We start from the raw sequence: 50,562 nt of genomic DNA, 5'->3' as shown, positions 1-50,562 counted from the left end.
GGCGGGCAGCAGACGTGCGATGCCGGCGGCTGCCTCGTCGACCAGGACGCTTCCGCGGCCGCGGTCGGACAGGTAGCGCGCCGCGGCGCGGGGGCCGCGGGTGGCCAGCAACTCGATCGAGGCGAAGCGTGGGACTTCGAGGACCTCGTCTGCTCCATCCCCTGACAACAGGACCTCACAGCCGAGCCCGGCCGCGCGCGCGGCAACTGTGGCGTTGAGCTGCGGGAGAGCGTCGAGGCGGGGCCCGCTGGAGACCATGCGGGCTCGGTGCGGGCCGAGGTCTCGATGATCTGGAGCTCACATCCCAGCTGGAGGCGAGCGATGAGCGCAGCAGCGACGGCGGCGGCTGAAGCGGCCCTGGTCGTCGGTGAGGTCGATGGTGAACGCCACGACCCCGACGCCCCTGTGCTTGGCGGCAGGCCTCGGTGAGGACGGCCAGGCTGTCGATGCCACCCGAGAAACTCACTCCGATCACCGCGGCGTCGTCGCAGGCTCGGGCGACGGCACGGCCGAAGGCCGGGGCCAGGGCCGGCCCCCGGCCGGCAGTGCCGGCCGGGGGCGCAGCCAACGAGGCGCCCTCCCACGGATAGAACTCGCCGTAGAGCACCGGCGGCGCAAACAGCAGGGCCACCGCGTCGAGGTCGACCGTGGGCTGGGCGCATCCGCGTAGCCAGGGGCCGACCTCGGTGGAGAACGCCTCGCTCATCGTTACCGCGCCCCGAACAGCAGAGCGCGAACCAGCGTGTAGACCCGCGACGGGGTGCTCACGGCGAGGTTGTCGCCGCGAATCCCGCGGCCGTGGGAACCATCTCCGGGAGAAGACTTCGCTGCCATGTTGACCTCCGTGCTCATCGTTTGCCGGCCCCGGTCGGGGTGGGCGCCACGTCCGGGACCGGTCCGGCTGACCGGTCGGGCGGACCAGCTCGCCCGAGCGGTGTGGGATCGGCCGCCAGGCCGACGAGCGCAGCGAGCTCGTCCCACCCGGGCGGCGCGGGTGCAGGCCGATCGGGCGCAGCGGCAAGGACCGGTCACAGTGGCCAAGCCCATCTCCGTCCCGGGGGCGGGGATCGATGGTCACGTTGGGCTGGCTGCTGGGGTCTGGGTCGGTGCCGTGCGGACCGAGGAAGAGGCGCACATCAGCGACGGAGTTGCGCGCGGGGGTGCACCGTGCGGAGGGTCGGGGACCGGTCAGCAGCGGGTCCGGGACGCGTTCGGACAGTTCGTCGTGGTGTGTGCCGCCCTTCGGGCATGCAGAGCACGACCTGCAGTGGGAGAACCAGTCCCCGCAGGACGGGCACCATCCGTACGACCGCGCCGCGTTGTCCCGCCCGGCGGAGGTAGCACTAGCGCTGTCGCTGGTGTCGGTGAGGACGGCGGCGGTGGGTATCACGGCTCTCCTAGGACGATCGGACGGGACGGGCTCGGGGTGGGCTGTCCGCGGGGTTCCTGCGGACGTCGTGCGCTGGCCCGGCCGGGCTGGCGCTTGTCGTCGGGTGACGGGGTGGGCTCGGCGGGCGCCGGGCCCACCCCGGTGGGTGATGGCACGACAGGTCAGCCGGACCAGCACCGCCGCGCTCGCGCCGAGTCCCCGACAGGCCCGGTCCGGGAGGGGCCGAGCTGTGTGATCACGGCCGAGTGATCAGCCAGTCTGCTCACCAGACCGGACCTGGCTCGTCAAACAGGGCCGCGAGGTCAGCCTCGGCAACGAGTGGTCCTTCCATACCAGCGGCCACGACGTCTTCCGTGCGGTCGATGAACTCGATGAGCTCGTGGCTGGGTAGGCCGATCTCGGCTGTTCCGCTGGGTGATCGGAGGGTGATGAGTGTCCAGTCGTGCCGCGATAGAGCGTGGGTACTGATCTGGACGTCGCGGGCAAGGTGCTGAGCGGCGTCGTCCACCTCGGACGACGCCCCGGTGAGCCCGGCCGAGAGCAGCTCCCGGCCGATGCACCAGGTCACGCTCGTGGTGTCACCGCAGGTCCGGAATCGCACCTCCAGCTCGAAGGGCGGCTGCGGCGGTAGGTCATCTCGACGTGGACCGGCAGCTCACGAATGCCGGGCTCGGGGCCAGCTGGAGCTGGTAGATGCGCCCGATGACCTGGGTACAGATCTTGTTGAGACCGACACCGCCGCGGTCGGGCTGAGTGTCGGTCATCGGGGCCCCTCCAACTGCTGCTCGCGGCGGATCTGGCGCCGCTCCCTCTCGGACGCGCCGCCCCAGATGCCGAATCGCTCGTCGTGCTCGATGGCGTAGGTGAGGCAGTCGTCCCGGACCTCGCAGCGATCACAGACGCGCTTCGCGTCCCGGCTGGATCCCCCCTTCTCGGGGAAGAAGGCGTCGGGGTCGGTCTGGGCGCACAGTCCGTGCTCCCGCCAGTCCGGCTCGGAGGGCGGGGGTTCGCTGAGGAGTGCCAGCAACAGGTGGTCGAAGTCCTCCGGGACGTAGGCGAGGCCCGGGCGCTGCGAGGAGGCCGTGGCGCTCCCCGGGCTGGGGGCGGACAGCTGAGACACTTCGTTCTCCGATCGATGAGGTCGGAGCGGCCCGGGCGGGATCTGTGGAAGGTGAGCGCTCGGGCCGCCTCGTGTGATGACGACGTCAATTAGCCAGTACAGTACCAAGTACCGTACCAATTAGCGAGTGGTGTCGGTGCGCCTTTCATCCGGTCTGGCTTTCAGTCCCGGCCGGTTCCCACTGCCCGTGAGCGATCTTGTGGGCGACGCCCATCTCGGCGAGCGCGCCGAGCGACTTGGACACGGCGGGTGCCTTGAGACCGGTCGCGGCGACGATCTCGCCAGTGCGGCGACAACCGGCCTGGAGCGCGCGTAGAACCTCCTGTTGGCTGGCGGGGAGCCCTTCGATGTCCGGGGCGGCCTGCGGGCCGTCGGGAGCCGGCGAGCTGGTCGGTCGTGGGCGCAGCGCGACGACGTTCTGCGCACTGAGCGCGGACGGGATCTGGAGTCCTTGCATGAACGCCGGCAGAGCGGCCTCAACGGCGTCGCCTACGGTCGTGGCAGGGACGTCGACGGGTTCGCCGGACTCCTTCCGGCGCCGCCAGGCGTGGAGCTTCTCGACCTGCGCGGCAAAGCGGGCGCCCGGGCTCTGCTCGATCGCGGGCTGGAAGTCGCGCATGGCCAGGGCGGTGTTCTCGTCGAGCGCGCATGACGGGAGAGCTGTGGCCCATTCCCCCAGGTCGGGAGCCCAGGCGACGCGGCCCATCGACAAGCGGCCACCGGCGATGGCGAAGCAGTAGCCACCTCCAGGAGGCAGAGACCCTGGGGTGACGGCCATCCCGCCGACCACCGCGTTCTCGCTGCGGTTCATGTTGCGGAAGGCGAACAGGTTGCGGGCCATCAGGTAGCCACGCAGCACGGTGCTGTTGCCGTAGTCGCCAGCGAGCAGGGACTGGGTCCCGACGACCACGGCGACGCCGTACTTGCGGCCGATCCGCACGACACGTTCGAGGCGCGGGATGAAATCCTGCGATGCGAGCCAGGCGTCGGTGCTGAGCCGCTGCAGCTCGTCGATGATCCACATCAGGCCGGGGATGGTGGTGCTGGGCAGCAGCTTACGCAGGGGGCTTTGCTGCGAGGGGTCGGTGATTCGAACCGGGCCGTCGGGGCCCTCGGTGAGGGTGGACTTGAGCAGGCTGCGGATCTCGAGGGCGGCCTCGATGGCTTCGAGCTGGGCGAGCACCTGGCGGGGCCCGGCCTCGGCCCAGTCGCTGATGTCGTTGAGTACGGGGCTGGACCCTCCGTCGGGGTCGCCGTCGCCGAACAGCAGGTGCCAGACAGCGCTCTGCTTGATACCGAGCCCGATCGCCTCGAGGCAGGCTGACTTTCCCGATCCTGGCTCACCGGTGACCAGGCCGTTGCGCACGCCGATGTCCTCGACGGCGTAGAACTGCATGTCGCCCTCGCCGTCTGCGAACGGGCCGAGGGGGATGACGCCGTTGTCGTAGCGCGGGCCTCGGTAGGGGATGCCGCCGGAGAGCAAGTCGCGCACGATGACGGTCAGGTAGGCCCAGGCTTCGTTGTCCTCGTGCGGTTCGATGATCAAGTTCTTCGCCGAGACGCCGAGCGCGCCAGCGATGCGGGGGCGGCGGCCGAACACGTCGTCGAAAGAGGCGTCGCCGGCCGGGGTGCGCACGGTCCAGCGGATGGCGCGGCTGAGATCGACGCGGTCGGTGAGCATGGATCCGGGCAGTGCCTTGCCGCGGCGGCTGACGCTCTCGGACCAGCGCTGGGCCAGCGTGTCGCCGTAGTCACCGCTGGTGGTCTCGTCGCTCGCCTCGGGCAGCTGGGGAGCGTTGAGGTCGACGTCGGGGATGCTGTGCTGCTTCATCCAGCTGGCCCAGGTCGCGGCAGCGCCTCCGGCGAGCAGCGCCGTCATCGTCCAGTTGGCGGGGCCGACGGCAGAGGCGGCGGTGATCCAGGCCGCGGTGCCTGCGCCCGCGGCCCAGGACTGCCGGCGCCAGAAGGCCGGGATGCGGCTGTGGAGCAGGGCGCGAGCACCGGCGATCGCTCCGAGGGAGGTGAGACCGATGCCGGTGGTCGTGGCCAGCTCGGCGCCGGGGCCGGCGGCGAGGCCGACGAGTTCGGTCAGACCCCAGCCGAGGTAGCCGGCGGCGGCCGTGGCGGAGGTCGCCAGGTAGGGGGCACGGCGGGCGGCGTTCTCAGCTCGGATGTGATCGTGGTGATCGCTGATCGCCGACCGCCGGGGCGTCTCCTTGCGCAGCACAGTGGTGGGCTGGCGCACGGCGAGCTCGGCGGAGGGAGTGGCCGGGCTGGTGTCCTCGTCGACCAGGCGCTGCAGGGCGCGGGCCAGGACCTCTGGGGTGAGGTTGGTGCCGGCGACGCTCTGCTGCCTGGGCATCGCAAGTCCCTTCGTCGTTGTGGTGCTGGAGTGCTTGTCGGAGTGCCACCGCTCCGCCGCGACGCGGGTGCCCAGCGACCGGGGTCAGTCCTGGGGGCGGGGCTGTCGGGCTAGGAGCGAGTGCCGATGTAGGTGCCGTTGACGGTTCCGGCGAGGGTGTCGTCGCTGAGCACCTGGTCCTGGGTGTTGAGGTGCCGGCCGAAGTGGGTCTTGGCCTCACCGGCGGAGCTGGTGAACAGCTGGGCGTTCTCGCGCATCTGCTCGAGCAGGCGGATGGGTTCGCCGCTGACGCCTGCCTGCGTCAGGGAGGCGACGGACTGATCGAGCTCGGTCAGAAGTCGCTGACCGACGTTCTGCATCTGCTCGCAGAAGTGGTTGGCACTGCCGGGATCGAGGGTCTCGCCGCTGGTCAGGTTCGGGTTGGCGCCGGTCATCGGGATGTCCTTCCGGATGGGGTGGATCGTGGCGGTGGACTGGTGTTCGGCCGCGGACCGCGGCTCGGGCTCGGTGTCGGGCTCGGTGTGGATGGCTTCGGGCTGCTGGGTGTGGTCGGGTTCGTGCTGGTTGGGCTTTTCGGGGTCCTCCGGGGGGCCGTCGGTCGGGGTCTCCTCGACCGGTGCGGGTTTGGTGTGGTCGGTGGGCGGGGCTGGGGTCGGCTCGGCGTCGATGACGACCGGGTCGGCGTTGTCCGTGCGATGGGGTGGGCGTTGGGCGGTGGTCGGCCGCGGTCGCCAGTGCGGGTCGGTTGTGTCGCCGAATCGCTGGCGGAGGTTGCGGGCCAGGCGCTGTCGCAGCAGGTCGCCGTCGGCGTGGCGCTGGTGGCGTTCACGGCGTCGCTCGGTGGCGTAGCCCCAGGCGTCGGACCACCACTCCCCCATCGCTGCCCGGGCGGGCCCGGGCGAGCGAGGGCCGCGGGGATGGGCGATGCGATCGGCGATGCGTTGGGCCAGTGCGTCGCCGACGCTGGGGCCGGTGCGGCGGGTTTCCCGGGCCATCCGGCGCTCGTGGGCGCGTTCGGCGCGGCGCTGGCGGTCGCGCAGGCGCGGTGGTTCGGTGCCGCGGGCGGTGGCGATGAGCTCGGTGCCTGCGTAGCGGGCGAGTCCCCAGGTGATGAGCGCGACCAGCACGAGCGTTTCCATCGTCGATCACCCCACGAACCACTGCTGGGCGATGGATCCGGCGTTGCCCATGCCGGTGGCGACCAGGCGGTAGAGGCCGTAGAGGATCGGCACCCCACTGGCGAGACCGATGGTCGGCGCCGCGAGCGCGAGCCAGGGATGGATGCGGTTGGGCCTGGCCGTCTTCGGGAAGATCCCCTTGATCACGACCTCGAGGGTCATCACGATGGCGATCCCGCCGAGGATGACCGCGCCGCCGAAGCCGAGCAGGCGGGTCGCCAGGGGGGTGGCGTTGGCCGCTACGCCGTAGGCCTGGGCGATGAGCGCGCCGATGAGGCCGCCGAGGCCGGTCCCGGCAATTAGGAAGAGCAGGCTCGTGGTCTTGCGCATGTCGTCGTGGTAGTAGAGCCAGAGGCCGAACAGCAGGGCCAGTGCGGCGATGCTGCCGGTGCCGGCGAAGGCTGCAGCGTTCATGTCGGACTCCTCAGTTGATCCAGCAGAAGGGCGGCCAGTAGGGCCAGGTCAGGAACTCGGGTATGAGCAGGCGGACAACCGGGATCTGGTCGAGCGCGGTCGCGACGTTCAGCAGTAGGAAGGCGACCGTCCAGAGGCGACCCGGGGTCCGGGCGGCCCAGGCGATCAGGGCGCCGATGACCAGGACGGGCGCCTGGATGCACCAGACGTGGACGACCGCGGCGCGGCGCAGCGGGCCGGTCCGGGTGGTCGTCCAGGCGCCCTGACGGGCCAGGGCGAGGCTCTGCTTCAGGCTGGCCGGCTGCTCGTGCACGAAACGCAGCTCGGCCGCCGCGGTGGTGACCGCGTGCAGGGCTCCCTGGCGCCGATTGGGCACGGTTGGCCACCCGGCACGCGGTCGGTCGACCTCGACCTCCGGCTCGCCGTCCGGGTTCGCGGCCGGGGTGGCCGCAGTGACACGCGGGCTGGGCAGGGCCGGGGTCTCCTGTTGGCCCGAGTCGGGCGCCGCGGTGTCGAGGGCGGCGTCGTGCTCGCTCATGCGGTGTCCTTCCTCGGGCTGAGGGGCTCTCGTGCCTGCATGCGCAGAAGGTGGTCGCCCGCTTCGATGAGCTGGCCAATCACGGCGGCGACGAGTTCGGCGGCGGCGTCAGGCCGGGGGTGGCGCCGGCTGGCGGCACCTCGGAAGTAGTCGAAGGCGCACACGGCTCGTTCGATGTCGGTGGTGGTCTTGGCGAATCGGGTGGCGAGCGCGGCGCGGCGGCGGTCCGGGCGGGAGCGACGCAGCGTGGGTGGCAACTCGCCGGCCGCGGCCGCGTTGCTTCTGCGGTGCCCGCTCATCCCAGGCACCGCAGGTCGTAGAGCGGCAGGCCGGTCTCGGCGACGGCGATCTCGGCGAGGTAGGCATGGCGGGCCAGGCCGCCGATCCGGTCGGCGAGCTCGAGCACGTGCGCCCAGATCTGGTGCGGGTCGTCGACGGGGGCGTCGATCGGCTCGCTGGTCCGGTGGCGTTCGGAGCCTGTGACCAGCGTGATTGTGATCCGGTCGGACATGAGGTGCGCTCCTGGAGATCGGAGGGGTCCCCTCCCCGGCGCCTGGGGGTGCGGCGCCGGGGAGAGGACTTGCGGCGGTAGCGCCCCGGGCCGGCGGCCCGGGCGCATGGTTGGCGCTACCGCGGGTCGAGGGTTTGCTGGACGAGCTCGTAGGCGTCGCCGGCGAGCTGGGAGCGGACCTTGCCCACGCCGAACCGCTTGCGGATCGCCTCTCGCGACGGTGCTCCAGAGGCAGAGAGTGGAATCTGCTGGTCGTCGATCGCGCGACGGGTCCGCTCGTAGAGCACGACGGTGTCGGCGGTCTGGTCGGTCAGCCGCGAGGGCTGCAGCTCCTCGTAGAGCTCGGCGAAGATCGGCCGGAACACCGAGTGCAGCAGATGCTGAACGACCACCGCCGCAACGACCAGCAGTGACGGCAGGGTGTGGGCCATAGTCGACCCCGCGTCGAAGCCGTAACGCAGACCCCACGGGACGACCGTCAACACCAGCGAGGCCAGCGCGAGGCCGCCGTCGAGGACGTAGAGGCCTCGGGGGACCTGCCGGCTGTTCTGTACTGCGGTGAAGCCGATCAGGAGGCTGACGACCAGCAGCACCGACGCCATCGGCTCGATCAGGTAACCCACCCACGGCCCGTCCATGCCGACGACACCGTCGTGCACGGTCGCCGACATGAATACCACTCCGAAACCGATGAGGGTTGGAGGTACGCAGGACAGCGCGACGTAGCGGCGATAGGTCGCGGCGAGGCGCCGGTTGGGGTTGAGCAGGCGTTCCTTGCTGGTCCGTGCCCTGCCGACCCAGCGAGCTTCCTGCCTGTCGCGTCGGGTGCCGGCGACCTCGGCGAGCGCGGTCCGGCGCCGCTCGGCCCGCCGGGCACTGCGGATCCGCTCGGTGACCTTGCGGTCAGCTCGCCGCTCTCGCTCGGACAGTGCTTCGTGCAGGGCCGGGTCGTCCTGGAGGGCGACGAGGCCTCGAGCCTGGTGAACCTGGCGAGCCAGCGCCCGGACCTCGTCGGTGTCGGCGACGCTTTCTTCGACCGGGTCGTCCTCACGCGTGGTGCCGGAGGGGATGAGCTCGCTCCCCCACTGCTCGGCCGAGAGAGTGGACGGCGGCGTCGGACGGTGGCCGTTGCTGGTCGGGGCGCTCATCGGATCCCCGCTCGTCGTGCCGCGCGACGCCGCAGCAGCGCGTTCCGCTCGTCCTCGCTGAGTCCACCCACGACGCCGTGGGTGAATGCGCCGGGCCGAGCCAGCGCCTCGGCCCGGCAGGCCTGGAGCACCGGGCAGTGACGGCAGATGGTCTTGGCCTCGGCGATCTGCTGCAGGGCCGGCCCAGCGGTGCCGACGGGGAAGAACAGCTCGATCACGTCGGTATCGGCACACGGCAGACGGCCGGGCACCGCCTGAGAGTCGACGCTTCTGGGTACGGTCTTCATGGGCGCCTGGCTTCCTCGTGATGGGGGATCAGTCCGGTTGTCTGCTCAGATGCCTCGGCGGTCGCACCCGCCGGGGCATCTCTACTTCCAGACTAGTCCGTGACTAGTCGCGAGTCTAGCCCGAGGTTTCCGCGACTAACTCTGCGCGCACAGAAATGGCCCGCGCCCAGCTAATTTGCTGATCGCGGGCCTTAGTCTTCGTGCGACTAGCCTGGAGTGCTCAAGGAGAGGTCGGCGCGGAGGCGGTCGAGCAGGGCGAGTAGAGCGGGTCCGTGCTCTGCGGACCGCTGTTGCTCGGCGAGGAACTGCTCGTAGAGCTTGACGTCGGCTGGATCGGTCACTTCCTGCTCGGCGGTGAGTGTCTCGATCTCGACGGTCGTGGGTGCGTCGTCGTAGCGCAGGAGTACGAAGGAGTGCAGGGGGCGGACCTCGGCACGCTCCTGCGTCTCGCGGGAGAGCACACCGATGCGCACGTTGGGGAGGCTGGCCAGCGCGGCGATGCGGTCGAGCTGAGCGAGCATCACGGAGGCTGGGCCGGGACGCCATCGCAGCGCGGTCTCGGTCATGACCAGGTCGAACTGCTTGGACTCGTCGAACAGGACTGTCTGACGGTTCATCAGCGACAGCACCGAGGCGGGGATCTCCGCGGCGGGGAGCAGGCTGTGGATCTCGCGCAGTCTGCGCGCGTAGTCCGGGGTCTGCAACAGCCCGGGAACGACCTCGGACTGATACACCCCGATCCCGCTGGTCGTTGCGTCACGCCGAGCCCTGGCGTCCTGCTGGCTGGGCCCGTCGGGGCGGTTACTGTTGCGCCACGGCCGTACCCGGGTCCCCGCCTCCTGGGCGAGTGCGCGCAGCTCTGCACGGACGTCCTCGTCGGCGTGGACCGTGTCGAGCCACTGCTCGATGTCGGCAAGTACGAGGGCGGAGTGGCCGTTCTCCATCTTGGAGGTCTTGCTCTGCGACCAGCCGAGCTGCTCACCCAGGGCCGCAGCCGAGAGCCCGGCGGCCTGGCGGAGCTCCTTCAAGCGCGCCGCCAGGCGCTGGTGCTGTGGGTGGATGTCGGCGTGGGTCAAGGGGGTTAGCTCGCAGCGCGCTCAGGGGTCTCGGCACCCGATCGTGGGGCCGGGACCAGCCGGTAGTCGTCGAACGGGACGGACAGCTCGACCGCGCGCCGACGGATGGCGATGTAGGGGGCGGGATCGCTGGCTTGAGAGACGCCGAGGAAGTTCCCTTCGTCATCGAAGTGCTGCAGCACCACGATCCGCTCGTCGAACATCCAGAAGTCCTGCCGAGTCCAGGCGTCGTCGCCCGTGCTGAGCCAGTGTCGGTCCAGAATGCGGACTTCCTCGCCGGCGCGGATGTTCTCCCGGGGGTAGCAGAGCAGCTGGAACCGTGTGTAGTCGGTGACCGGGTGGCCGAGCAGCCGGACCCGGCCGAAGTACTTGCCCCGGCCGACCTGGGCGTGGACGTTGGCCAGCCAGTCGTCGTTGTCGACCGTGCGCGCGGGGAACGGCTTGTCGGCGAGGAAGGCGTCGAAGTCCGGGTCCTCGCCGGGGATTGCGTAGACGTCGCGGCATTCCAGCCGGAACGCGGAGTGCTCGTAGGTGCGGTAGAGCTCGTCCAGGTCTTCGGGGGTCATACGGCCTCCCTCGTCGCTTCGTCGACGGCCGTGAGCACGTCGCTCACCAGGATCTCGTGGGCGCGTTCTCCCTTGGGGCACACCAGCGTCGTCGGGGTGCCGGACACCACGAACCACTCCCCCGCCGCTCGGATGGTCTCGGACCGCGGCGCCGGCACGGCACCGACGGACAGGCCGTGCATCTGCAGTTCGCGCGCGGCGCGTTCGACGATGTCGCGCGGCACCCGCACCGTCCGAGCGGACGCGATGTAGCCCTGCACGATCACCGCCCCCCGCTCGGTCAGCCATGCGGTCGGACAGTTGCCGTTGCGGCACTCCATCGTCCCGGCGAGCAGCTGCATGCTCATGAGTTCGCCTTCCCGTTGAGCCGCGATCCTAGTACCTCGAAGACTAAGTGCGACTAGTCGGGCTGGCAACGGTGTCGGACAGAACGGGTCCGAGCCCGTCGGCGAGCTTAGAAGGCGTGGAAATTTTCTGGCCTCGCACGCGCACGCGTACGTCGCGTTGTCCGGGCCCGCCACCGCAGTAAGAGGTCGCGAGGAAATTTCCCGGCGCCCTGGGGAGCGGCTCGGTGCTCGGTGTGTGTGCAACGGACGCGCCGCCGCCGCGGACCGCCTCGTCGGCGACGTCGACCGCGAGCGCGCCTGGCCGCTTTCCGCCGTGGCACGGTCTGCTCGTTGCTCGGCGGTCTACTCCCGGACCTCGTGCAGCTCCTGAGGCAAACGGACCCACGCCGGCCGGTCTCGGTATGGCCGGATGCCGCGGCTGTGGCGAGTGAGGGATGTCGAGTGCCCACGACGCAGGCGACAGCGCGCGCCCCGGCTCTCAAGTCCTGGGGGGCACTGAGCGCGAGCACAGGTGCTTCCTACGCTCGTTGCCACCGCGCCCCGGCCCCGCCAGGGCGCGGGGGTCAGCCGGGCGAGGGCGTCTCGATCCTGGGGCGGGTCGCGGGACTCACGGGCTCGACGGGCCGCGCCGAGCTCGCCTCTGGGAATCACGGTCCGCAAGGTTCTCCGGGTGTGGGCGCCGGGTCTTCACGACCTCCAGGGCCGGCGCCACCCCCACAGCTCGCCCCGCCACCTTCGCCGAGGGTCGGTGGACGAAGACCACCGCCGTCCCGCTCGAGCCGGGAGTTTCTCTGAGACCTAGCCCGGCGCGCGGAGTGACGCCCACGCGACACACGCGTACGCGCGAGGCCGGCCGTCGGGCAGCCACGTGCTCGGTCACCCCGCCCCCAGGTTGCGACGCTCCCGCATCGATAAGACCGGGGCCACAGGCCCACCACTTCCGAGTCGTTGAGCGCCTCGAGCCGCGCCGGATCGTCAAACGGTGCTCTGGAGCACCGGACGAGGCGATACTCGGCTCCGACCGCCTGGCACGCACTCGAAGTGGCTCGCCACCACGACGCTGACCAGCGCATATCCTGCAGGTCGTCTACTCGGTAGCGCCCGCAGACAGCGCCGAACTCGCATATCGGGCATAGCTCACTCTCAGTGGGGCTGACTGAGCTGTCGTTGCCGACTCCTCCCGCTGCCACCGGAGAATACGTAGTCGCTGGTCAGCCGCACATTGAGTCCGGACCTGATAGTAGAACTTCGCCTCGGCGATCAGGTCCGCGCGGCGACCCCGCAACCGAGGGCGTTCCAGCTGGTCAGAGGTCGTCTGTAGGGACTCGAACGGATCTCTCGCCACCGAGGACGCAACCGCAATGACACGCCGGGCGCGCGGGGCCGGGATAGCTGCGCCCGAACGCGGTGACCACGCCTCGCGGCGATGCGCGACACCACCTCGTCAACCGATGATTCTCGGTCCCTCGCACCAAAGCCGTCCCTTCGGCCCCACGGCCGGGGCCAGCGTCAGAGATGCGCTGGTCCGGCTGGGTCTATCCGGCCGAAGGACGCTGGCGTGACGGCGCCTGCTGCACCGGCGCGGACACTCTCAGCCGGGGCCTCACCCGGCAGCTTGGACACGTAGTAGCCCACCTCCGCGGAGGACACACTCACTGCAAGTGCTCAGTCAGAGCGCCGACATCGGTACAGTTCTCGGTACCGGGCCGAGGTGAGGAGGGCAGGGATGCGCGAGAGTTCGCTGGTCGCCAGGCCAGACGAGCGCGGACATGAGGTCCTGGTCGCCTACCGGCCGGTGCACTTCACGTTGGGCGACACCGCGCGCGCAATGAACGCCGTCGTGGACCCGCACTTGCGGAAGGTCTCCTCCCGCGCTCGTGTTGGGCGCAGCCGAGTCCGGGATGTCCTGCGCCAGATCGCGACCGACGGCTGGCCCGAAGGGTTCGCGGCCGACCCCGATCGGGTCGATTACTGGCGAAAGTGGCTGGTCGCGCAGGGTGTATTCCAGGCCGACGACTGAAGCCGCCGTCGCTGCGTGAGCGATAACCGGGTTATCGGTCCCCGCTCCCCCGCTGCAGCGTCGTTGGGTGGTCGCCGTCTCGCGCGGCCTCGGCGCGCGTTGCTGGCGAGAAGCTTCTTCGGCGCCCTCGAACCCAAGCAGCGCTCCCGGTCCGGTAGCGCCAACATCGATAGGTCGCAGCTCCCAAATCGACGGCGCGCTGACGGCGATAACCCGGTTATCGCGCGGCCCTGACTCGGAACCGCACACGCCGGGGGATGACCGCGGAGCACGGACCCACAGCTGGCATCATCTGCTCTGACTTATCCGAAGTAGCGGCCCAACTCCGGGCCGTGAAGTCCACGGAGAGGTGGCCATCTTGGCCAGAGTTCATGCTGTGTGCTGCCAGAAGGGCGGCGTCGGCAAGACCACGATCACCGTCAACCTCGCTGCTGTCGTCGACCAGGTGCTCGGAGGAGACGATCCATCCGTCCTGGTCGTAGGCACCGACCCGCAGCGATCCATGGACTGGTGGGCAAGCAGGGTCGGCGATGACATCCCATTCGCCTACACCGAGACCGACAGCCCCAGTGATCTGGAGAGGTTGCGAGACGCCGACTTCTCGCACGTGTTCGTGGACACCCCGGGCAGCCTGGAGAATGAGCACATTCTCCGGTCGGTCCTGAAGAGCGCCGACGACGCGATCGTCCCGATCACGACAGAGCCGCTCACCTTCGTACCTGCCGACACGACCATCACCCAGGTCATCGAGCCCCTGGGAGTCCCCTACACCGTGGTCGTGAATCTCTGGGATCCACGCGACGGCCGGGTCGATCTCGACGACACCCTGACCTTCGCCCGCAAGAAGAACTGGCCGCTCGCGAACTCGGTCATTCGTCGTTACAAGATCCACAGTCGGGCGGCAGCAGAGGGTGTCGTCTGCACCCAGTACGCCAAGAGCCGTGTGGCCTTGGAGGCCCAGCAGGACATCCTGCGGCTGGCGCTCGAACTCGGCTACGGGCGCACCCGATGAGCGAGGCGGCCGCGAGCAGCGCGGACTCCGCAGTCGGGTCGTCGACGAAGAAGCGCAAGCGCGGGCGGGTGTCCTTCGGCTCCGACGTCTTCGCCGCGCAGGCCTCGCTCCAGACAACACCGGATCCCGGCGTGTCCCAGCGCCGCATCCCGCTTTCCGACCTGGCCCACAATCCGCGCAACCCTCGCTACGGGTACGACGACGACCCCGCGATTCAGGAGCTCGCCGACAGCCTCCGGGAGCACGGGCAGCTGCAGCCAGCGACGGTGGTCGCTCGGGATGTCTACCTCGCTCACTACCCGGAGGATGCGGATCAGATCGGGAGCGCGGCGTGGGTGGTCCTCATCGGAAACCGCCGGCTCGCGGGGGCCCGCTTGGCGGAGCTGCCTCACCTCGTCGCCTCGATCGAGGACCGACTCGGGGGAGCGGACCCGATGCTGGCAGAAGCCACGCTGGTCGAGAACATCCACCGTCAAGACCTTCCCCCGCTGCTGGAGGCCCGCGAGCTTCAAGGTCTCGTGGAACGACATGGCTCGCAGCGCACGGCGGCGAAGCGGGTGGCGAAGACTCAGGCCTGGGTTTCGCAGCGGCTGTCGCTGCTCAAGCTCACCCCTGACCTGCAGGAGAAACTCCGCATCGGCGAGATATCGGTGAAGGAAGCTCGAACCGTGGCCTCGGCATCGCCGGAAGAACAGGCGGAGAAGCTGGAGGCGTTGCGTGGTCAGTCGACGGAGGGGGAGCGCGCTCGACCTTCCAGCACTGAGTCGCCGGACCAGCCCGCGAACGACTCGCCTTCTCCCGCTCCAGCGGCGGACCAGCCCGATCGGGATGCGGCGGTCGACGTCGACAAGATCGCGCGCCGCCTGCGTCGACAGCTCGACGACGACGGACTGCAGGCTCTGATCGATGCACTGACAGCGCTCCGACACTGAGGTGATAACCCGGTTATCGTCGCGCCGTACGCGGTGGAGCGATAACCGGGTTATCACCATCGGCCGAGCCTCAGCCGTGGGCGAGGTCGGAGAACCTGCTGTAGTGCAGCTGGTGGGCGACGGTGATCGTCGTGGTCGGGCCGTTACGGTGCTTGGCCAGGATCAGGTCGGCCTCACCGGCGCGTGGATCGTCCTGCTCGAACGCGTCGGGGCGGTGCAGCAGCACCACCATGTCCGCGTCCTGCTCGATCGAGCCGGACTCACGCAGGTCGGACAGCATCGGCCGCTTGTCGGTGCGCTGCTCGGGACCACGGTTCAGCTGGCTCATCGCCACCACCGGGACCTCGAGCTCCTTGGCCAGCAGCTTGATCTGCCGGGAGAACTCCGAGACCTCCTGCTGACGGGACTCGACCTTGCGGCCCGAGGTCATCAGCTGCAGGTAGTCCAGGATGATCAGCTTCAGGTCGTAGCGCTGCTTCATCCGGCGCGCCTTGGCCCGGATCTCCATCAGCGTCAGGTTCGGCGAGTCGTCGATGTAGAGCGGCGCCTCGGAGATCTCCGACATCCGCCGCGCCATCCGCGTCCAGTCCTCGTCCGACATCCGGCCGGCGCGCATGTCGGCCAGCCGGATCCGGGCCTCGGCGGACAGCAGGCGCATGACGATCTCGGACTTGCTCATCTCCAGCGAGAAGAACGCGCTGGTCATGCCGTTCTTGATGGAGCAGGAGCGGGCGAAGTCCAGACCCAGGGTCGACTTGCCCAGACCCGGCCGGGCCGCGACGACGACCATCTGGCCCGGGTGCAGACCGTTGGTGACCTGGTCGAGGTCGGCGAAGCCGGTCGGCACACCCGTGGACTGGCCGCCCCGGGAGGCGATCGCGTCGATCTCGTCCATCGTGGGCTGGAGGAGCTCCTCCAGCACCGTGTAGTCCTCGGTGGTGGTGCGCTCGGTGACCTCGTAGACCGCGGCCTGGGCCCGGTCCACCGCGTCGTCGACGTCGCCGCCGTCGGCACCGTGGTAGCCGAGCTGCACGATCCGGGTGCCGGCCTCGACCAGCCGCCGCAGGACCGCCTTCTCGCCGACGATCTCGGCGTAGTACGCCGCGTTCGCCGCGGTGGGCACGGTCGCGATGAGGGTGTGCAGGTAGGGCGCGCCGCCGAGGCGGACGAGCTCACCGCGCCGCTGCAGCTCCGCCGAGACCGTCACCGCGTCCGCGGGCTCGCCACGGCTGTAGAGGTCCAGGATCGTCTCGTAGACGGTCTGGTGGGCGGGCCGGTAGAAGTCCTCCGGCTGCAGGACCTCCACGACGTCGGCGATCGCGTCCTTGCTCAACAGCATGCCGCCGAGCACCGACTGCTCGGCCGTGAGGTCCTGCGGGGGCTGACGGTCGAACGTGTCAGGTGGTGCGCCGGTGTCGCCACTCTTGTCATAACGCGCGGACATGGCAGTCATCGGAGCCTCCGGTGAGCGCGTGGGAGAGGCCGGGAGGTGCGTTCGGCCCGTGCCCGGGCGAGCGCGCGCTCGTGAGCGGTTCGCCCTTCATCGAGGGCGTCGCTCTCGTGGTTGCGCGGTGAGCTGGTGTCCGGCGAGGCGCTTGAGGCGGGCCCGCCCCCGTGACCATCCGCCGGATCGAGCAGCGGGGGAGTGGCTGTGCGGCGGCTGCGCCCTTCGTCGAGTGCGCGGCTGATCCGGCGGTAGTAGCGCTTGCTGCTTTCGACTGTGGCGACCTCGGCGGCGGGGCGGACAGCGTTGCGGCGGGCGGTGAACTCGGCGGCCCACTGACGGACAATCGCAGAACGGGCGGCGCGGTGGTCGTCGCTGCTGATCTGCAGGTCGGTGGGGGACAGGTCGGTGGCGCCGTAGGGCAGTCGTTGGGCGGCGGCGTGGCCGCGGACGAGGGCGGCCGAGCGGCGCTGGCGGGAGTCGACTGTGGGTGAGACGAGCGGGCCGTGTCCGTCGCGCCACCAGCTCAGGCGATGGCGTAGCCAGCCGTCGGGCCTGCGCAACTGGCTGGCTGGGCAGCGGTGGGCAGGGATGGCGCGGCCGTCCTGGCGGGGCCGGTACTCGAGGGCGTAGCGCAGGTCGTTGTTAGTCCAGCCGGCTTCCCACCAGCCCCGCACGATGGCGCGAATCCAGCGAGGTGTGAGTCGCCGTAGTGCGGGGTCAGATCGCAGCTCGGTGGCGGCAGCCAGCATCTCCGCTCTGGTCACTGGCACCCGGTTCCCGAAGTAGCCGCCCTGCTGTTCGTCTTGGCCCGGCCCGGTAGGGCCGTAATAACCCGGGAAAGGGGGCTTGACCTGGGGATTGTGGATGCGCGTGCTCGCGCGCGTAGGAACCACAGATTTCGTCTTAGAAGGATTATTAGGTGAGTGGGTTGGGGTCCAAGTTGTGTCCTGTCTGCTCTCTGCAGCAGCCACGAATGGCCCGGGTGCTACGGCCGGAGGCAGCGTCGGGATGGCCCTGTCTGTGGCCTCCACAGCTGGAACACGCAGCTGGTAGACCGCTGCCCGATTCCCGCTCAGATGTTGCAGGGCCATGGGTCGATACTGCGGAGTGGACCCTCCCTCGACGCGTAGCAGCCAGCCCTGGCGCTGCAGCTCGGCGAGCCAGGCAGCAGTCGAGCTTCGACGCCAGCCGCTGGACCGCTGGAGACGGTCCCAGGTCGGCCAGCTGGTGTGGGTGTCCCAGTCGGCTCGCCGAGCTAGCTCGGCGAGCAGGCCACGGAGCCGGCTGGCAGCGTCACGTCGGACCTGCTGATACCAAGAGGAGGACAGCAGCCCTCGATACCAATCCAGCGCCGTACGGGGGATCAGGGACTCAGCTAAACCCAGGGACCCGGGCTCCTGTAGCTCACCGGAGGAGCCGGATCCGTTGAACTCTGCGGGGGACGCCTCGCCACCGCTGGCGAACCAGCACCTGCCGCAGACCACCGAGCGCAGCGGAGTATCCCGCTCAGTCCCGGAGCGCCGTCGGCAACTTATGCACAGCTGGGGGGCTGGAATGGCGACGCCATCCCAGCCCGTCGAGGTGACCGAGGAGACCACCTGGTCGAACAACGCGCGTTGCTCGACGAGGAGAGGTGTTGGGGAGGAGTTGTGCGAGGTAGGACCGGTAAACGAGTACCCGGCAACGACAGGTCGGCGTCGCAGAGACGCCACTGAGGTGCCGCTGGCAGTCGGGCACGACGAAGTCGTCCCGTGTCTGTCATGGTCGCCGCCCGGTCCAGGGTGTATCCTGGACACGCGAAAGCGCCCCTTCTTCGCAGGTGGGGGATTGGCCCCGGTTCGCCAGGGCTACGGCGTCAGGCGGGTGCATGACCGACTGGCGCGAGAGCGATAGCGAGGCGGCCCCCTGGCCGGGGGGCCGCCTCGATCTCGTTACGAGGCCTTGTCTAGAGGCAGCTCCAACTCGTTCTGCGTCGCTCGCTCGCGCGGGGACAAGCAGTAGTCGGGGATCGCGAACCCGAGAGCTTCGCCGAACACCTTCGTGACAGCGTCGCCTACGGCGATCCCGTCACGACGAGCGATGGCCTCGGCGGCCTCGCGCATCGGACGGGGGAGACGGACGTGAGTCGCGACTCGGTCTCCTCGATGCGGTTGCGGCATGGGGACTTTCTACCCGATCAGAGCAGTCAGAGGGAACGCGACGCGCCGAATCCGATTCCGGTTTGCTGTCGATGACCGCCGGTCTGGCGGACTGGGTTTGGAAGGGGTCGTCGATGTTCCGAAGTTCAGCGGACGTCGCCTTGTCGGCGAACCCAGTGGGCTAGCAACGGGCCGGGTACGTCGGCGTGCACGACGGGGACGCCCTCGAGTTCATGCAGGTCCGGTAGCAGGTCCGTAGGCAGGATCCACGTGACGTCGTCGGCGAGGTTGTGGCGGCGGAGGCGCGAGAGGACTGGGCGGCCCGCGCATAACGAGCGGGCCGCGACCTGGGGGTCGGTTTCCGTGCTCATGACATCAGTGTGAGCGGTCGGGACATGATGGTTGCGGCGGCGCGCGGGCAAATCTGCCCCCCGGTGCGGGTGGGGTCGGCGATCACGCAGCTTGGGTCGCACTGAGCGTTGGTGCAGGTCACTGCGTGGTACCGGCGCTGCATCCAGCTCATTGGCGCAGCGTGACACGGTGCACCGACACTTTCGCTTTGGCTGGTCGAGCGCTCGTTGCGGTTCAGTAGCCGCTGTCGTAGCCGGAGGGCCGGTCTTGATCAGGTCGGTTCTGCAAGGGGTCGACCTGTGTGCCGGTGTCTCGCCGCGGGGGCCGAGTGGCAGGTGCCGCTGGTGTGCGCGTCTGCTCCTGCGTATCGGCGGCGACGCCGCGGCGGGCAGCGTCGACGGCGCTCCTGAGGTGCTGCATCGCTGTCTGGAAGCTGGGCGGCTCATGAGGTGCCGGCCCATCGTGGTGGGCGCTGCCGGCGTCGACGTGGTCGGGGAGGGAGTGGTCCGGGGTTGTGGGGAGCAGTGCGATCCAGTGCTGCGCGGGTTCGGCGGGGTCCAGGCCGGCGACAACGAGCTGGTCATAGACCTGGGAGAGCAGGGCACGGTCGCGGCGCCGGACGAACGCATCGAGCACCTCGCTGAGGCCCGGGTCGCGCTGGGGAGCCTTCGTGATCCAGGCGCGGATGTCGTCGGCGAACGCGGCGATGGCGTGCGTGCGTTCTGGCTGGGTCTGCTGGGCCGGTGCTCCTGTCCAGCGGGGCCGGGCTTGCACGGCGGCGTCGTGCACGGCGAGTAGTGCCGCTACCTTGACCGCTTCTCGTACGCGGGCGTCGCGGTAGGGCGGGGTGATGAGCGCGGGGTTGTATCCCCGCAGCGGCGCCGGCTGGCGGCGTTGCGGTCCCTGGACCGGGCCGGTGGTGTCGATGGCGGCGGGGCTGGTGTCGGGGCCGTGCAGGGTGTGCTCGATCGCGGCAACGGCTTCTGCCGCGCCGAGGGTCAGCTCCGGTTCGGCGGGGAGCTCGGCCAGGGGGTAGCCACGCCAGCGTGTGTCGGCGGGCAGGTGCAGCGCATAGCCGGTCTTGTTGCCGGGGTGCGGGTCGTCGGGGTGGGTGCCATGGATGGCGTAGCGGCCGTGGACCTCCACGTCGGGGTAGGCGGCGGTGTAGAGCTCCTGGATGGTGCCCTTGAACGAGTTGTCGACGAAGGTGAGCACCCCGCCCGCGGTGGGGACGCCTGCGTCGTCGAGGTAGTCAGACAGGGCCTGGAACGCACCTACGGTGGTGGCGGGATCGATCCGGTCCCGGACCCGGAAGGCCTCCACAGCGTGGAAGCGGGCGCCGGTCCGGTCTTCGAGGTCGGTCAGGGCGGCGTCGACCACGGCGCGGGACAGCACGATCTCGACCGTGTGGGTTTCGGCGAAGTCGGGGTCCAGGCCCCGCACGGCGGTGGCGTAGGGATGCCCGTCGCGGCCGAGGAACACGATCCGAGCGCCGCGCTCGTCGACGTCGCGGTGCAGGTCACGCAGCATCTCGGCAGAGACCGCGGTGACGAACTGGGCGTGGTGGGTATGGAACACCCGGTAGGCGCGGGCGATCGCGTCGCGCTCCGCCTCGGTGTGCAGCCCGTAGGCGTGTGCGATCGCCGCCACGCTGTCCGGGCCGCCGGGTGTGCCGGGGCGTGGGGTGCTCAGGCCGGCCGCCGCACCCCGGCCCCGGACACCACACCAGCACCGGCCCGGGCCCCGGCGCCGCTCAGGTCGACGGTGCCCGCCGCGGCCGGGGTGGCCGGGTCGAGGGCGTGTTCGAGCCAAGCCATGAACGCCGGGTAGTCCGCGCTGCGGCTGACCCGCAGCCCCGTACCCGCCGCCCCACCCGCGTCGCTGGCGTCGGGGATGCTCCAGCGGCCGATGTCGTCCATCGCGATGCGCGCGGTCGCGCTGCGCACGAACGGCAGCCCGAGCGCGGCGGACAGGGTCAGCGCGTCGTGCTGCAGCGTCGAGTCGTGGTGGTCGCGGTACCAGCGCTGCAGGTGCCCCTCCAACAACACCGCCCACGACTCGGCACGGCCGGCAAGACGGCGGTGCAGCGGGTGGGTGGCGTGCACGGCGATCTGGTCGGTGAAGGTGGTGTCGGACAGGACGAACCGCGGCTTGGCCAGGCGCCCGTCGGCGACCGCGGCCAGCACCCGGCGGGCGGCGTCGACGTCGAGACGAATGTTGTGCTCGGCCCGTTCGGGGCGACGGTAGTGGATCGCCCCGCCCATCTGGGTCACCTGCAACCGGCCGGCGATCTCGGGGAGGTGATCACACACCTCGGCCAGGTTCGACAGCGGCGCCATCCCGACCCACCGGATCGGGCCATCGCACCGGCCGGCGAGCTCGGCGACCGCAGCCAGCACAGCATCCCGGCCGCCCGGCGCCGGGGCGACGGTGGCCGGAATGAGGTCCTCGACGCAGAAGTAGTCGGTGTGTCCGGTCGTCGCGCCGGCAGCGACCGCGATGTCGCCGCGGCCGACGACATCAAGCAGGTACCGGGCGAACCGGGCCCGCTGCCCGTATCCCCGCCCAGCAGGGTGGGGGGCGCGGTGGTCGGGGCCGGTCTCGTCGGCGGTGATCACCAGCGCGAGTTCGCGACTGTGGCGGGCGGCCGCGACCAGGGCGAGGGCGTCATCGGCGTCGCCACCGATGTCGGTGTCGATGACCATCGGCGCGCCCACCGCGGGAGCGCGGAGCTCGGCGGTCTGCAGCTGGGTCGCGGTGTCGGCGAGCGTGGTCTGGGGCAGCCGACGCCCCAGCGCGATCATGGCCTCGCGGTGCTCACGCACCTGCTCGGCCGACAGGTCGTCCTCCGGGCCGTTCATCGGTGCCACCTCCCCCGATCTAGGTCCAGTCTAGCGGCTCAGTACTGCCGAAACCGGCTCACAACGCGGCTGTCTGTCGGCATGGTTGTCAGGGGTCGGTGGACACTGAGACCTACGTCGATCAGCTGAGATCCCTTGGCTGATCGGCGCGGATCTTTGCCCGGCCCGGCGATGAGGAGGTTGTCGTGCGAGCACCGATCATGACCACGCAGCGAACGACGCCAGGGAGCCCGGAACGCCTGCCGACGCCGGGCGAGCAGGAACCCGGCTACCTGGGAGCTCGTAGCCGGCTGCCGGCGCGGAGCCCACACCGGTGGAGGCTGCGCGATGAGGCCGTGCTCAGTTACGGGCTGCTCGGCTGGGAATCGGTGCTTCACGCTCGGATCTATGTCCCGGAGGTTGCAGATGGGACCGGCATGGCGGGTGGCACCGAGCCGGGAACTGAGCCGGTGGCCTTGCTTGCGCAGTTCGGGGATCACCGCGGGATGTCGATCTCCAATTCGATCGCCGAGGCTGCTGCTGCGGCGCAAGCGCGCTTCTTCCCTGACGGGGCGATGATCCGGTTTGCGCTGTTGGTTCCTTACCGCTCTCCGTGGGTGACACCTACCTGGGGTTTGCCCATGTTCGCTCGCGAGGTGGGCTTCGACAGCCGGCTTCGTCGTTCTCAGTGGTGGCAGCATCGCCAGGAACGGCGTGTGCGCCGGGATCGGCAGCGGACGCGTCCGGCAGTGACTGAGGTCAGCCCGGAGGGCGTCACTCGTCACGAGCTTCCTGGAGCCGCTCCTTCTACGAACCCGTGGGAGTTCCACGGGGCGCGCCATCGCCCGGATCTCGGCCTGGAACTTCCTCGCGATGAGCGGAGTGCCTTGTCGGATGACGACCGCGTCGCTGTCGGACCGTCTCGCTGGGTACGCCCAGCCACGGTGCGGATCCCGGCGTTGCTCGGCGAGACTCGTGTCGCGACGTGGCCTGAGGAGCTCTACACCGCCGAGCTGATCGGCGGCCCCGAGGCGGGCGCCCTCGCTGAGTCACGTCATGCCGCGATCAAGGCGAAGTATGAGGCCATCAACGCGCTGACCGATCCCCGCCCGGATCGCTATTGGGAACTCGAGTAGCTCGCGTGCGTCAGACGTGATGAGACCCCCGCTGCGGGGGTGCTGCAGCGGGGGTCTCGGTTGCGCGCCGTGTCGTTGTGCGTCGTGTCGTTGTGCGTGGCTACCCCGATTTTCGGCGCGCAAGGGGGACGGGGGTCAGCCCCTCGGTGTCAGATCCTCGCCGCCGAGTCCGACCAGCGTGGCCGGCAGCGGTGGGCGGCCTGCGGGGTCAGCTGCGACAGGGTCGGATGGGTTCCGGCCGTACATCGAGGTCCAGGGGGTCCGGTACTGCACCGCGTGTTCGCCGTGGCCGTCGGTGGGGTGCCAGGTCGACACCGAGACCACCAGCGCCCCGCAGCTGCTGCAGGCACCGATCGCGGCCGACATGCGTTCGCCCGGGCGTAGCGGCTCGGCGAGGTGGCTCCACTCGATCGGCTCGAGGTCAGCCGGGTCTGCTCCGCTCGGCGCGATCGGGCCGGAGCCGATCAGGCCGTGGACCTGCGCGCCGGGGTGAGTGCAAGTGCTCATCGGGGTGCTCCTCGTCGTGGTGTCTTTCCCCGAGCCAGGGAGGTCGTTCCCCGGCGTTCCTGGGCGGTCTGGCGGGCAGGCCGCCCGTGGCCGGCTCCCCGGCCCGCGTTGTCGGGATGGGTCCTGCCTTGGTTGTGCTGATGTCCGCACGGTTCTACTTGGCTTCGGGTCGTCGGTGCAGCTCAGGTGCGGCGCCACCACCAGGGGAGTGACGGGTCGGCGGTGGGATTGTTCAGGGTCTTGTCCAGGAACCGGGCGTCGAGCTGGGCGATCTGGCGGCGGAGCGATGCGCGACGATGCCGAGGTAGGGCGTGCAGGGCCTGCTCGAGGACGTCTCGGCTGAACGGGCCGATGAACTGGACCCAGTCGTTGTTCTCTCGCTGGAGCGTGGAACGTGGCTTGAGGGTGACGCGACGCCACGAGAGAAGATCGGTGCGGACGCTGCCCGAGGTGAGCCGTGGTCGGTCGAGTCGGTCGAGCGCCCGGCTGGTCGAGAGCGAGACACCGCGTATCACAGTCGGGCGCGGCTGTCGCTGGTTTCTCGCCCGTACCTGGGCTGGGCGCCTACGCGGCATGGACCTTACGGATCGGAGCCATGCCTCCAGCCTCCAGCCTCCCAGGATCCGGCAGTCGGGAGGAAGGTCAGGGGAGTCTGCCCTGTTCAGGGCCGTCTCCCGCGGGCGGATCTGCCTCGTTTCGGTCGTCGTGGGCGGCGCACCTGGTCACTTCCACCTGTGCGGCTGAGACACGCGATAATCTTCCGTTATCTGACCTATCCCGCGACCGCGGGCGCAGGTCCATGTCCAGGGAAGGGGCCCGGATGAGCGTGGAGAAGGCCACCGACGCCCACCCGGGCACCGACATGGGCCCCGTTGCGGGCGCCGCGGACGAGCCCGGGACCCAGCTCGACACCGATCTGGACGCCGCGCTCGGCACCGCGGTGCTGCCCGACGGCGTCGCGGCCGCGGCTGCCCGTGCCGCGTCGCTGGCCGCGCTGGCCGCCCGCGCCGACGCCCACGCCACCGCCGCGCGGGCACCGCGCACCCGCGCCGCCTACGCGGGGGACTGGGCACACTTCCGCCGCTGGTGTGCCGCAGCGGGGCTACCGGCGTTGCCGGCGGCGGTGGACACCGTGCGGCTCTACCTGGCCGACCTCGAGGCCACCCGCACCGCGGACGGAGAGGCGGTGTTCTCCCCGGCCACGATGGGCCGGCGCCTGGCCGCGATCGCCGCCGCCCACCACGATGCCGGCCACCCGTCCCCGACCCGCGACCCGACCGTCGGTGCGGTGCTCACCGGTATCAAGCGGTCCCGCGCCCACTCCACCCATCAGATGCGTCCGCTCCTGCTGGACGACCTGCGCACCGTGCTCGCGGACACGGGGTTCGGGACGTGGCCGGCCGGGTTGATCGGTGTCCGCGATGCCGCCGCGCTGCTGATCGGGTTCACCGGTGCGCTGCGGCGCAGCGAGCTCGCCGCCCTCACCGTCGCCGACGTGGCCTTCCACCCGGTCGACGGGCTGCACGTGCACATCGCCCGGTCCAAGACCGACCAGACCGGGCGTGGCGCTACCGTGGTGTTGCCCTACGGCGCCCGGGCGGGCACCTGCCCGCCGTGCGCGGTGCTGCGCTGGGTGGGGTTGCTCGCCGCCGCCCCGCACGGTCGCCCAGCTTTGATGCGCGCCGTCCTGGCCACCCCGCCCTGGCCCGAGCTGGGCCACCTGTTCCCGCACCCCGGCCCCACCGACGACAGCGCTGGTGACGCACGCGCCTCCACGCCCGTCGACGCCGGCGCCGCGGGAACTCACGGGCCGGCGGCCCGGTCGTTCCGGGCCCCGGCACCCACGCTGGCCGGGCACACACCGCTGCTGCGGGCGATCCGCCGCGGCGGCACCCTCGCCGACACCCCGATGACCGGCGATGCCCTGCATGCCATGGTCCGTCGTCGCGCCGAGGCCGCGGGCCTGCCGGGCCCGATGGGCTTCCACTCACTGCGCGCCGGGTTCGTCACCACCGCCCGGCGCAACGGCGCCGACCACCGCTCGGTGCGCCGCCAGACCCGCCACACCAGCGACGCCATGATCGAGACCTACGACCGCGACCACGCCCCGCTCGTGGGCAATGCCGTGACCCGACTGGGCTTGTGAGCACTCAGCCCAGTGGCGAGCTGCTCCACAGGCCCCGCCCAGGACCGGGGCCGGAGTCCGCCGTGGGGCGCTCGGAACTCGCGGTCGGGGGTGCGCGCGGTGGGTGGGTACGCGGTCGTCGTGGACCCACGCCGGTCCGGGTCAGTCGGCGTCGCGGATGAACAGTACGGCGTCGAGTTCGTCGAGCAGATCGTGCCTGGATGATCCTGATCCTGGCGTTCGCCATGTCTCCGATCGGCCTCGTGATCGCGCTCGTGGTCGGCCTGGTCGCCGCCGCGCCGATCTACGCCTGGAACAACTTCGAGGGTTCCGGAACACCGTCACCGCGGTCTCGGACGCCATCGTTTCCGCAGGTGGTGCCGCGCTCGACTGGGTCATGAGCCTGCCGGACATGATCAGCTCCGCTCTGCCCGCGGCGGGCTCGTGGTTCGCCGGGCTGGGCCAGACCGCCCTGGACGCCGTGACAGCCGTGGGCACCTGGCTGGCCGGCCTCCCGAGCATGGTCCTGGGCTGGCTGGCGTCGCTGGGCTCCATGATCGCCACCGGAACGGGTTGAAGGCGAAGACCCAGGCCGTCCTGGACTACATCGAAGAACTGGGCCGCCGGGTCGCGGACGGCTTCGAAGCTGCCGTGGGGATCACGTCGCCGTCGATGGCGTTCCGCGGCTTCGGTGTCAACCTGGGGCAGGGCCTCATCGTCGGTCTGGACCGCGTCGGGCACGAACAGCACGCCGGCAATCCACGGCAGACCCAGCATCACGGCGAGGGCGGCGGTAGAGGGGAGCAGGCGCAGCACCACGGTCCACCGTCGGGACGACGCTCGCCGCTCGGACCATCGGCGTGCTCGGGCGACGCCGAGCGCGCCCAGTATCGCTGCGAGCAAGGAGGCTCCGGCCAGGACTCCGTCGACGATCTGCCGCACGGGCGGCGGCGGGCCGACGGGCGCGCCGGCAGCCGTGGCGTAAAGCCGTCGGGCCATCTCGTAGGTGTCGTCCGACATCGACGCGGTCTCAGTTGCCACCGCGACCCCGATGCCGGTGCGGGGATCGATGATCTGCGCCGAGCTGCGGGTCAGCATGCTGCCGGTGTGCCCGAGCACCGAATGATCGGCGGTGGCATCGTCGACGATCCAGCCCATGGCGTAGGTCCGTCGAGGGTCGCCGGGGACATGAGTCGAGTCGAGGTCGGGCGCGGACAGCAGCGGAGCACCGTCACCGTTCTGAAAAGCAAGCCAGCGGCCCATGTCGCGAGCGGTGGACACGACCCCCGCGGCGCCTCCCGAGGACAGCAGCGAGGCAGGCCAAGTGCGGGGGCCCACACCCCCAGCACCGACACCGCCCCGGGCTGGGCGTCGGTACGCACCCCCACGTGCGTGTCGACCATGCCCAGCGGCGCGAAGACTTCCCGCCGCAGAATCTCGGGGAACGGCGCACCGCCGGCCACTTCCAGCAAGCGCGCGATGACCTCGTAGTTGGCGTTGGTGTAGGCGAACCGAGCACCCGGACCGGTCGCCAGCGTCGCGCTGTGCAGGCGCGCGACCGCACCGGCCGGGTCCCACGCATTGTCGATGGCCTCGGCGTGAGCGGTCGCATCGGTGAGGCCGGAGGTCTGAGTGAGCAGGTGGCGCGGCGTGATGAGCGCACCGCGCGGGTCTGCTGTGCGGAACTCCGACAGCTGGGCGGTCACCGGGCGGTCGAGGGCGATCTGGCCCCGGGCGGCGAGGCGCACGGCGGCGACAGCAGTGAACGATTTGCTCAGTGACGCGAGGCTGAGCGGGGTCGTGGCGGTCATGGGTGCGCCGGCGTGATCGACGCCGCGGCCGCCGGCATAGAGCAGGGAGGTACCGCGGGTCACCGTGACGGCGAATCCTGGCAGACCGCTGTGTGCGGCCTCCTCATCGACCTGAGCCGCGATATCGGCCACGGGCGGGGAGGCTGCCGCAGCAGACGGCATGGTCAGTAGGAGCAGCAGGACCGGGAGAACCAGCAGGAGCGGTCGGTGGGGCACGGCAGCGAAGGTCGCAGTTCCTACCCGAGCGCCGGATCGGTCGACCGGCTGGAGGAGTGGCTAGCCTGACGCGGACCCGGACGCAGGCCGTCCCACACCCCGGCGGCCTGCAACGCCCGCAACCGACGCCAGGCGGTGTGCCCGGACCCGGCCCCGAGTTGCTCGGGCAGATCGCGCCAGCGGCAGCCAGTGTTGAGCACGAACAGGATGCCCTCCAGCGCAGCCCGATCGTCGATCGGTGGCCGCCCACCCGGGCCTCGCCCCGGCGGGCGCGGCGGGATCAACGGCTTGAGCAGCTCCCACAACCGATCATCGACCAACCGCTGCTGCCTCGACTTCGCCATGGCCATCGATCAGGCTTGGCTCGGCCACCCTCGCTCCGAAACAACACACCACGAGTTCTGAGACCAAGGTCTTGGAGACTCGCAGCTCGAGAACGATCGATTGCCGACATGTGACGGCTCAGCCCGGTAGCCGGGTCGGCGTCTCGCTGACCGCGGTCGGCGCGCGAAATGTTGACGGCGTGGCAGGCGGCAGCTCTACTGCGGCACGTGACGGTGGGCTGTTCGTCAGCTGCATCGAGTCGAGGCGTCGATTGGCCGGGGTCCCGGTTCCGGGGTCAGTTCGAGCGCTGGGACGAAGCCCGGGGTGGTGGCGGGCCAGCTCGGGCGGCCGGGACCGTTCGGGTCGCCGGTGCGGGCGAACGCGGCCCAGTAATCGATCATCTGATCGGCCAGGTGTTGCTGGCCCGGTGCCAGCGGAGACGGTTGGCCGGCCAGGGGCAGGGTGTAGACGACGTCGGAGCCGTGGACGGCGGCCGGGCGGGGCACCGTCTCACCTGTCGGGGTGGGTGCTTCGGGGTCGGAGAACAGGTAGGTCCAGACCGGTGCGGTGCGGGCGTAGTCGCGGTTGGTCGACACGGTCGGGCATATCCAGTCGTTGTCGCTGTAGACGCGGGCGAGTGCTCGCACGGGGTCCGGGAATTGGTCGAGCGGGTAGCGTCGGGCGACCTGGTCGACGTCCGGGCCGAAGCTGCGCGACAGCGCGGAACGATAGGTCTGCGCGGTCGCTGCGGGGTAGGCGCTCAGGACGTTGCCCAGGTGCTCGTCGGAGGTGTTGCCGGAGAGCACTGGCACCTCTGTTGCCCAGTCGGCGCGCGGCTTCTCGCCCGGGTCGCGGGGCAGCACCGCTCCGCCGACGGCGAGCGTGGTGAAGGCTGGGCCTAGAGCGACAAGGTCGTCCACCGGCTGCGCCCGGAGACAGCCCAGGACGGTAGCCGGGTCGGTGCAGCCGACGGAAGCGGCGACCGAGCGGGAGTAGGCGTCGGTGGCCTCCACGCTGTTCCACGTGGACACCGCGGGCAGGGTCGGGCTCAGGGCTCCGGCGGGGTGGCGCATTCGGCAGGATCCGCTGGCGATGATGGCCCGTGCGAACAGGCCGTCGGTTGCCGGAGAGGCCAGTAGCGAGCACGTGCTCAGAGCGCCCGCGGACTCACCGGCCAGGGTCACGTTGTCCGGGTCGGCGCCGAACGCGGTGGCGTTGTCGCGGACCCATCGCAGGGCCGCGATCTGGTCCTGGAGGCCGACGTTGTGCTCGGGCATCTCGGGCAGGCTCAGCCCACCGAAGATCCCCAGCCGGTAGTTGACCGTCACCACGACCAGGTCGCCCCGGCTGGCCAGCGAGGAAGCGTCGTAGTCCGAGCCACTGCCGAACACGAACCCACCGCCGTGCAGCCACACGAGTACCGGGCGCAGGCCCGGACTTGCAACGGCGGGCGCGGTCACGTTCACCGACAGGCAGTCCTCCGCGGGTACCTGCCCCGGGAGCAGGGTCGCGGTGGCCTGCGGGCAGACCGGGCCGGGCCGGGTCGCATCCCGGACACCTGACCACGGCGCGGGCTGACTGGGTGGGGCGAACCGCAGGTCACCGGTCGGAGCTGCGGCGTATGGAATACCAGAGAACCGCACCACCGGACCGTCCTCCCGTCCCTGCACCGGACCGCCGGAGGTCGACACGACCTCGTCGGCACCGCCCACGCCGGGAACCGGTCCTGCGGTCCCGGACGAGCAGCCGGCAACCGCCGCCGCAACCACGACGACGACCGCGGCCACATGGATCGCCGGAGCGCGGCTCCCGCACCGGGGCCCGTTTCGCCTCACGACGTAGAACCGTGCGCTCGGGCCCTGGCCTGACCCCACCACGCCAGCGCGATCCCGACCAGCACGACTACCACGTCGGCAATCAACCACCCGGTGAAACCGCCCGGGATCCAGCCGACCAGGCCGCTATCGGAGTTGTCGACCAGTAGCCGGATCGCTCCCTGCGCTCCGAGGACCAGCAGCGCGACACCCAGGACCTGCACGATCACGTACTTACCCACGTCATCCCCCCTCGTTTATGATGCGATCGAACCATAAACTGGCTGGACGGTGTGGATCAACCAGCACGAACGGGGGTATCGGCGGAAGATGCCGAAGCGCGTCAACCATGAGGAACGACGCCGACAGATCGCCGAAGCGGTGTGGCGACTGGCAAGCACGACCGGGCTGGAGGACGTGACGTTGCGTCAGGTCGCGGCCGAGGCGGGCGTGTCGATGCGACTAGTCCAGTACTACTTCGGCGACCGTCATGCCTTGCTGGTCGCGGCGCTGCGGATCCTCGGTGAGCACAGCTCGGCAACGGCTACCGAGCGGCTCTCTCGGGCCACCGACCAGTCGCCCCGGGCCCTGCTGCGCGGCGTGCTGCTCGAACTGCTGCCCCTCGACCAGGACCGCCGGACCCGCCATCTCGTGCACATCGCCTACTTCGTGCGCAGCCTGGGCGATGGTGACCTCGCCGCGCAGTTCCGGGACGCCCCACCTGAGCTCGAACGATTGGTCGCCTCTCTGCTCGCCGGTGCACGTGGTCGACCCGACGACGAGATCGCCCCGCATCTACCCGACGCCGACGCCCTCGTGGCCCTCTGCGATGGGCTGGCCACCAAGATGTTGCTCGGTCAGCGCGACACCACTGACGTCCTCGCGATCCTGGACCGTCAACTCGATCTGACGGTCGACGCCGGCCCATACACTCCCGCCTGAGACCTGCCACTCCCGTGCGCCTGCCGCCGCAGCCCGGCGCACCCTGCCCGCGCCGACGACAGGAGCAGTCCGGGGCGCGCGATCGGACCGTCGGGCAAAGTTGCCGACTGTCGCGCACATACTTCGATCCTGGTGGCGTTCCCTCGGATGGTGTAAGTCGCTCACGGGGGTCACTGCAGGTCAAATCGTGCCGTGACGAGTGCGGGACGGGTCACTGTTTCGTCGCCGGGCGGAGGCGTGAGCCAGGCGGGTCCGACGACGGTGGACCAGATGTCCAGCCCCCTGAGGATCGGGGCCGTACCGGGCAGAGCGAACGACGCTCTCTGCGCGATCACGTGGCGCGGGGCACGGTGGTCCGGAGTCGCCGCACACCCGACGGCTCATGAATGCGGGTACTGCGGCAGCTCGATGCCGCCGGCGGCGGCCCCAAATGACGTCGGCTTCCGAGGCCTTCCCGCTGGGGCCCGCGTCCGCCTCGTCGGCGCTGTCGGGCCTGACGACGCCTTGGTCGCGCTCGACGTACGAGCGCATCAGGCGCTCGTATCCAGCGAACCCCACTGTCGGGTTCCACCCGCCGGCGGCGAGCTCACCGGCCAGCACGTAGGCGCCGACTAGTGCCAGCCCGGTGCCCTGGCCCGACATCGGCGACGGGCAGAAGGCCGCGTCACCCACCAACGCGCACCGTTCCGACGACCAGGCCGGCATGACGACGCAGCCGGCGGGACGTAGCTCGGGGTGTGCATGCCCGCAGCGTCCCGACTGCCCTTCGGCGGGTCGGCGGTCAGCGGTCGGGCCCGGCCCCGAGGGGCGCGGTCGACCCGCCATGGACCGCTGGGACCGGTCGCCTCGTCGACCAGGTGCGCGCGGAACAGGCGGTTGCGGAACGTGGTGGTGAAGCCGCCGACGAACAGGGTCCACCGGTCATCGACGAGGTGGACGTTCGGGTCACCGACACCGAGAAGCCCTCGCGGCATCGGACCGTCAAGCATGTCCCACAGCACAATCGGCGCGGGGCTGCCCTGCGATCGCCACAGATCGGGCTGATCGGCGTCCGTGGGGGCGACCTCCTGGCCGGAGACGCGCGGCAGCGCGCTGACTCCCCTGCGGATCAGGTAGGTCGGTTCCCAGAAACTACCGCGGTGTCCGGTTCGGCAACAACCGGCTCACACGATGCCTACGTTCCTGCGGCCCTTACGTCCCGATCGCTCACGATGCCCCTCCGCGGCTGGTCCAGCTACTCGCTCAGCAGGTGCTTGAGCAGGTCACTGATGCCCGGCACCGCAAAGAGCACCTCGGCGCCGTCCAGGTCCGGCGGCAGCGTCCGGGCAGGTCCCGGCAGGAGTGTGCGCACAGCGCCGGCCTCGGTCGCGATCAGGCCGCCGGCCGCGACGTCCTATGGGTGCAGGGTCTCGGTGTGCGCATCCAGGCGTCCGGCGGCAAGCCAAGCGAGGTCGAGAGCGGGCGAGGACGCCCGGCGGATGTCCTGGCAGTGCGTGATCAGCCGGCGGATGCGTTCGACGAGCGCGTCGATGTCGGGGCGGACGTGCGGGAACCCGGTGCTGACGATCGCGTCGGCGAGCGAGCCCCGGTCGGTCACCCCGATCGGGGCTCCGTCCAGAGCGGCTCCCCGCCCGAGGATCGCGGTGAACGTCTCGTCCAGCAGGGGAGCGTGCACCACGCCAGCCTGGACGACGCCGTCGATGGCAAAGGCGATCGAGACGGCGACGTAGCGGTGCCCGCGTGCGAAGTTCGCCGTCCCATCGATCGGGTCGACGATCCACAACGGTCCCTCGCCGACGACGGGCAGGTCACCGGACTCCTCGCTCAACACTGGGACGCTTGGGATGCAGCTGCCGAGTACGCCCCGGATGATCCGGTCCGAGCGCAGGTCGGAGTCCGTGACCGGCTCGACGCCGTCCTTCATCCGCAGTACCGGCCCGCCGTCCGCCTGCGCCGCGCGGGCGATCTCCCGCCCGGCGGTCCGCGCAGCTGACACGGCGCAGTCGAGCACCGCGTGCAGGTCGTAGTTACCCATAGTCGTCCACAGTGCAGCACAGCGCAGATCTAGTCCCACCGGAACGTTCGTGGTGTCGAGCGCAGGGTTGCGGAGTCGGGTGACTCAGGTGGAGCAACGGATCCACGAGTTCGTAGCAGTACGACCGGCGAGAAGGCATGACGACAGCGATCCGGGAGCCCGCCCAATCGCGCTCAGGGGCTCCCTAGTCCAGATCTGGTCCGGGCTACTGGTCACGAGGGAGTCTGACCCGGTGCAGGGCGGAACTGCCACCGGCCAACGGGAGCGCGGACGCTCGGTTGTTCTCGGCCGGGTCCATCCCGGTCCAGCGCAGCTCGTATCCCGCGTAGTGGACGAGCTGGGCCAGGAACGTCCGCTGGATGCGCCCGTTGCCCTCCCGGAACCTATCTGCACGGAGAAGACAGTCTTCGCCGGTGCGACGAGGAGCCGCGCGTCATGGACTAGTCTTCGGGTGACTGTGATCATCCGCTGCATCGCTGATCGAAGTACTGTTCACCGCGTGATATCAGGGTCGGCTGCCCATGGGCAGAGCGCGTATTCGCTCCGCATGGAGTGGGGTCTCGCCGGAGCCGCTGCTGTGGTTTCGGACTGCGATATCGCCGTAGTCGTCGACGTCCTGAGCTTCACCACGACGTTGACCGTGGCCGCCGATCGAGGCGTCGTCGTCTATCCGCTGCCCTGGCGAAAGGATTCGGCCGTCACTTTCGCTGCTGCCCGTGCTGCGACTCTCGCGGTTGGCAGATCGGAAGCCCGAGCAGGTCAGGTCAGCTTGTCGCCGGCCAGCATCCGGAACGCTCAATCGTTAGAGCGTCTCGTACTTCCGTCTCCTAACGGGTCTTCGATCAGCTTCGAGCTCGCTAGGTCGCAGGCAGACGTGCTCGGTTGCAGCCTGCACAACCGCGCCGCTGTGGCAAGTTGGGTCCAGGCACGGTAGCCAGCGTCTCCGGGGACCGGTGTGAGCGGTGGGTCAGGCCGGGGCGGTGCCACCCGCCAGCGCAGAATCTCCGACGCGCGCGAGGCCGTGCCGGGCGTCCTCGGCTGCGGATCAGCTGGGGCCGGTGGTCTTGATGTCCTCCCTACCGGCTGCGGCCGTCGGCGAGGTTCCGATCTCAACGGGCGCTGTGGGGTATCCGAGGCTGCGCATCTTCTCGATCATGGGGTCTGGTTCCCCACGTAGCTCGGCGGCGTAGCGCTCGACGCCGGCGCGGAACCAGATCGCGACCCCCTCGCGGACACGCGGGGGGAAGCTGTCGCGGGAGGTGTGGCGGTAGGCCATGGCTCGTTTCACGCCGAGGATGTGGCAGACCTCGTCGATGCCGACAACGTCGGGGAAGCGGTCGATGGCCAGGCGACGATCGACCTCGTCGAGTGTGAGGACTTCCAGGGCGACGGTGCGGACGCGGCCGCGGTTTTCCGGGGTCGTCAGGGGGACGACGCGTTCGAGACCCTCACGAGCGGCGGCCTCCAGAACGCGTGCGAAGTCGGCGAGGCCGCTGCCCATGGCGCGATTGGTGGTGGTGGGGATGACCCAGCCGAGGCGGCCGATCGGCTCACCGCGAATGGGGGCCGTGGTCATCGCGACCCCGTCGTTGCCGATCCTTGCGGCCACGGCCTGGCCGATCTCGTGGACATCGGTATCGGCCGGGATCGGCGGGTCGATGGCCAGAGTGATCGACAGAGAGAGGAGCCGGTCGGCGGGGGAGGAGTCCACGCTCCCGACCCTACGACTCTAATAGACAATTGTCTACTGTCGTATGTGTGTGGTGAGCGGCTCGCCAGGACAGCCGTGGCGGAGCTGCTACCGCATGTAGTTACTTCTGATGATCGGCGCGGTTCCCGACGCCGATCGACTCGGCGACGGTGATCCGAGCTCGACCCGGTGCCCGGCCTGCTGCCCCGCAAGGTCGCCCGCGGCACCGCCGACATGACCACCGGCCCGGCCATGACCCGCGAGCAGGCCCGCGCCGCACTCGAGCACGGCATCGAGGTCGCCCGCGACCTGGTCGCCGCCGGGAACCGCTGCCTGCTCACCGGGGACATGGGCATCCCGGCGTCGGGGAGGAAACGCCCTTCCGGCGATCGCGGATATGCCGGACGTGACTACTCCGTACGGCCCCAACAGCCCGCAGAACCCGCCCCCTACCGGCCTGGACCCGCTGGCCAGCCCCAGTACGGGCAGCCCCAGCAGTGGGGGCCCGCCGCAGCAGCAGTGGGCCGCCACCCCGCCCCCGCCGCCGGAGCCGCCGAAGAAGAAGGGCGGGAAGCTACGCTGGGTCGTCGCGGTCGTCGGCCTGCTCGTCCTGGTCGGCATGATCAACGGCGGCAAGGACGAACCCGCTGACACCACCGCAGCCGCGGCCCCTGCCGCTGCCGCACCGGCCTCCGCGGCGCCGGCGCAGGCCGAGGCGGTCCCGGCCGCCGAAGAGAACGCCGACGGCTACGGGAAGAAGACCGCCTCGTTCGGCGAAGAGGTCAACGCGGGCGGCATGATCGTCACCGCTCAAGCTCCAAAGGAACTCTCCCAGCCCTACCTCGGTACCCAGGCATGCGCCACGGTCACGCTCCGGAACGAGGCCGACTCCCAGAAGTCGTTCTCCCCGTTCGACTGGAAGTTCCGCACCAAGGACGGGGTCGAGGTGACGGCGAACATCCCGTTCAACGCCGACAAGGCGCTCAACACCGGGCAGCTCACCCCAGGCGGGAAGGTCTCCGGCCAGGTCTGCGCCGACACCCAGACCACCGGCGTCACCACCGTGGTCTACAACCCCGGCTTCGGGATCATGCACGAGATCACCTTCCAGTGATTCCCTGAACTCCATACCACTCACCGACCGGTGCCCGGTCGGGGTCACCTGAGTAGTCACGCACCAGACCTCCGACCGGGCACCCCCGCAAGAAGGCCACGACCCCGCACTTCACCCGAAATGCGGGGTCGTGGTCGTCCCGCGCGGCGACGGAGCACAGCCATGTCGTGCCAGAACCCTGGAAGCTGGGATGAGGGCGGTATGAGGACATCGGGACGATGTGTGCGTCGGAAGCGGGCCGCTGCTCGACGGGGAGCTGCACGGCAGCTCTTGTTGACCAAGGTCAAGTATGGCGTTCCGTCATCACCGGCTCACGCCCGTCAGAACAGGGGCGGCCACCGGTAGGCAGACCCGACCGGGCCGCAGCCTCGTCGGGAGTGTCACCCAGCGTGCGCCACCGACCTTCCCGGCCGTCGCCGCTACCGGTGGGAGAGGCGTCCTTAGAGCGAGTCATGCCGGGCTCCCTCCGCTGGGCTGGGCGGGGGTGGGCGGCGACTCGTCTCGGTGTGCGTGCGGGGTGGCCCGCACCGCCATGTCGTCGTTACAGGCCTGGATGAGCCAGGGCCCCCAGTCCTGAGTACGCAAGGGCTCGGCGTTTTCGACCCGGTCGCAGCGGTGCTCGCTGGTGGAGCAGTAGCCGGCGCGGGCGGCTTGTTTGGTGTCGATCATGGCGTAGGCGGTCGGGACCCAACGGGTGTGCCAGTCCGCGACCAGGACCGGGGAGCCGTCGGGGCCGTAGGCGTGGACGTGGGTCTGGTGGAGCCAGGACAGGGTTTCGCGGCCCCAGTGGTGCATGGGCCAGCAGGGCGGGATCTGGCGGCAGGTCGGGGCGAGAGTGGGGATGGCGATGGTGTCCATCCAGCGGGCCAGCTCGTCCCACGCGGCTACAGCCTCCTGGGCGGACAGTCGCGCCCACACCACTGGCCCGGCCTCGCCGCGGTCGGGCGGGCCTGGGGCGGTCGCGGCCGCGAGTTCGTCGATCTGGGGTGCGAGCTCTGCCAAGACCGCGGCCTGCTCCCGGCTGTATTGATCGAGCTCGCCGAGTCTGCGCTCGGTGTAGGAGTGGCGTTCGTCGTGAGCGCGCAGTGTGGCGCGCAGAGCGGCCACCGCTTCGAACAGCTCCTCGATCCGAGGATCACCCGCCTGCGGGCCGGTCATGACCGTCGCCCTCGGTGCGCGGTGGGGTCCTCTACCGCGGTCCACACCGCCTCGGGCCCGGCCATGGTGATCATGAGGCGCGGGGTGGGGCGAGCGGTGACCGTACTGGGTGCGGTTCTGGTCATGGCTGCCTTCCTGTACTGGGGGTGTGCGAAGAGTGGCCGGCGAGGGCGTAGGGATCTCACGGGTTTCCCTCGAGCAGCGCGATGATCCGGTCGTTGAGCGCGTCGGCGTCGTCGGCGATGCTGTCGAGGAGGGTGAGGACCTGTTCCAGACTGGGTGTTTCTCGCCCCGCGGTCGCCTGCAGGGGGGCGGCCGCAGCCGGTGTTCGCGGGTGCGGAGTCGGCGCGTCGTGCTCGCAGGGCTGTGATGCGCGGGCGGCGGTGAGTGCGAGCCGGGTACGGATGGTGCGCGCGGTGATGGGGCGGTAGTCGTCGTGCCAGCCGTAGCGGTCGATGGCCGGCAGGAGTGTGGCGGCGGCGCACCACCGCTGCGGTCCCTGGCACTGGTGACGGTGCGGGCCGGTGGCGGTCGGGGCGTGGGCGCGGGTGAGGTCCATGCGGGCCGATCCGCGGCCCAGCCCGTCGAGGACGCCGAGGAGCTCCAGCCAGCGCACGACGGCACACGTCGGGCAGCGCCGTGGGTCGAGGTCGACAAGCACAGGCTGCGTCCCGACCCGCACGCCCTCGTCGTCGACGGTGACCGCGGCGGGCACCAGCTCCCGCACCCGTGCCCGCGGCAGGTCCAGGACCACGGTGGCGACGACGAGGAAGGCATCACGGCGGCCATGGAGCCCGTGGGGCCAGCCGCGGGTCGCACAGGCAGCGATCATCTCCCCCGGATCAGGGACGCCCACGCGAGCAGCCCGCGGCCGCGGCCGCGGAAGCGCGGCGGGCCCGGTCTCGGGGCGAGGGAGCAGATACCCGGTCTGGCGGTGAGCGGCGGCGATCGCGCGCACCCGCCGCGCCTGGGTGGCCGGGCGGGCCGGCACTGCAGCGAAGAACCCGACCAGCGTAGGCACCGTGGTCGGCAGAGCTGGTTGCCCGATCGCGGCGGCGTAGTCGCAGAACAACGCCCACTCCCGCCCGTAGCCGGCACCTGCGGCGTCCCGGGGCGGTGATGCGGCAGGCCCCGGACCCGCACGATCGGTCACCGCTCGATTTGCCGGGTCACTCATGGTTCAGGACCCGGTCCAGCGCCTCCCGGCCGGCCGGTCCCCAGGCCGGTTTGCCGCCGGGTAGGCCGCGCTCGCCGTTCTGGCCCATCAGCATCAGGAACAAGCTCTTGAGCAGCGCCAGCCCCCGAGCACGCCGCATCGTCGCCTCGTCGACCGCTCGGTAGGCGAAGAAGAAGTGCTCGGCCATACCCGCTGGGAGCAGCACCCAGGCGGCCGCGAGATCCACCGCGGGGTCGCCGGCGAACAGGGCCCCGAAATCGACCACCCCGGTCAGCGTCCCGTCCGCGATGACGACGTTCGCGGGGTGCAAGTCGCCGTGCACCCACACCCGCGGCCCGGCCCACCCGGGCGTGGCGACGGCGTCCTCCCAGACCGCACGAGCTCCGGCGGTATCGACATCGAACGCGGCTGTGTCGATCGAGCCCAGGAAGTGCTCGAAGCCTCCGGTGCTGTCGCGGGGGTGGGCACCGAGGCCAATGCCGTCCTCGGGTGCGTCGTCGGGTGCCGGACTGTGCAGGGCCTGGAGGAACGCGGCGAGGGTGTCAGCAGCGTGCTCGGGCCGGGCGATCACCCCCTGGTCCAGCGGGCAACCGGGCACCCAGGTCATGACGGTCCAGAGCTTCCCGAAGCGCTCACACGGCGTGCCGGTGCGGACCGGGACGGGGATCGGTAACGGCAGTCGCGGCGCGAGCTGGGGTAGCCAACGCCGTTCCTTGAGTTGCGGCTCCGGGGTGGTGTCCATGCGTTGGATCCGCACCGCGAGCGTGTCCCCGAGGCGCCACATCTGGTTGCCCCAGCCGCCCTCGACCTCACCGAGAGGTAGACCTGCCAGGTCGGGATGCTGGTCCTGCAGCAGCTCGCGGACCAGGCCCTCGGTGATCTCCGGCTCGGTCTGCGACACGCAACAGACCGTAGCGGGGCATGCCGACACCGAGACCACACCAGGCCAGCCCGCGCACTGCCCGGACTTCACCCGCACCCTCGCTCAGCACACTTAGTGAACAGGCGCCGTGAAGCGATCGTGTCGGGCCGCGGGCACGAGTGCGGTCGCGGGCACGAGCGCTCGGCGGCAGCGCGCGACTCGGCCGGCCGCGGCCGAGCGCTGTAGCTGCACTGGAACCGCGGGCATCGCGTGAACCGGTTGTTGCCGAACCGGACACCGCGGTAGTTTCTGGGAACCGACCTACCTGATCCGCAGGGGAGTCAGCGCGCTGCCGCGCGTCTCCGGCCAGGAGGTCGCCCCCACGGACGCCGATCAGCCCGATCTGTGGCGATCGCAGGGCAGCCCCGCGCCGATTGTGCTGTGGGACATGCTTGACGGTCCGATGCCGCGAGGGCTTCTCGGTGTCGGTGACCCGAACGTCCACCTCGTCGATGACCGGTGGACCCTGTTCGTCGGCGGCTTCACCACCACGTTCCGCAACCGCCTGTTCCGCGCGCACCTGGTCGACGAGGCGACCGGTCCCAGCGGTCCATGGCGGGTCGACCGCGCCCCTCGGGGCCGGGCCCGACCGCTGACCGCCGACCCGCCGAAGGGCAGTCGGGACGCTGCGGGCATGCACACCCCGAGCTACGTCCCGCCGGCTGCGGGCAACGGCGCTCGGATCTATTACTCGGGCCGCGCGAACGCCAAGCTTTACGGGCCCGGGAGCAGCTACGCGATCGGCGTGCTGGAGCACACCGACGGCCAGTGGCAGCGGCGCGGAAAGCCGGTGCTGGAGGGCAGCGCCCCGCGGTGGAGCGTGCTCGAACCGCGCGTCATTCACTCCAGGGGTCGCTACCGGATGTGGTATCAGGCCAACCCGCACGAGATCGGTCCCGGCGAGCACCCCGACTACGAGCTGCAATGCGTCGAGAGCGAGGACGGCCTGACCGGTTGGACGCCGCCGCGCGTGTTCGCCGGACTGGACGAGGGCTTCTTCGACATCGCGATCGCGCCGCGCGGCGACAGGTGGGTGATGCTGCTCGCACGCGGGTCCGACCTGCACAACACGGGCGGCTTCCCGTCCCCGGCGCTGTGCGAGAGGACCGTGATGTCAGACCCCGTCATCGTGGCAGGAACCGCCCTGTCTCGTCAGCTGCAGTCGGAATTGCAGAGCGCACGCGATGCCCGCCGAAGCGAGTGGGTCGAGCGGGAGAACGAGGCCCTGACCGCCCTGCGGGTCCTGGCCACCTACCTCGCCTATCATCCGGGAAGCGCCACCGCCCGAGCCATCACGACAACGCTGGCCCGCAGTATCGCTAATCCGGGGGAAGACATGTCTCCCGGAGAGCATCCACTACCCTCGTCGCCGAGCATCAATACAGCAGAGGGTGACACGGTGGCGCGAATTGAAACGGTACAGCTGATCGACGACCTCGACGGCGCGACCGCTGATGAGACCGTCGCTTTCACCCTCGACGGGAAGCAGTTCGAGATCGACCTCAATGCGGCCAACGCAGCGACGCTCCGGGACAAGCTCGCCCCGTTCGTTTCCGCCGCGCGAACCGCAGGAGGCAACCGGCGCGCACAACGTCGCGACGCTGCCACGGCGGCGGGCTCGACCGAGGCCCGGCGCCACAACCAAGCGGTGCGTGTGTGGGCTCGGGAGAACGGATACTCCGTCTCCGCGCGGGGCCGTATTCCTGCCGAGGTCGTCGAGGCCTACCGCGACCACGACTCGAACACCTCGCCGTCCGCGCCGGAGAAGGCCGCGCCGACGAAGCGGCCACAGCCCGCCCAGTTCAGCGGATAGTCCCGCGCGCCGGCCTACATCGACGGCGCCCGGGGCGATCGGTGGTGGTTACACCGAGCCGATGATCGGCAACAGAGTCCGGCGAGGGCGACCGCTTCGACGGCGAGCGGTCCGTCGCGGCCGTCGGTCAGGCGTGCGGCCGTGGCAGTGCCGACGTCGTGCACGGCGACCGAGGTCGCGTCGAGGTGCAGCAGACGGCGGCGGGGGTGGTGCCACGCGTTCGGCGGGGACAGCAGATGAGCCCACGAGGCCGTCGCAGAGACCGCTCCGTCGGTGTCGATCGCGGCGGCGAACGGGTGGCACCGGTCGACGACGACCGCGTTCCCACCGATTGCACGCGCAGCGCCGACCGCGAGTTCCGAGCGCCCCGCAGCAGATCCCGTCCTCATCACCCGAGACCGTGGTGATCGATCAGCGCCTGCTGGTCGGGATGGACCGTGTCGGCCCACGGCAGTGGCAGACGGGCGTCCCCGGCCAGGTCCGCTTGTTCGTGGAGATCGGAGACGGACAGCCGCTGCGAGGGGTCGAAGCCGTAGGTCTGCGGTGTCCTGACCGTTCGCAACGCGATGGTGTCCGGCTCGACGTCGACGGCGACGAGCTTGACCCCGGCCACCCCGACGTCGCAGATGAACCCGGCCCAGCCCCAAGCGTAGCGGCGGTGGGACAGGACCTTTTCCCGTCCGTCGACCTCGCACGGGATGGTGGGCCATTCCCGCCACCTCTGGGAGGACTCGTAGACGTGGTCGACCTGGGCTTTGTTGAAGCCCTCGGGTAACTCGACGGCGGTTCGGTCTGGGCGCATGCGCTCGGACAACGTGAAGAGGCTGCCGAAGGCGAGCTCCTCGCCCAGCTCGATTCCGCCGGGTCGGTAGGTGTTCGTGCCCACGGAGATGTGGGCACGGCCGTTCTCGACCCGGTGCCCCAGCCAGAGAGTGGTCATCGGGTAGCCGAGCGCGCCTTCGTAGAACTCGACCCAGGTCGGGCCCGTCCACGGGAAGCCCCCGAAGAACGGGAAGTCGATCGGAGGGTGGCCGCGATCGTGGGGTGGAGCAGGTCCCATCGTCTGAGTCTGACAGCTGAGACCACAGGACCGCGATCGCCGGCGGGCCGGCACCGCTACTCCTCAGGTGACGCCAGCCGCGCACTCGACGCGGTCGCGAAGTGGCTGACCTGCCCGCACTGCGCCAGCCCGTTGAACCGCGCCAGCCGCACCATGCGGTGCCCGTCCGGGCATGCGTTCGACATCGCCCGGACCGGGCATCTGTCACTGCTGCCCGGGCGCCGGCGCCACCGCGGCGACACCGCAGCGATGGTCGACGACCGCGAGGCCTTTCTGACCGGCGACCATTACCGGCCGCTGCGCTCCACCATCACCGCTCTCATCTGCTGTGGACCTGGCTGATCATGCCGCTGCCGGTGTACGGCACGCTCTGGGTCCTGATCATCGGGTTCGTCGCGGTCCAGATGCCGCAGGGCTTCCGTGGCATCGCGGCCTCGATCCGGTCCACCGACCGTGACCTGGAGGACAGCGCCGTGATGCTGGGCGCCCGCCGCAGCCGGGCCGTCGCAGTGATCACTCTGCCGCTGCTGCGCGTCGCGGTCCTGTCCACGTTCCTGCTGCTGCTCATGCTCAGCATGCGGGAGCTGACCGTCCCGCTGTTCCCCTACACCACCGACACCGAGATCCTCTCGATCGCCATCTACGACCAGTTCGAGAACGGCGGCGCCCTGCGCGAGGCCTCGGCGACCGCGCTCGTCTACTGCGCGATCATGTTCCTGCTCAGCTACCTGCCCCGCCGGTTCGGCGCGGGCTCCGTAGGCAACGGTGCCTGACACGACTGCGCCCCGGGGACGGTCCCGCCGGCTGCGCACCCTGACCCTGCTCACACTCGCAACCGTGGCCACGCTCCTGGTGTCGGCCTGCGGAGGTGCCGTCGAGAACACCCCCGCGGCGCGGGGCGACCTGGCGTTCGGGGACGAGATCCTCGTCGATTTCGCGTCGGGGAAGCTCCGGCGCGGCGGGTCAGGGCTCGGCGCACAGCCGTAGTTGTCCACCCGGGGTGGACACGGCAGTCCTTCCGGGGCGTACCCTCGTCGGTGTGGTCCCGTCCATGAAGCTCCGCGACGTCGAGCGGGCCCTCCTCACTCACGACTGCCGCGTGCTGTCCGAGGCCGGACCGCACAACAAGTGGGGCTGCCCCTGCGGCGCCCACACCACGCCGGTCCCCCGGCATCGCACCATCTCGCCCGGGGTGGTGCGCAGCATCGGCAAGCGCATGGCGTGCCTGCCGGAAGGGTGGTTGCAGTGAGGTACTTCGTGACCGCGCGCCGGTGGGAGCGCGGATGGGAACTCCACATCGCCGACGAGCACGGCGCCGAGGTCGGGGTGACGCAGTCTCGGACCCTCGGTGGGGCGGAGGCGATGGTGCGGGATTATCTCGCGCTCGACGACCGCGACGGTGACGCCCCGGTCGAGATCCGGCCGGTGTTCGACTCGGCGGTGCAGGAGCGCATCACCGCGGCCCGTGCCCGGACCCGGGCCGCGCAGCTGGAGCAGGAGGCCGCGGCGAAGGAGTCCCGCGCCGCCGTCGCGCTGCTCGACGACCTCGGGCTGTCCGGGACGGAGATCGCTCGCGTCCTTCAGCTGTCCCGGTCCCGAGTGTCGGACCTGCGGAAGGCGTCCCGGTGACGTGGGAAGAGGATAGCCGGTTGGTGGCCAGCGTCTTGAGCGACCGAGCCCGCCAGAAGAACCCGATCAGCAGCAGGGCGCGGTCGCGGGCGCCAGCCAGTTCCGGCTCTGATGGGCGGGTGCGGAAGTCGCGGGTGATGGCGGTGGCTGCGACTAGGTCGAACAGCTGTGGGGGCATCAGCGGCGGCGCCTGATCGGGTGGGGCGCCATGGACGCGCCGGATGCCCTCCCAGACCGTGGTGACCCGGGCCGGGCTGGTCGGGTCGGGTAGGTCCTGCAGGGCGTGGAAGAACCGGACCGCGGCCATGCGCCGGCTCATGGTGGAGACCTTCGCTCCGGCTCGAGCCAGGGCGGTCAGGTACCCGCTGACCGCGGCCGGTGGGGCGGGTGCAGGCGCATGGTGTGCGCCGGCGCACCAGTCGCAGAACTCGTCCCAGTCGGCGCGGTAGGCCTCGATGGTCGCCGCGGCCTTCGAGGCTTGGCCGTAGGCGGCCTCCTCGACCGAGAGCGGGCCGCCGTCGAGGTCGGTGACGGGCACCAGCCCGGCGGCCGCGGCCGCGGCGGTGAGCTCGCGGGACTGGCCATTGGACACGATCAGCCACGGTAGCGGACCGGTCCGGCTTCACCTGGGACCCGCGCCGCGACGACGCAGTGTGCGGCGGTGGCGGCGCTGACTGGCGGTCTCCGAGGTCTCCTCCGGGCCCGGGCAAGGGCCCCTGGGCGCGGGGCGACGACCGTGCAGTGTCCGGCCAGTTCGGCGTGTGCCGGACTACCCGCCATCGCGGCGAGGCAGGTACCGGCGGTAGGACTCGGCGAGCAGCTCGTTCCGCTCCCGGTGCCCGCCGGACCGGGCCTTGGCCCTCAGCCAGGCGGGAGTGAGCAGGGTGAGGACGAGGCAGATCAGTGGAGGCCAGGTTTGTCACCACCGCCCGCCGTAACGGCGCCGACCGCCGCTCGGTACGCCGCCAGACCCGCCACACCAGCGACTCCATGATCGAAACCTACGACCACGCCCCACTCGCTGATAACGCCGTGACCCGGCTCGGGTTGTGAGCCCCGTAGCAGGGCCGTAGCCGCGGGGATCCTGGGTTAGCCTTCTTCTCCAGGCGGCTGCGCCGACCCGCATCCGACCCCCCCCGTTCCTCTGGTCAGCCCGGTGTATAGATGCGCCATGCTCGAGCTTCTGCCGCCGGTGTACAGCCCCCAACGACGGTAGGCCATAGAGAATGACCCGGCGCTGAGCGGTGCAATACCCCCTGGCGCACGCCAGCCTGGACGGCCCGAGGCCCCACCATCGCAGCAGAGCGCAGAAGCCCCCGGCTACGGCCGGGAGTGGGCGTAGCCGACGGCGCACGCGATGACGACACAATGCTTAGGCGCTACCCTGCCTGCTGCGTGACCGAGGCGCCTGGCTGCGCGCGACTGACCATCACAGCCGGTCCGCCGCAATAATCGACGACGACGAGGTGTCGACCATGGTTCTGGTACCCCTTGCCCGGTTCCCACGATATGCCTCCAGTTGCCGACGCGGACCTGCTGAAGCGGATGCAGGTGACGAGCGTCGTGGAGCGTGAGGGGCTCGCGGATCAGGTGCCGGAGGATTGCATCGTCTTCGACACCGTGACCGAGCGCGCGGCCTCCCCCCTCGCACCAGGCGACTACCTCGCCGTCGGGCTACGGATCCTCGACGAGAACGGAAGCAATCGCGCCCTGTCGGTACGACGGGTGTGCAACGAGCTGGGTAGTACTACCGGTTCTTTCTACCACCATTTCCCGACATGGTCGGCCTACCTCCGGGCGGTGGTCATGCGATGGGTGGAGACGCACCACAACGCGATACAACAGCTCGCCGGAGCCAACCCGCCGGACCCCGCCAGGGTCATCCAGGTACTGCTCTCCCACCCACCTGCGCTGGAGCGCGCGATCCGATGCTGGCCGGGCGAGATCACAGTCGCAGCAGTCGCGGCAGTCGACCTGATGTGGCAGGACGTCATCGTTCGCGCAGCCCATGGCGAAGACGACACCCCTGCGACGGCTGACGCCGTCCGGGCCGCGACCGTCGTGCGGGCCGTTGCGATGGGACTGGCATCGACAGGGACGTTCTCGTGCGACCGGCGCGACCTGGTCTCCTTACTCGCCCGGCATGTGGAGATTGTGACCGGTCATGGTCGTCTACGGTCGCATTGACGGCCCCGCATCCGGCGAGCGGCCTCGACCAATTAGCGCAGCTGACCTTAATTGAGCCAAGATTTACTGTGCCGATCTAGATATCTAGATTCAGCGGCAGCCACGTAGCTGGATCATTTAGACTCCGACGATCTTGTTCTGCGTCTCGCACTCTAGCTGCGCCGCGGCGGGCCGCCGGGTCAAATGACGAGCTGCTGACCCACATCTTCCCGGCCCCGCTCGGAGAGCGTGAACTTTTTCGGCGTGGTCTGGTACAACCCCCGCCGACGCCACAGCAGCATCGGCCACCTCGCCCCCGCCGACTACGAATGACTTCACGCCATCGCCGCTACCGCGGCATGATCAGCACACGGATCGTGTCCGGGGAACCGGGTCAGGCTCCCGAGCGACCAGCGGGTGATGGTCGCGTCGTCAGCCCGAGGGCTGTTGGTGTTCCGATGTAGCGGTCCACGATGGTCGCAATGAGAGCGGCGGCCTCCTCGTTGGGGTGGAGCGGGAGGACGATGTGGCTGATGGCCAGTCGTGTGGCGGTCTCGGCGGCGTGGCGTGCGGTGGCCGGGTCGACGTCGGGGCGTGCGGTCAGGATCGCTCCGGCGAGTCGTTGGCGGGCGACGTTGATGACCGGTCCGGCGTCGCTGGTCAGCAGGGGTAGCAGTTCGTCGCGGCTCTCGGCAGTGAGGACAGCCTTGAGCAGCGGGTCGGCTGCGGCTGTCTTGAGGGTGTAGAGAACGGCCGCGCGCCATTGCCCGACGATGTCGTCCGCCCGCGTCAGAGCATCCTCGACACCGGCGAGGAACTGCTCGGTGAGCCGGAGGACGAGCGCTTGGGCGAGTCCGTGCTTGTTGGTGAACGCGTTGTAGAGGGTCTGGCGGCTGACGCCCACGCGGGCGGCGACGGTCTGCATCTGCAGGCCGTCCCATCCGTGAGCGGCCACTTCCTCGGCGGCGACGGAGAGGGCAGCCTCGATGGTCTGACGTCGTCCGCTGTCATCCGCAGCCCTCATGGCTCTGGAGTGTACTGATCTCCCTCAGAACTGGACACATCGTATCTGTACGTCTTGACACCTGGCGGCGCTGCGCCCATCGTGCGCTCATGGCTGATGTCCGCTGGTGGGCCGTTCGAGTCCTGGACCCTGGGTACTGCGCCGCCGAAGGCCGGGTCGCCCGATGAGCTCGGCCGCTGGGGCAGCAGGAGAGGCCGACGTCGCGTTGGAGCAGGGACTGCTTGAGACCTTACTCAGCGATTCCCGCTTCCCTCACCTCACCGTCGCAGGAGCGCCGCAGTGGCGGCGCGCCCTGTCCTTCCGCGGACTCGACCAACTTCCGCTGCGCCCGGGACGTGAAGATCCCGGGTGCGGGTCGCCCGCCTCGCCCACGGCGGTGCTGCGGTGACCGCGACGCTCGCCCACGCCGTGTGGGACACCGAGGAGCGCCGTGAGCTGCGGGCCCTGGTCCGCCGCTTTACCGAGCGGGAGATCCTGCCCTCCCTCGCGGCGTGGGAGGACGCCGGTGCGATGCCGCGCTCGCTGCACGCGCGGGCTGGAGCGCTGGGGCTCCTGGCGCTGGGATTCCCCGAGGCGGTCGGCGGCGAGGGCGTGCACCTCGACTCGGCGATCGCTACTGAGGAGCTGATTCTCGCGGGCGGCTCAAGCGGGGTGGTCGCGGGCCTGTTCACCCATGGGATCGCCTGCCCGCACATCGCCTCGTTCGGTACGCCGGAGCTCGCCGATCGCTTTGTTCGTCCCGCCCTGCTCGGCGAGCTGATCGGCTCGCTGGGCATTACTGAGCCGGGCACCGGGTCCGACGTCGCAGGCATCACCACTCGCGCGGTACGCGACGGCGAGAACTACGTGGTGACCGGCGCGAAGACCTTCATCACCTCCGGTACCCGCGCAGATTTCGTTACGACGGCGGTGCGCACGGGTGGCCCCGGCCACCGCGGGATCTCACTGCTGGTGATCGAGACCGACCGCCTCGGGGTGCACCGCACCGCGCTGCGCAAGATGGGCTGGCACTGCTCGGACACCGCGACGATCTCCCTGGACGAGGTGCGGGTGCCGGTGTCGAACCTGGTGGGCCCGGAGGGCAGCGGGTTCCGGCAAATCATGGAGCGCTTCGGCTCGGAGCGGCTCTCGCTCGCGGTCCAGGCAGCCGCGACCGCGCAGCGCTGCGTGGACCTGACGATCGCGTGGGCAAGGCAGCGGGAAACGTTCGGTGCGCCGCTGGCGACCCGGCAGGTCGTCCGACACCGGATCGCCCAGATGGCGCGGCGGGCGACGGTGGCGCGGGTCTACGTGCGGGACGTGTTCGTGCGCTGGGAAGCCGGAGAGGACGTCGTCATCGAACTGGCGATGGCAAAGAACCAGGCGGTCGAGGCCTGTGACTGGGTGGTCAACGAGGCCGTCCAGCTCCACGGCGGCGCCGGCTACTTGCATGGCGTCGAGGTGGAGCGGCACTACCGAGACGCCCGCATCCTCGGCATCGGCGGCGGGACGAACGAGATCATGGACGAGGTCGTCGCGTCGCGACTGGGACTGGATGGCTGATGGTCGCCTTCACCGAGGAGTACACCGCGTTTCGGAGGTCCGTGCGGACATTTGTCGAGCGGGAGATCGACCCGTACGTCGACGCCTGGGAACGCGACGGCAGGTTGCCCACCCACTAGCCGTTCGGCAAGCGCGGCGCACTGGGCTGGTTGGGCCTGGAGTACGACAAGGCCTACGCCGGGCAAGGCGCCGACCACCTGTTCACTGTGGTCCTCTCCGAGGAGATCGGGCGCCCGCTTCCTCCGCGACATGCGGATCATCGACACGATGAACGGCATATAGGGGTCCACCGACGCGCCTATCGGGCCTCCCGGCCACGTCACACCCACGAGCAAAAGTGGACGTACGAGGCTCTCATGTCTTGACATGAGAAGCCTTACCGTCCAATATTCCGCTCAGTGGACGTGATGTCGACCGAGGTTCGTGCGACGAAGGAGTCAGCGATGACCGACCATGTCACCCGCTCAGCCAGCGGCAACCCCGACCGTTCCTACGACGACGTGGACATCTCCTCCCGAGCGTTCTGGTCGACCTCGGCCGACGTGCGGGAGAAGACGTTCGCACTGCTGCGCGAGCGAGGCACGGTTACCTGGCATCCGCCGTTCCAGGAGCAGCTACTCGAGGACGAGCACGACTTCGGCTTCTGGGCGGTCACCCGTTACGACGACCTCGTGGAGGTGACCAAGCGGCACCAGGACTTCCTGTCCGGGCCCGGCATCCTCATGGAGAACCTTCCGGCCGAGTTCGTCGAAGCCGGCCAGTCCATCATCGGGATGGACCCGCCCCGACACACCAAGCTGCGGCGCCTGGTAGCAGCCGCCTTCACCCCCAAGCAGATGCGCCGGATCAACGACCGCATCCAGGCCAACGCCGTGAAGGTCGTCGACAACCTGATCGCCGCGTTAGAGCGCGACGGCGGCCGGACCGACTTTGTCGCTGAGTGCGCCGAGCTGCTGCCGATGCACAACATCAACGACATCATGGGTGTGCCGGACGGCCAGCGACAAGAAGCCGCCCACCACATGAAGGTCGGGACCAGCTGGAACGACCCCGAGCTCGTCGGCGAGACCCGTGAAGAGGTCTTCACCGCGCTGTTCCAGGCGATGACCTACATGCACACCCTGGCCGCGGAGCTGACCGGCCAGCGCCGGGAACACCCCACCGACGACCTGATCACAGCTCTCGCACAGGCCGAGATCGACGGTGAGCAGCTAACCGACCACGAGATTGGCGCCTTCTTCGTCCTGCTCACCATCGCCGGCAACGACACAACCCGGCAGTCCACCAGCCACGGCCTCCTGGGGTTGACCGAGTTCCCCGAGCAGCGCTCGTGGCTGTTGGCCGACATCGAGGGACGGATGCCCGACGCGGTCGAAGAGATGGTGCGGTGGGCGACCCCAATCATGACGTTCCGGCGAACTGCGGCCCGGGACTGCGAGCTGGCCGGCCAGAAGATCACCGCGGGCGACAAAGTGGTCATGTTCTACAGCTCGGCCAACCGGGACGAGACACGCATTGAGCGCCCCCACGACTTCGATCTCTCCCGCCACCCGAACCCGCACATCAGTTTCGGCGGCGGCGGCATCCACCACTGCCTAGGCAACCAGCTCGCACGCTTCCAGCTCAAGGCGCTTTTCACGGAGCTGCTCACTCGCATGCCCGACCTCGTCGTCGGGGAACCCGAGCTCACGCCTGGCAACTTCTTCAACGTCGTCAAGCGCTTGCCCTGCTGGCGCCAGGGCTGATCTTTTCGGGTGTCCCTTCGGGCGAAGCTCTACACCATGGTCCGCGCAAACTGAGCGAGCTCATCACTCGGGGGAGTGCGCCTCGAAAGCATCAACGAGGGTTGTAAGGAAGTCCGAGAAGGCCGAATCATCTACGAACTTACCCGGTGCCGAGACGAGAACCGGCGAGAGAAGGACACAATGCTCGAAGTTCGGGTCGACTACAACCGCTGCACTGGGCACGGACTCTGCGAGCTGGAAGCCGAGGACGTGTTCGAGGTCGGCAGCGACGGCGTCGTGCACCTGCAGACCGATCAACCTGCTGAGGAGCACCGCGAGCAAATCAGATCGGCGGCGGCGGTGTGCCCCACCGCCGCGCTGACTCTGCTTGAGTGATCCCATCGCATATCACGGGCACACTTCGACGGAGGCCATGAATGGCACGCTCAGCGGCTGGAACCGATCGCGACGACGAGTGCGCGCCGGCCTCGGGGTCTCGAGAACTGACTCCGCACAGCGATCAGTGCCTGGGCTGTGGCCCCGCTAACCCGGCTGGGCTCGCGATGCGTGTTTTCCGCAAGGATGACGCCGTCCATTCCGACGTCGTCTTCACAGCCCGGCACGTCGGCGCGCCCGGTCTCGCACACGGTGGAGTGGTCGCAACCGCCTGCGACGACCTGTTCGGCTTCCTGCTCTACGTAGTCGGCGAGCCAGCCGTCACCGGATCGCTGCAGGTCGACTATCACTCCCCTGCCGTCCTCGGCACGACCTACAGCATCTGGGCCCGGCTCGAGCGGCGCGACGGCCGACGACTACACATGCACGCGACCGGCACGGACCCCAGCGGTCGGCTCTGCTTCGAGGCCAGCGCTGTGTTCATCGTGGTCCCGCTCGCCCACTTCCATCGCTATGGCTCCCCGGAGGCCATCAGCCACGTCTTCGCTAACCCCTCGACC

46 protein-coding genes and 7 pseudogenes (1 of these 53 cut by a window edge) are annotated in these 50,562 nt (G+C 70.0%); 20 read left to right on the top strand and 33 right to left on the bottom strand.

Features of this window, described 5'->3' with window-relative positions; translation table 11 throughout:
- From ATL51_RS28780 to ATL51_RS00460, 15 genes and pseudogenes are all read right to left on the bottom strand, one after another.
- Positions 1–258 (bottom strand): annotated as a pseudogene (locus ATL51_RS28780) (asparagine synthase-related protein); the annotation flags it as partial.
- A gap of 1,394 nt (positions 259–1,652) precedes the next feature.
- A pseudogene (locus ATL51_RS00520) lies at positions 1,653–2,003 on the bottom strand (SsgA family sporulation/cell division regulator); the annotation flags it as partial.
- 19 nt (positions 2,004–2,022) lie between these two features.
- Entirely contained in the window at positions 2,023–2,154 is a 132-nt protein-coding gene (locus ATL51_RS29185; RefSeq protein WP_301548828.1) for a hypothetical protein, read from the bottom strand.
- Complete coding sequence (locus ATL51_RS00515; RefSeq protein ID WP_179763270.1) at positions 2,151–2,420, bottom strand: WhiB family transcriptional regulator; 270 nt, start codon at positions 2,418–2,420, stop codon at positions 2,151–2,153. Before ATL51_RS00515 ends, ATL51_RS29185 begins: the two co-directional genes overlap by 4 nt.
- A 235-nt stretch (positions 2,421–2,655) precedes the next feature.
- A complete protein-coding gene (locus ATL51_RS00510; protein WP_100877213.1) occupies positions 2,656–4,872 on the bottom strand; it encodes a P-loop NTPase family protein in 2,217 nt (738 codons plus the stop codon).
- Positions 4,873–4,982: 110 nt separating this feature from the next.
- A complete protein-coding gene (locus ATL51_RS00505; RefSeq protein WP_157818144.1) occupies positions 4,983–6,011 on the bottom strand; it encodes a hypothetical protein in 1,029 nt (342 codons plus the stop codon).
- Positions 6,012–6,017: 6 nt separating this feature from the next.
- Positions 6,018–6,464 carry a hypothetical protein gene (locus ATL51_RS00500; RefSeq protein WP_100877211.1) on the bottom strand — a complete coding sequence of 149 codons (447 nt, stop codon included), beginning with the start codon at positions 6,462–6,464 and terminating at the stop codon, positions 6,018–6,020.
- A gap of 10 nt (positions 6,465–6,474) precedes the next feature.
- Positions 6,475–7,002: a hypothetical protein gene (locus tag ATL51_RS00495; RefSeq protein ID WP_100877210.1), complete on the bottom strand. Its 528-nt coding sequence runs from the start codon at positions 7,000–7,002 to the stop codon at positions 6,475–6,477.
- Positions 6,999–7,301 carry a hypothetical protein gene (locus tag ATL51_RS00490; RefSeq protein WP_100877209.1) on the bottom strand — a complete coding sequence of 101 codons (303 nt, stop codon included), beginning with the start codon at positions 7,299–7,301 and terminating at the stop codon, positions 6,999–7,001. Before ATL51_RS00490 ends, ATL51_RS00495 begins: the two co-directional genes overlap by 4 nt.
- A complete protein-coding gene (locus ATL51_RS00485) occupies positions 7,298–7,513 on the bottom strand; it encodes a hypothetical protein (protein ID WP_100877208.1) in 216 nt (71 codons plus the stop codon). The genes ATL51_RS00490 and ATL51_RS00485 overlap by 4 nt, the downstream gene beginning before the upstream one ends.
- Before the next feature lie 116 nt (positions 7,514–7,629).
- Entirely contained in the window at positions 7,630–8,661 is a 1,032-nt protein-coding gene (locus ATL51_RS00480) for a hypothetical protein (RefSeq protein WP_100877207.1), read from the bottom strand.
- Positions 8,658–8,948, bottom strand: coding sequence for a WhiB family transcriptional regulator (locus tag ATL51_RS00475; RefSeq protein WP_100877206.1), 291 nt, complete (start codon positions 8,946–8,948; stop codon positions 8,658–8,660). The genes ATL51_RS00480 and ATL51_RS00475 overlap by 4 nt, the downstream gene beginning before the upstream one ends.
- A gap of 206 nt (positions 8,949–9,154) precedes the next feature.
- Positions 9,155–10,024, bottom strand: coding sequence for a helix-turn-helix domain-containing protein (locus ATL51_RS00470; RefSeq protein WP_100877205.1), 870 nt, complete (start codon positions 10,022–10,024; stop codon positions 9,155–9,157).
- 5 nt (positions 10,025–10,029) lie between these two features.
- Positions 10,030–10,590: a DUF6879 family protein gene (locus tag ATL51_RS00465; RefSeq protein WP_100877204.1), complete on the bottom strand. Its 561-nt coding sequence runs from the start codon at positions 10,588–10,590 to the stop codon at positions 10,030–10,032.
- Positions 10,587–10,931 carry a hypothetical protein gene (locus ATL51_RS00460; RefSeq protein ID WP_157818143.1) on the bottom strand — a complete coding sequence of 115 codons (345 nt, stop codon included), beginning with the start codon at positions 10,929–10,931 and terminating at the stop codon, positions 10,587–10,589. Before ATL51_RS00460 ends, ATL51_RS00465 begins: the two co-directional genes overlap by 4 nt.
- Positions 10,932–12,663: 1,732 nt before the next feature.
- On the opposite strand from ATL51_RS00460, the gene ATL51_RS00455 reads away from it, so the two are divergent.
- The 3 genes from ATL51_RS00455 (at position 12,664) to ATL51_RS00445 (ending at position 14,901) form a co-directional block, all read left to right on the top strand.
- The gene (locus ATL51_RS00455; RefSeq protein ID WP_100877202.1) at positions 12,664–12,957 is read left to right on the top strand and encodes a hypothetical protein; all 294 of its coding nucleotides are present in this window, start codon (positions 12,664–12,666) and stop codon (positions 12,955–12,957) included.
- A gap of 349 nt (positions 12,958–13,306) precedes the next feature.
- Entirely contained in the window at positions 13,307–13,969 is a 663-nt protein-coding gene (locus ATL51_RS00450; protein WP_208622866.1) for a ParA family protein, read from the top strand.
- A complete protein-coding gene (locus ATL51_RS00445; RefSeq protein WP_100877201.1) occupies positions 13,966–14,901 on the top strand; it encodes a ParB/RepB/Spo0J family partition protein in 936 nt (311 codons plus the stop codon). The genes ATL51_RS00450 and ATL51_RS00445 overlap by 4 nt, the downstream gene beginning before the upstream one ends.
- A 70-nt stretch (positions 14,902–14,971) precedes the next feature.
- Here ATL51_RS00445 and dnaB read toward each other — a convergent pair whose 3' ends face one another.
- The 4 genes from dnaB to ATL51_RS00425 form a co-directional block, all read right to left on the bottom strand.
- On the bottom strand, positions 14,972–16,345 hold the full coding sequence (dnaB, locus tag ATL51_RS00440; protein ID WP_100877200.1) for a replicative DNA helicase: 1,374 nt from the start codon (positions 16,343–16,345) through the stop codon (positions 14,972–14,974).
- Between the two features lie 5 nt (positions 16,346–16,350).
- On the bottom strand, positions 16,351–17,097 hold the full coding sequence (locus ATL51_RS27855; protein ID WP_157818142.1) for a hypothetical protein: 747 nt from the start codon (positions 17,095–17,097) through the stop codon (positions 16,351–16,353).
- 1,974 nt (positions 17,098–19,071) lie between these two features.
- On the bottom strand, positions 19,072–20,487 hold the full coding sequence (locus tag ATL51_RS27850; RefSeq protein WP_157818141.1) for an ABC transporter permease: 1,416 nt from the start codon (positions 20,485–20,487) through the stop codon (positions 19,072–19,074).
- A 38-nt stretch (positions 20,488–20,525) separates the two neighbouring features.
- The gene (locus ATL51_RS00425; protein ID WP_100877230.1) at positions 20,526–21,698 is read right to left on the bottom strand and encodes a nucleoside hydrolase; all 1,173 of its coding nucleotides are present in this window, start codon (positions 21,696–21,698) and stop codon (positions 20,526–20,528) included.
- 185 nt (positions 21,699–21,883) lie between these two features.
- Here ATL51_RS00425 and ATL51_RS27845 point away from each other — a divergent pair, with 185 nt between their 5' ends.
- Entirely contained in the window at positions 21,884–22,813 is a 930-nt protein-coding gene (locus tag ATL51_RS27845; RefSeq protein ID WP_157818140.1) for a hypothetical protein, read from the top strand.
- Between the two features lie 135 nt (positions 22,814–22,948).
- Here the strand turns inward: ATL51_RS27845 and ATL51_RS00415 are convergent, their stop codons facing one another.
- A complete protein-coding gene (locus ATL51_RS00415; RefSeq protein WP_100877196.1) occupies positions 22,949–23,320 on the bottom strand; it encodes a hypothetical protein in 372 nt (123 codons plus the stop codon).
- A gap of 820 nt (positions 23,321–24,140) precedes the next feature.
- Here ATL51_RS00415 and ATL51_RS28535 point away from each other — a divergent pair.
- Positions 24,141–25,466 carry a site-specific integrase gene (locus ATL51_RS28535; RefSeq protein WP_167409929.1) on the top strand — a complete coding sequence of 442 codons (1,326 nt, stop codon included), beginning with the start codon at positions 24,141–24,143 and terminating at the stop codon, positions 25,464–25,466.
- Between the two features lie 141 nt (positions 25,467–25,607).
- On the opposite strand, the pseudogene ATL51_RS29180 reads toward ATL51_RS28535, so the two are convergent.
- The 4 genes and pseudogenes from ATL51_RS29180 to ATL51_RS00380 all read right to left on the bottom strand — a co-directional run bounded on the left by ATL51_RS29180 (position 25,608) and on the right by ATL51_RS00380 (position 29,852).
- Positions 25,608–27,418 (bottom strand): annotated as a pseudogene (locus ATL51_RS29180) (serine hydrolase domain-containing protein).
- A 137-nt stretch (positions 27,419–27,555) separates the two neighbouring features.
- A pseudogene (locus tag ATL51_RS00390) lies at positions 27,556–27,816 on the bottom strand (transposase); the annotation flags it as partial.
- A gap of 225 nt (positions 27,817–28,041) precedes the next feature.
- Entirely contained in the window at positions 28,042–29,487 is a 1,446-nt protein-coding gene (locus tag ATL51_RS00385; protein ID WP_301548829.1) for a carboxylesterase/lipase family protein, read from the bottom strand.
- Positions 29,488–29,627: 140 nt separating this feature from the next.
- A complete protein-coding gene (locus ATL51_RS00380) occupies positions 29,628–29,852 on the bottom strand; it encodes a hypothetical protein (protein WP_208622865.1) in 225 nt (74 codons plus the stop codon).
- Between the two features lie 49 nt (positions 29,853–29,901).
- Here ATL51_RS00380 and ATL51_RS00375 point away from each other — a divergent pair, with 49 nt between their 5' ends.
- Positions 29,902–30,552, top strand: coding sequence for a TetR/AcrR family transcriptional regulator (locus tag ATL51_RS00375; RefSeq protein WP_224400932.1), 651 nt, complete (start codon positions 29,902–29,904; stop codon positions 30,550–30,552).
- Between the two features lie 1,393 nt (positions 30,553–31,945).
- On the opposite strand, the gene ATL51_RS00365 is transcribed toward ATL51_RS00375, so the two are convergent.
- Entirely contained in the window at positions 31,946–32,587 is a 642-nt protein-coding gene (locus ATL51_RS00365; RefSeq protein WP_100877189.1) for an inositol monophosphatase family protein, read from the bottom strand.
- 1,045 nt (positions 32,588–33,632) lie between these two features.
- Entirely contained in the window at positions 33,633–34,298 is a 666-nt protein-coding gene (locus tag ATL51_RS00360; protein ID WP_100877188.1) for a helix-turn-helix transcriptional regulator, read from the bottom strand.
- A gap of 168 nt (positions 34,299–34,466) precedes the next feature.
- On the opposite strand from ATL51_RS00360, the pseudogene ATL51_RS00355 reads away from it, so the two are divergent.
- Positions 34,467–34,622 (top strand): annotated as a pseudogene (locus tag ATL51_RS00355) (nicotinate-nucleotide--dimethylbenzimidazole phosphoribosyltransferase); the annotation flags it as partial.
- Positions 34,623–34,683: 61 nt separating this feature from the next.
- Complete coding sequence (locus tag ATL51_RS00350; RefSeq protein ID WP_157818136.1) at positions 34,684–35,391, top strand: DUF4352 domain-containing protein; 708 nt, start codon at positions 34,684–34,686, stop codon at positions 35,389–35,391.
- Positions 35,392–35,841: 450 nt separating this feature from the next.
- Here ATL51_RS00350 and ATL51_RS00345 read toward each other — a convergent pair whose 3' ends face one another.
- The 3 genes from ATL51_RS00345 to ATL51_RS00335 form a co-directional block, all read right to left on the bottom strand.
- Positions 35,842–36,549, bottom strand: coding sequence for a hypothetical protein (locus ATL51_RS00345; RefSeq protein WP_100877186.1), 708 nt, complete (start codon positions 36,547–36,549; stop codon positions 35,842–35,844).
- 181 nt (positions 36,550–36,730) lie between these two features.
- A complete protein-coding gene (locus ATL51_RS00340) occupies positions 36,731–37,381 on the bottom strand; it encodes a hypothetical protein (RefSeq protein ID WP_100877185.1) in 651 nt (216 codons plus the stop codon).
- A gap of 337 nt (positions 37,382–37,718) precedes the next feature.
- A complete protein-coding gene (locus ATL51_RS00335; protein WP_100877184.1) occupies positions 37,719–38,627 on the bottom strand; it encodes an aminoglycoside phosphotransferase family protein in 909 nt (302 codons plus the stop codon).
- 409 nt (positions 38,628–39,036) lie between these two features.
- Here ATL51_RS00335 and ATL51_RS29775 point away from each other — a divergent pair, with 409 nt between their 5' ends.
- Positions 39,037–40,461 carry a histone-like nucleoid-structuring protein Lsr2 gene (locus ATL51_RS29775; RefSeq protein ID WP_374107442.1) on the top strand — a complete coding sequence of 475 codons (1,425 nt, stop codon included), beginning with the start codon at positions 39,037–39,039 and terminating at the stop codon, positions 40,459–40,461.
- A gap of 388 nt (positions 40,462–40,849) precedes the next feature.
- Here the strand turns inward: ATL51_RS29775 and ATL51_RS00325 are convergent, their stop codons facing one another.
- Together ATL51_RS00325 and ATL51_RS29170 are read right to left on the bottom strand one after the other, a co-directional pair.
- Positions 40,850–41,575 (bottom strand): hypothetical protein, encoded by a 726-nt coding sequence (locus tag ATL51_RS00325; protein ID WP_167409926.1) that lies wholly within the window; start codon positions 41,573–41,575, stop codon positions 40,850–40,852.
- A gap of 2 nt (positions 41,576–41,577) precedes the next feature.
- On the bottom strand, positions 41,578–41,706 hold the full coding sequence (locus tag ATL51_RS29170) for a hypothetical protein (protein ID WP_255624023.1): 129 nt from the start codon (positions 41,704–41,706) through the stop codon (positions 41,578–41,580).
- Here ATL51_RS29170 and ATL51_RS29770 point away from each other — a divergent pair.
- From ATL51_RS29770 to ATL51_RS29165, 5 genes are all read left to right on the top strand, one after another.
- Entirely contained in the window at positions 41,675–41,863 is a 189-nt protein-coding gene (locus ATL51_RS29770; protein WP_357461251.1) for a putative RNA methyltransferase, read from the top strand. The genes ATL51_RS29170 and ATL51_RS29770 overlap by 32 nt on opposite strands.
- A 2-nt stretch (positions 41,864–41,865) precedes the next feature.
- Positions 41,866–42,294 (top strand): ABC transporter permease subunit, encoded by a 429-nt coding sequence (locus ATL51_RS00320; protein ID WP_224400933.1) that lies wholly within the window; start codon positions 41,866–41,868, stop codon positions 42,292–42,294.
- 64 nt (positions 42,295–42,358) lie between these two features.
- Positions 42,359–42,508, top strand: coding sequence for a hypothetical protein (locus ATL51_RS27835; RefSeq protein ID WP_157818134.1), 150 nt, complete (start codon positions 42,359–42,361; stop codon positions 42,506–42,508).
- Positions 42,509–42,572: 64 nt separating this feature from the next.
- On the top strand, positions 42,573–42,770 hold the full coding sequence (locus tag ATL51_RS00315) for a type II toxin-antitoxin system HicA family toxin (protein ID WP_100877226.1): 198 nt from the start codon (positions 42,573–42,575) through the stop codon (positions 42,768–42,770).
- Positions 42,767–43,150: a hypothetical protein gene (locus tag ATL51_RS29165; RefSeq protein ID WP_224400982.1), complete on the top strand. Its 384-nt coding sequence runs from the start codon at positions 42,767–42,769 to the stop codon at positions 43,148–43,150. The genes ATL51_RS00315 and ATL51_RS29165 overlap by 4 nt, the downstream gene beginning before the upstream one ends.
- A 292-nt stretch (positions 43,151–43,442) precedes the next feature.
- Here the strand turns inward: ATL51_RS29165 and ATL51_RS29765 are convergent.
- Positions 43,443–43,688, bottom strand: a pseudogene (locus ATL51_RS29765) (site-specific integrase); the annotation flags it as partial.
- Between the two features lie 1,013 nt (positions 43,689–44,701).
- Here ATL51_RS29765 and ATL51_RS00305 point away from each other — a divergent pair.
- Positions 44,702–45,337, top strand: a complete 636-nt coding sequence (locus ATL51_RS00305) for a TetR/AcrR family transcriptional regulator (RefSeq protein WP_157818132.1) — start codon at positions 44,702–44,704, stop codon at positions 45,335–45,337.
- Between the two features lie 373 nt (positions 45,338–45,710).
- Here ATL51_RS00305 and ATL51_RS00300 read toward each other — a convergent pair whose 3' ends face one another.
- Positions 45,711–46,340, bottom strand: a complete 630-nt coding sequence (locus tag ATL51_RS00300) for a TetR/AcrR family transcriptional regulator (RefSeq protein ID WP_100877180.1) — start codon at positions 46,338–46,340, stop codon at positions 45,711–45,713.
- A gap of 384 nt (positions 46,341–46,724) precedes the next feature.
- On the opposite strand from ATL51_RS00300, the gene ATL51_RS00295 reads away from it, so the two are divergent.
- The 5 genes and pseudogenes from ATL51_RS00295 to ATL51_RS00275 all read left to right on the top strand — a co-directional run.
- Positions 46,725–47,882, top strand: coding sequence for an acyl-CoA dehydrogenase family protein (locus ATL51_RS00295; protein ID WP_100877225.1), 1,158 nt, complete (start codon positions 46,725–46,727; stop codon positions 47,880–47,882).
- Positions 47,882–48,247, top strand: a pseudogene (locus ATL51_RS00290) (acyl-CoA dehydrogenase family protein). The gene ATL51_RS00295 and the pseudogene ATL51_RS00290 overlap by 1 nt, the downstream one beginning before the upstream one ends.
- Before the next feature lie 78 nt (positions 48,248–48,325).
- A complete protein-coding gene (locus ATL51_RS00285) occupies positions 48,326–49,627 on the top strand; it encodes a cytochrome P450 (protein WP_100877224.1) in 1,302 nt (433 codons plus the stop codon).
- Between the two features lie 180 nt (positions 49,628–49,807).
- The gene (locus ATL51_RS00280; protein ID WP_100877179.1) at positions 49,808–50,002 is read left to right on the top strand and encodes a ferredoxin; all 195 of its coding nucleotides are present in this window, start codon (positions 49,808–49,810) and stop codon (positions 50,000–50,002) included.
- Between the two features lie 167 nt (positions 50,003–50,169).
- Positions 50,170–50,562, top strand: the 5' portion of a protein-coding gene (locus ATL51_RS00275) for a PaaI family thioesterase (protein ID WP_224400935.1). It continues 57 nt past the right edge of the window; the window shows 393 of its 450 coding nt (coding positions 1–393); it begins with the start codon at positions 50,170–50,172; its stop codon lies off the right edge, out of view.

Source organism: Pseudonocardia alni (assembly GCF_002813375.1).
Classification (GTDB): Bacteria; Actinomycetota; Actinomycetes; order Mycobacteriales; family Pseudonocardiaceae; genus Pseudonocardia; species Pseudonocardia alni.
This window is presented reverse-complemented; position numbering and strand designations above follow the sequence as displayed.

Bases quoted from the DNA above. Each gene is read 5' to 3' on its own strand.
- ATL51_RS00500 (WP_100877211.1), bottom strand. From the start codon at position 6,464: ATGAACGCTGCAGCCTTCGCCGGCACCGGCAGCATCGCCGCACTGGCC.
- ATL51_RS00280 (WP_100877179.1), top strand. From the start codon at position 49,808: ATGCTCGAAGTTCGGGTCGACTACAACCGCTGCACTGGGCACGGACTC.
- ATL51_RS00320 (WP_224400933.1), top strand. From the start codon at position 41,866: ATGCCGCTGCCGGTGTACGGCACGCTCTGGGTCCTGATCATCGGGTTC.
- ATL51_RS00340 (WP_100877185.1), bottom strand. From the start codon at position 37,381: ATGATCGCTGCCTGTGCGACCCGCGGCTGGCCCCACGGGCTCCATGGC.
- ATL51_RS00315 (WP_100877226.1), top strand. From the start codon at position 42,573: ATGAAGCTCCGCGACGTCGAGCGGGCCCTCCTCACTCACGACTGCCGC.
- ATL51_RS00475 (WP_100877206.1), bottom strand. From the start codon at position 8,948: ATGAAGACCGTACCCAGAAGCGTCGACTCTCAGGCGGTGCCCGGCCGT.
- ATL51_RS28535 (WP_167409929.1), top strand. From the start codon at position 24,141: ATGAGCGTGGAGAAGGCCACCGACGCCCACCCGGGCACCGACATGGGC.
- ATL51_RS00465 (WP_100877204.1), bottom strand. From the start codon at position 10,590: ATGACCCCCGAAGACCTGGACGAGCTCTACCGCACCTACGAGCACTCC.
- ATL51_RS29770 (WP_357461251.1), top strand. From the start codon at position 41,675: ATGCGGTGCCCGTCCGGGCATGCGTTCGACATCGCCCGGACCGGGCAT.
- ATL51_RS27855 (WP_157818142.1), bottom strand. From the start codon at position 17,097: ATGCTGGCTGCCGCCACCGAGCTGCGATCTGACCCCGCACTACGGCGA.
- ATL51_RS00490 (WP_100877209.1), bottom strand. From the start codon at position 7,301: ATGAGCGGGCACCGCAGAAGCAACGCGGCCGCGGCCGGCGAGTTGCCA.
- ATL51_RS29170 (WP_255624023.1), bottom strand. From the start codon at position 41,706: ATGTCGAACGCATGCCCGGACGGGCACCGCATGGTGCGGCTGGCGCGG.
- ATL51_RS00415 (WP_100877196.1), bottom strand. From the start codon at position 23,320: ATGAGCACTTGCACTCACCCCGGCGCGCAGGTCCACGGCCTGATCGGC.
- ATL51_RS00460 (WP_157818143.1), bottom strand. From the start codon at position 10,931: ATGCAGCTGCTCGCCGGGACGATGGAGTGCCGCAACGGCAACTGTCCG.
- ATL51_RS00510 (WP_100877213.1), bottom strand. From the start codon at position 4,872: ATGCCCAGGCAGCAGAGCGTCGCCGGCACCAACCTCACCCCAGAGGTC.
- ATL51_RS29185 (WP_301548828.1), bottom strand. From the start codon at position 2,154: ATGACCGACACTCAGCCCGACCGCGGCGGTGTCGGTCTCAACAAGATC.
- ATL51_RS00300 (WP_100877180.1), bottom strand. From the start codon at position 46,340: ATGAGGGCTGCGGATGACAGCGGACGACGTCAGACCATCGAGGCTGCC.
- dnaB (WP_100877200.1), bottom strand. From the start codon at position 16,345: ATGTCCGCGCGTTATGACAAGAGTGGCGACACCGGCGCACCACCTGAC.
- ATL51_RS00365 (WP_100877189.1), bottom strand. From the start codon at position 32,587: ATGGGTAACTACGACCTGCACGCGGTGCTCGACTGCGCCGTGTCAGCT.
- ATL51_RS00285 (WP_100877224.1), top strand. From the start codon at position 48,326: ATGACCGACCATGTCACCCGCTCAGCCAGCGGCAACCCCGACCGTTCC.
- ATL51_RS00345 (WP_100877186.1), bottom strand. From the start codon at position 36,549: ATGACCGGCCCGCAGGCGGGTGATCCTCGGATCGAGGAGCTGTTCGAA.
- ATL51_RS00455 (WP_100877202.1), top strand. From the start codon at position 12,664: ATGCGCGAGAGTTCGCTGGTCGCCAGGCCAGACGAGCGCGGACATGAG.
- ATL51_RS00495 (WP_100877210.1), bottom strand. From the start codon at position 7,002: ATGAGCGAGCACGACGCCGCCCTCGACACCGCGGCGCCCGACTCGGGC.
- ATL51_RS00505 (WP_157818144.1), bottom strand. From the start codon at position 6,011: ATGGAAACGCTCGTGCTGGTCGCGCTCATCACCTGGGGACTCGCCCGC.
- ATL51_RS00480 (WP_100877207.1), bottom strand. From the start codon at position 8,661: ATGAGCGCCCCGACCAGCAACGGCCACCGTCCGACGCCGCCGTCCACT.
- ATL51_RS29775 (WP_374107442.1), top strand. From the start codon at position 39,037: ATGCTTGACGGTCCGATGCCGCGAGGGCTTCTCGGTGTCGGTGACCCG.
- ATL51_RS00425 (WP_100877230.1), bottom strand. From the start codon at position 21,698: ATGAACGGCCCGGAGGACGACCTGTCGGCCGAGCAGGTGCGTGAGCAC.
- ATL51_RS00485 (WP_100877208.1), bottom strand. From the start codon at position 7,513: ATGTCCGACCGGATCACAATCACGCTGGTCACAGGCTCCGAACGCCAC.
- ATL51_RS00445 (WP_100877201.1), top strand. From the start codon at position 13,966: ATGAGCGAGGCGGCCGCGAGCAGCGCGGACTCCGCAGTCGGGTCGTCG.